Annotated in this window: 50 protein-coding genes and 4 tRNA genes (2 of these 54 running past the window's edge); 28 read left to right on the top strand and 26 right to left on the bottom strand. The window is 73.6% G+C overall.

What is annotated here, in order from left to right; all coding sequences use genetic code 11:
* The 3 genes from E4U91_RS13245 to E4U91_RS13235 all read left to right on the top strand — a co-directional run.
* Positions 1-118 carry the 3' portion of a DUF6412 domain-containing protein gene (locus tag E4U91_RS13245; protein WP_137307046.1) on the top strand. The gene continues 218 nt to the left of window position 1, outside the view, so 118 of the gene's 336 nt are visible here — the last part of the coding sequence; the start codon falls outside the window, past its left edge; the stop codon is at positions 116-118.
* A 125-nt stretch (positions 119-243) separates the two neighbouring features.
* Positions 244-1,008: a YidC/Oxa1 family membrane protein insertase gene (locus tag E4U91_RS13240; RefSeq protein WP_137307045.1), complete on the top strand. Its 765-nt coding sequence runs from the start codon at positions 244-246 to the stop codon at positions 1,006-1,008.
* Positions 1,009-1,250: 242 nt separating this feature from the next.
* Positions 1,251-2,108 (top strand): fumarylacetoacetate hydrolase family protein, encoded by an 858-nt coding sequence (locus E4U91_RS13235; protein ID WP_137307044.1) that lies wholly within the window; start codon positions 1,251-1,253, stop codon positions 2,106-2,108.
* Positions 2,109-2,134: 26 nt separating this feature from the next.
* Here E4U91_RS13235 and E4U91_RS13230 read toward each other — a convergent pair whose 3' ends face one another.
* Both E4U91_RS13230 and E4U91_RS13225 read right to left on the bottom strand, forming a co-directional pair.
* Positions 2,135-2,650, bottom strand: coding sequence for a heme-degrading domain-containing protein (locus E4U91_RS13230; protein WP_137307043.1), 516 nt, complete (start codon positions 2,648-2,650; stop codon positions 2,135-2,137).
* Between the two features lie 47 nt (positions 2,651-2,697).
* Positions 2,698-3,768, bottom strand: coding sequence for a Gfo/Idh/MocA family protein (locus E4U91_RS13225; RefSeq protein WP_137307042.1), 1,071 nt, complete (start codon positions 3,766-3,768; stop codon positions 2,698-2,700).
* 56 nt (positions 3,769-3,824) lie between these two features.
* Here E4U91_RS13225 and E4U91_RS13220 point away from each other — a divergent pair, with 56 nt between their 5' ends.
* Positions 3,825-5,033, top strand: a complete 1,209-nt coding sequence (locus E4U91_RS13220; protein WP_137307041.1) for an ROK family transcriptional regulator — start codon at positions 3,825-3,827, stop codon at positions 5,031-5,033.
* 321 nt (positions 5,034-5,354) lie between these two features.
* Here E4U91_RS13220 and E4U91_RS13215 read toward each other — a convergent pair whose 3' ends face one another.
* Positions 5,355-7,397 carry an NAD(+) synthase gene (locus E4U91_RS13215; RefSeq protein WP_137307040.1) on the bottom strand — a complete coding sequence of 681 codons (2,043 nt, stop codon included), beginning with the start codon at positions 7,395-7,397 and terminating at the stop codon, positions 5,355-5,357.
* 282 nt (positions 7,398-7,679) lie between these two features.
* Here E4U91_RS13215 and E4U91_RS13210 point away from each other — a divergent pair, with 282 nt between their 5' ends.
* The 4 genes from E4U91_RS13210 (at position 7,680) to E4U91_RS13195 (ending at position 10,932) form a co-directional block, all read left to right on the top strand.
* On the top strand, positions 7,680-8,582 hold the full coding sequence (locus E4U91_RS13210; RefSeq protein WP_137307039.1) for a hypothetical protein: 903 nt from the start codon (positions 7,680-7,682) through the stop codon (positions 8,580-8,582).
* A 91-nt stretch (positions 8,583-8,673) separates the two neighbouring features.
* On the top strand, positions 8,674-9,453 hold the full coding sequence (locus E4U91_RS13205; protein ID WP_137307038.1) for an HAD-IIA family hydrolase: 780 nt from the start codon (positions 8,674-8,676) through the stop codon (positions 9,451-9,453).
* Positions 9,454-9,691: 238 nt separating this feature from the next.
* Positions 9,692-10,267, top strand: coding sequence for a hypothetical protein (locus E4U91_RS13200; protein ID WP_137307037.1), 576 nt, complete (start codon positions 9,692-9,694; stop codon positions 10,265-10,267).
* Complete coding sequence (locus tag E4U91_RS13195) at positions 10,264-10,932, top strand: class F sortase (protein ID WP_137307036.1); 669 nt, start codon at positions 10,264-10,266, stop codon at positions 10,930-10,932. The genes E4U91_RS13200 and E4U91_RS13195 overlap by 4 nt, the downstream gene beginning before the upstream one ends.
* Positions 10,933-10,993: 61 nt before the next feature.
* Here E4U91_RS13195 and E4U91_RS13190 read toward each other — a convergent pair.
* Positions 10,994-11,067: transfer RNA gene (locus tag E4U91_RS13190), tRNA-Lys, on the bottom strand.
* 208 nt (positions 11,068-11,275) lie between these two features.
* On the opposite strand from E4U91_RS13190, the gene E4U91_RS13185 reads away from it, so the two are divergent.
* The 4 genes from E4U91_RS13185 (at position 11,276) to E4U91_RS13170 (ending at position 15,136) form a co-directional block, all read left to right on the top strand.
* Entirely contained in the window at positions 11,276-12,616 is a 1,341-nt protein-coding gene (locus tag E4U91_RS13185) for a peptidoglycan-binding protein (RefSeq protein WP_137307035.1), read from the top strand.
* Positions 12,617-12,732: 116 nt separating this feature from the next.
* Positions 12,733-13,854 carry an SPFH domain-containing protein gene (locus E4U91_RS13180; RefSeq protein ID WP_137307034.1) on the top strand — a complete coding sequence of 374 codons (1,122 nt, stop codon included), beginning with the start codon at positions 12,733-12,735 and terminating at the stop codon, positions 13,852-13,854.
* Positions 13,855-13,997: 143 nt separating this feature from the next.
* Positions 13,998-14,603, top strand: coding sequence for a lytic polysaccharide monooxygenase auxiliary activity family 9 protein (locus E4U91_RS13175; RefSeq protein WP_137307033.1), 606 nt, complete (start codon positions 13,998-14,000; stop codon positions 14,601-14,603).
* 89 nt (positions 14,604-14,692) lie between these two features.
* A complete protein-coding gene (locus tag E4U91_RS13170; protein ID WP_137307032.1) occupies positions 14,693-15,136 on the top strand; it encodes a DUF3592 domain-containing protein in 444 nt (147 codons plus the stop codon).
* A gap of 69 nt (positions 15,137-15,205) precedes the next feature.
* Here the strand turns inward: E4U91_RS13170 and E4U91_RS13165 are convergent.
* A tRNA-Lys gene (locus E4U91_RS13165) sits at positions 15,206-15,279 on the bottom strand.
* Positions 15,280-15,571: 292 nt separating this feature from the next.
* Positions 15,572-16,330, bottom strand: coding sequence for an IclR family transcriptional regulator (locus E4U91_RS13155; protein ID WP_137307030.1), 759 nt, complete (start codon positions 16,328-16,330; stop codon positions 15,572-15,574).
* Positions 16,331-16,820: 490 nt separating this feature from the next.
* On the opposite strand from E4U91_RS13155, the gene E4U91_RS13150 reads away from it, so the two are divergent.
* Positions 16,821-17,537: a maleate cis-trans isomerase family protein gene (locus tag E4U91_RS13150; RefSeq protein WP_137307029.1), complete on the top strand. Its 717-nt coding sequence runs from the start codon at positions 16,821-16,823 to the stop codon at positions 17,535-17,537.
* A 146-nt stretch (positions 17,538-17,683) separates the two neighbouring features.
* Complete coding sequence (locus E4U91_RS13145; RefSeq protein ID WP_174867794.1) at positions 17,684-18,796, top strand: LLM class flavin-dependent oxidoreductase; 1,113 nt, start codon at positions 17,684-17,686, stop codon at positions 18,794-18,796.
* Between the two features lie 6 nt (positions 18,797-18,802).
* Here the strand turns inward: E4U91_RS13145 and E4U91_RS13140 are convergent, their stop codons facing one another.
* Entirely contained in the window at positions 18,803-20,737 is a 1,935-nt protein-coding gene (locus tag E4U91_RS13140; protein ID WP_137307028.1) for a putative bifunctional diguanylate cyclase/phosphodiesterase, read from the bottom strand.
* 284 nt (positions 20,738-21,021) lie between these two features.
* On the opposite strand from E4U91_RS13140, the gene E4U91_RS13135 reads away from it, so the two are divergent.
* Positions 21,022-22,383 (top strand): M6 family metalloprotease domain-containing protein, encoded by a 1,362-nt coding sequence (locus E4U91_RS13135; protein WP_241678575.1) that lies wholly within the window; start codon positions 21,022-21,024, stop codon positions 22,381-22,383.
* Between the two features lie 96 nt (positions 22,384-22,479).
* Here the strand turns inward: E4U91_RS13135 and E4U91_RS13130 are convergent.
* The 7 genes from E4U91_RS13130 to E4U91_RS13100 form a co-directional block, all read right to left on the bottom strand.
* Positions 22,480-22,553: transfer RNA gene (locus E4U91_RS13130), tRNA-Lys, on the bottom strand.
* Positions 22,544-23,137, bottom strand: a complete 594-nt coding sequence (locus E4U91_RS13125) for a bifunctional DNA primase/polymerase (RefSeq protein WP_137307027.1) — start codon at positions 23,135-23,137, stop codon at positions 22,544-22,546. Before E4U91_RS13125 ends, E4U91_RS13130 begins: the two co-directional genes overlap by 10 nt.
* 147 nt (positions 23,138-23,284) lie before the next feature.
* Complete coding sequence (locus E4U91_RS13120; protein ID WP_137307026.1) at positions 23,285-23,650, bottom strand: hypothetical protein; 366 nt, start codon at positions 23,648-23,650, stop codon at positions 23,285-23,287.
* 357 nt (positions 23,651-24,007) lie between these two features.
* Positions 24,008-25,348 carry an AAA domain-containing protein gene (locus E4U91_RS13115; protein WP_137307025.1) on the bottom strand — a complete coding sequence of 447 codons (1,341 nt, stop codon included), beginning with the start codon at positions 25,346-25,348 and terminating at the stop codon, positions 24,008-24,010.
* Positions 25,345-26,934, bottom strand: coding sequence for a hypothetical protein (locus E4U91_RS13110; RefSeq protein WP_137307024.1), 1,590 nt, complete (start codon positions 26,932-26,934; stop codon positions 25,345-25,347). The genes E4U91_RS13115 and E4U91_RS13110 overlap by 4 nt, the downstream gene beginning before the upstream one ends.
* Positions 26,925-28,193 (bottom strand): hypothetical protein, encoded by a 1,269-nt coding sequence (locus tag E4U91_RS13105; protein WP_422070896.1) that lies wholly within the window; start codon positions 28,191-28,193, stop codon positions 26,925-26,927. Before E4U91_RS13105 ends, E4U91_RS13110 begins: the two co-directional genes overlap by 10 nt.
* A complete protein-coding gene (locus tag E4U91_RS13100) occupies positions 28,090-29,043 on the bottom strand; it encodes a phosphatase PAP2 family protein (RefSeq protein WP_137307023.1) in 954 nt (317 codons plus the stop codon). The genes E4U91_RS13105 and E4U91_RS13100 overlap by 104 nt, the downstream gene beginning before the upstream one ends.
* 314 nt (positions 29,044-29,357) lie before the next feature.
* Here E4U91_RS13100 and E4U91_RS13095 point away from each other — a divergent pair, with 314 nt between their 5' ends.
* Positions 29,358-29,954, top strand: a complete 597-nt coding sequence (locus E4U91_RS13095) for a histidine phosphatase family protein (protein ID WP_137307022.1) — start codon at positions 29,358-29,360, stop codon at positions 29,952-29,954.
* Between the two features lie 60 nt (positions 29,955-30,014).
* Here the strand turns inward: E4U91_RS13095 and E4U91_RS13090 are convergent, their stop codons facing one another.
* Positions 30,015-31,436, bottom strand: a complete 1,422-nt coding sequence (locus E4U91_RS13090; protein ID WP_137307021.1) for an NsdA family TPR-like regulatory protein — start codon at positions 31,434-31,436, stop codon at positions 30,015-30,017.
* 325 nt (positions 31,437-31,761) lie between these two features.
* Between E4U91_RS13090 and E4U91_RS13085 the strand changes: the two genes are divergently transcribed.
* The gene (locus E4U91_RS13085) at positions 31,762-32,217 is read left to right on the top strand and encodes a hypothetical protein (RefSeq protein WP_174867793.1); all 456 of its coding nucleotides are present in this window, start codon (positions 31,762-31,764) and stop codon (positions 32,215-32,217) included.
* 52 nt (positions 32,218-32,269) lie between these two features.
* A complete protein-coding gene (locus tag E4U91_RS13080) occupies positions 32,270-33,136 on the top strand; it encodes a spermidine synthase (RefSeq protein ID WP_137307019.1) in 867 nt (288 codons plus the stop codon).
* 34 nt (positions 33,137-33,170) lie between these two features.
* Here E4U91_RS13080 and E4U91_RS13075 read toward each other — a convergent pair whose 3' ends face one another.
* Complete coding sequence (locus E4U91_RS13075; RefSeq protein WP_137307018.1) at positions 33,171-33,695, bottom strand: hypothetical protein; 525 nt, start codon at positions 33,693-33,695, stop codon at positions 33,171-33,173.
* A gap of 97 nt (positions 33,696-33,792) precedes the next feature.
* On the opposite strand from E4U91_RS13075, the gene E4U91_RS13070 reads away from it, so the two are divergent.
* The 7 genes from E4U91_RS13070 (at position 33,793) to E4U91_RS13040 (ending at position 43,011) form a co-directional block, all read left to right on the top strand.
* Positions 33,793-34,512 (top strand): response regulator transcription factor, encoded by a 720-nt coding sequence (locus tag E4U91_RS13070; protein ID WP_067236204.1) that lies wholly within the window; start codon positions 33,793-33,795, stop codon positions 34,510-34,512.
* Positions 34,509-35,915 (top strand): sensor histidine kinase, encoded by a 1,407-nt coding sequence (locus tag E4U91_RS13065; RefSeq protein WP_137307017.1) that lies wholly within the window; start codon positions 34,509-34,511, stop codon positions 35,913-35,915. Before E4U91_RS13070 ends, E4U91_RS13065 begins: the two co-directional genes overlap by 4 nt.
* A gap of 133 nt (positions 35,916-36,048) precedes the next feature.
* Complete coding sequence (locus tag E4U91_RS13060; protein WP_137307016.1) at positions 36,049-37,524, top strand: glycoside hydrolase family 18 protein; 1,476 nt, start codon at positions 36,049-36,051, stop codon at positions 37,522-37,524.
* Between the two features lie 236 nt (positions 37,525-37,760).
* A complete protein-coding gene (locus tag E4U91_RS13055; protein WP_137307015.1) occupies positions 37,761-39,083 on the top strand; it encodes an ABC transporter substrate-binding protein in 1,323 nt (440 codons plus the stop codon).
* 11 nt (positions 39,084-39,094) lie between these two features.
* On the top strand, positions 39,095-40,075 hold the full coding sequence (locus tag E4U91_RS13050; RefSeq protein WP_137307014.1) for a carbohydrate ABC transporter permease: 981 nt from the start codon (positions 39,095-39,097) through the stop codon (positions 40,073-40,075).
* On the top strand, positions 40,072-40,974 hold the full coding sequence (locus E4U91_RS13045) for a carbohydrate ABC transporter permease (protein ID WP_137307013.1): 903 nt from the start codon (positions 40,072-40,074) through the stop codon (positions 40,972-40,974). The genes E4U91_RS13050 and E4U91_RS13045 overlap by 4 nt, the downstream gene beginning before the upstream one ends.
* A 27-nt stretch (positions 40,975-41,001) precedes the next feature.
* Positions 41,002-43,011 carry a beta-galactosidase gene (locus E4U91_RS13040; protein WP_137307012.1) on the top strand — a complete coding sequence of 670 codons (2,010 nt, stop codon included), beginning with the start codon at positions 41,002-41,004 and terminating at the stop codon, positions 43,009-43,011.
* A gap of 120 nt (positions 43,012-43,131) precedes the next feature.
* Here the strand turns inward: E4U91_RS13040 and E4U91_RS13035 are convergent, their stop codons facing one another.
* The 4 genes from E4U91_RS13035 to E4U91_RS13020 form a co-directional block, all read right to left on the bottom strand.
* The gene (locus E4U91_RS13035; protein WP_137307011.1) at positions 43,132-44,601 is read right to left on the bottom strand and encodes a GH1 family beta-glucosidase; all 1,470 of its coding nucleotides are present in this window, start codon (positions 44,599-44,601) and stop codon (positions 43,132-43,134) included.
* A 184-nt stretch (positions 44,602-44,785) separates the two neighbouring features.
* Positions 44,786-45,688, bottom strand: a complete 903-nt coding sequence (locus tag E4U91_RS13030; RefSeq protein ID WP_137301349.1) for a carbohydrate ABC transporter permease — start codon at positions 45,686-45,688, stop codon at positions 44,786-44,788.
* A gap of 11 nt (positions 45,689-45,699) precedes the next feature.
* Entirely contained in the window at positions 45,700-46,713 is a 1,014-nt protein-coding gene (locus tag E4U91_RS13025; RefSeq protein WP_137307010.1) for a carbohydrate ABC transporter permease, read from the bottom strand.
* Between the two features lie 5 nt (positions 46,714-46,718).
* The gene (locus tag E4U91_RS13020) at positions 46,719-48,047 is read right to left on the bottom strand and encodes an ABC transporter substrate-binding protein (RefSeq protein WP_137307009.1); all 1,329 of its coding nucleotides are present in this window, start codon (positions 48,045-48,047) and stop codon (positions 46,719-46,721) included.
* A gap of 349 nt (positions 48,048-48,396) precedes the next feature.
* Between E4U91_RS13020 and E4U91_RS13015 the strand changes: the two genes are divergently transcribed.
* Entirely contained in the window at positions 48,397-49,452 is a 1,056-nt protein-coding gene (locus E4U91_RS13015) for a LacI family DNA-binding transcriptional regulator (protein ID WP_137307008.1), read from the top strand.
* Between the two features lie 82 nt (positions 49,453-49,534).
* Here E4U91_RS13015 and E4U91_RS13010 read toward each other — a convergent pair whose 3' ends face one another.
* The 5 genes from E4U91_RS13010 to E4U91_RS12990 all read right to left on the bottom strand — a co-directional run bounded on the left by E4U91_RS13010 (position 49,535) and on the right by E4U91_RS12990 (position 53,042).
* Positions 49,535-50,035, bottom strand: coding sequence for a GNAT family N-acetyltransferase (locus E4U91_RS13010; protein WP_137307007.1), 501 nt, complete (start codon positions 50,033-50,035; stop codon positions 49,535-49,537).
* Between the two features lie 141 nt (positions 50,036-50,176).
* Positions 50,177-50,249 (bottom strand) — tRNA-His (locus E4U91_RS13005).
* A gap of 110 nt (positions 50,250-50,359) precedes the next feature.
* Positions 50,360-50,968, bottom strand: a complete 609-nt coding sequence (gene orn / locus E4U91_RS13000) for an oligoribonuclease (RefSeq protein WP_137307006.1) — start codon at positions 50,966-50,968, stop codon at positions 50,360-50,362.
* A 139-nt stretch (positions 50,969-51,107) separates the two neighbouring features.
* Positions 51,108-52,325: a helix-turn-helix domain-containing protein gene (locus E4U91_RS12995; RefSeq protein ID WP_137307005.1), complete on the bottom strand. Its 1,218-nt coding sequence runs from the start codon at positions 52,323-52,325 to the stop codon at positions 51,108-51,110.
* A gap of 378 nt (positions 52,326-52,703) precedes the next feature.
* Complete coding sequence (locus E4U91_RS12990; protein WP_137307004.1) at positions 52,704-53,042, bottom strand: hypothetical protein; 339 nt, start codon at positions 53,040-53,042, stop codon at positions 52,704-52,706.
* A gap of 328 nt (positions 53,043-53,370) precedes the next feature.
* On the opposite strand from E4U91_RS12990, the gene E4U91_RS12985 reads away from it, so the two are divergent.
* Positions 53,371-53,898 carry a universal stress protein gene (locus E4U91_RS12985; RefSeq protein WP_137307003.1) on the top strand — a complete coding sequence of 176 codons (528 nt, stop codon included), beginning with the start codon at positions 53,371-53,373 and terminating at the stop codon, positions 53,896-53,898.
* A gap of 117 nt (positions 53,899-54,015) precedes the next feature.
* The gene (locus E4U91_RS12980) at positions 54,016-54,579 is read left to right on the top strand and encodes a GPR1/FUN34/YaaH family transporter (protein ID WP_137307002.1); all 564 of its coding nucleotides are present in this window, start codon (positions 54,016-54,018) and stop codon (positions 54,577-54,579) included.
* A 159-nt stretch (positions 54,580-54,738) separates the two neighbouring features.
* On the opposite strand, the gene glmS is transcribed toward E4U91_RS12980, so the two are convergent.
* A protein-coding gene (gene glmS / locus E4U91_RS12975) for a glutamine--fructose-6-phosphate transaminase (isomerizing) (protein ID WP_137307001.1) crosses the window boundary here: on the bottom strand, positions 54,739-56,543 show its 3' portion. It continues 13 nt past the right edge of the window; the window shows 1,805 of its 1,818 coding nt (coding positions 14-1,818); its start codon lies beyond the right edge, outside the window; its stop codon occupies positions 54,739-54,741.

Here is a 56,543-nt window from a genome sequence, read left to right as displayed (position 1 = left end):
CCGCACGGCGTTCCTGCCCCAGCGCGACCCGGACGCCCGGGGCCGCTCCCGGCCCCGGGCTCCAGGACACCTCCTGCGGACGACCGTCGCGCAGGTGTCACTCATAGGTATCTCGTAGATCGCTCCCGGGTCGCTCACAGCGGCCCGCTGATCAGCGCCGTGGTTCCGTGACCCGCGCGGGTCGTCCGTCCTGCCGTCCGCACCGCTTCCGGCACGACGAGACCCCCGGAGGGTTCCTCACCCATGTCCGTCCTCGCAGTCTTCGCGACCCTGGTCGAACAGCTCGCCGACCTGCTCCAGCCCCTGTTCCACGCATCCGCCGCGGCCGCCGCGATCGTCCTGTTCACCGCTCTCGTACGGCTCCTCGTCCACCCCCTGTCCCGGGCGGCCGCACGCGGCCAGAAGGCGCGGGCCGCGCTCCAGCCGCAGCTCGCCGAGCTGCGCCGACGGCACGCCAAGGACCCGGAGGAGCTCCAGCGGGCCGTGCTCGACCTGCACGCACGCGAGCAGGTGTCGCCGCTGTCGGGCTGCCTGCCCGGCCTGCTCCAGCTGCCCGCGTTCTTCCTCCTCTACCACCTGTTCTCCAGCACGTCCGTCGGCGGCGGGACCAACACCCTGCTCACCCACCGGCTGTTCACCGCGCCCCTCGGCGACCGCTGGACCGACGCGCTCGCCCACGGCGGGCCGTTCGGCGCGGCGGGGCTGGTGTACGCCGGCCTGTTCGTGGTCGTGGCGGTGGTCGCCGGCATCGGCTACGTCCGTACGAAGCGGGCGACGGCCGCCGCGCAGGCCGACGGCGCCGGAACCCCGTCGGTCGTGGTCATGGGGAACCCCGCGCTGTCCGGCGGAGCGGAACAGGTGCCGGGGCTCGGGGCCGTGCAGCGGGTCGCGCCGTTCCTGCCGTTCCTCACCCTGGTCACCGTGGCGGTGGTCCCGCTGGCCGCCGCGCTGTACGTGGTGACCAGCACGACGTGGACGGCGGTGGAGCGGGCGGTGCTGTACCGCTGACCGGCCGCTCACCGGGGCACCCGCTGCGACCTCTGCTGGACCGGCTCACCGGGCGTCGGTGAGCCGGTCACCGGCGCCCGGTCACGGTCGCGGTCATGAGGACCTACGGTCCAGTACGTGAACCGGGTATTGCGGAGTGGACGCCCGCCTTGGAGGATCGACCAGTCCTCCGACGGCTGCGCCGGCCGCACTCCGGTCGCACCGCGTCGGCCGGGCGCCCGCAATCGAGGGAGACGGTGACCATGAAGCTGCTGCGAGTCGGTACGGCGGGAGCGGAGCGACCCGCGTTGCTGGACGCCGACGGGGTCCTGCGCGACCTGTCCGGCGTGGTGGACGACATCGACGGGGCCCTGCTCGCCGACGAGGCGGCCCTCGGCCGGGTCCGCGCCGCGGCCGGGGCGGGCGACCTGCCCGCGCTGGACGGCACCGGGCTGCGCGTCGGCCCGCCGCTCGCCCGGATCGGCAAGGTCGTGTGCATCGGGCTGAACTACCACGACCACGCCCGGGAGACGGGCGCCGAGCCGCCCGCCGAGCCGGTGATCTTCTTCAAGGCGCCGGACACCGTGGTCGGGCCGTACGACACCGTGCTCGTGCCGCGCGGGTCCACCAAGACCGACTGGGAGGTGGAGCTGGCGGTGGTGATCGGGCGGACGGCCCGGTACCTGGGGTCGGCCGAGGAGGCGCTGGCGCACGTCGCCGGGTACGCCGTCGCGCACGACGTGTCCGAGCGGGAGTTCCAGATCGAGCGCGGCGGCACCTGGGACAAGGGCAAGAACTGCGAGACCTTCAACCCGCTCGGCCCCTGGCTGGTGACCGCCGACGACGTGCCCGACCCGCAGGCGCTGTCCCTCAAGCTCTGGGTCAACGGGGAGCTGAAGCAGGACGGGACGACGGCCGAGCAGATTTTCCCGGTGGGTGAAGTGGTGCGGTACGTCAGCCAGTTCATGACGCTGTACCCGGGCGACGTGATCAACACCGGTACGCCCGCCGGGGTCGCCCTCGGCCGGCCTGAGCCCAAGCCGTTCCTGCGCGCCGGGGACGTGGTGGAACTGGAGATCCCGGGGCTCGGCCGGCAGCGGCAGGAACTGAAGGACGCCTGAGCCGGACGGGGCCGGTCAGCGCTCGGTCAGCGCTGGGTCAGGAACTCCTCCAGGGCCTCCACCACGAGGCGGTGGTCCTGGAGTTGCGGCAGGCCCGACACGGTCACCGCGCCGATCACGCCGACGCCCTCCACGGCGATCGGGAACGAACCGCCGTGCGCCGCGTAGGTGTCGGGGTCCAGCCGGGACGACGCCTCGAACGTCGTGCCCTTCGCCCGGAACCGGGAGCCCACCAGGTACGACGACTCGCCGTACCGCTCCACCACCCGGCGCTTGCGAGCGATCCAGGCGTCGTTGTCCGGGCTGGAGCCGGGCAGGGCCGCGTGGAAGAGCTGCTGGCCCGCGCGGTGGATGTCGATGGCCACCGGCGCCCGGCGCTCACGGGCCAGCCCGACCAGCAGGCTGCCCAGGGTCCAGGCGTCCTCGTAGGTGAACCGGCGGAGGATTAGGCGCCGTTCCTGCGTCTGCAGTTCCTCGATGGTCGGCGTGTCGTCCGGCGTGGTCACCGAGGTGGACGCGGGGGTGGTCGTCAGGGTGGACATCGAAGTGGTCTCCCCAGTGAATCGAAGGGTGGTCTCCTGACCGCTCGTCACAGCGCCACCGCCACTCCGTCGCGCGCCGAACGGCGGGCCGCCTCCAGCACGTCGAGGGCGGCGGCCGCCTCCAGGGCCGTCACCGGGTTGGGGCCGCCGCCGCGCAGGGCCGCGGCCACCGCGGCGTAGTAGGCCGGGTAGGCGCCGGGGAGGGTGCGCACGGGGTGTCCGCCGCCGGTCACCGGGGACTCACCGGAGCCGACCCGGCCCCACAGCTCCTCGGGCTCCTCGCCCCAGCCGGGACCCGGGCGCAGACCCTCGCGCAGGGCCGCCTCCTGCGGGTCGAGGCCGTACTTCACGTAGCCGGCCGCCGAGCCCAGGACCCGCATCCGCGGGCCGAGTTGGGCGGTCGTGGCGGAGGCGTAGAGGTGGGAGCGGACGCCGCTCGCGTGCGTGAGCGCGATGAACGTGTCGTCGTCGGCCTCCGCGCCCGGCCGGCGCACGTCCGACTCCGCGTACACCGACACGACCGGGCCGAACAGCACCAGCGCCTGGTCGACGACGTGGCTGCCGAGGTCGTACAGCAGGCCGCCGATCTCGGCCGGGTCGCCGGACTCCCGCCAGCCGCCCTTCAGTTGCGGCCGCCACCGCTCGAAGCGGGACTCGAAGCGCCACACGTCGCCCAGCGTGCCGTCCGCGAGGAGGGAGCGCAGGGTGAGGAAGTCGTTGTCCCAGCGGCGGTTCTGGAAGACCGACAGCAGCAGCCCGCGCTCCTCGGCGAGGGCGGCCAGCGTGCGGGCCCCGTCCGCGGTGCCGGCGACGGGCTTGTCCACGACCACCGGCACACCGGCCTTCAGGGCGGCGGTGGCGAGCGGCACGTGGGTCTTGTTCGGGGAGGCCACGACGACGAGGTCGAGGTCGTCGGCGCGGTCCAGCAGGTCCTCGGCGGTCTCGGCCACGCGCACGTCCGGGTACGCGGAGCGGGCCTGCTCCTGGCGCTCCGGGTTCGAGGTGACCACCGTGTCCAGGACCAGGCCGTCGGTCGCGGCGATCAGCGGGGCGTGGAAGACGGAGCCCGCGAGGCCGTAGCCGATCAAGCCCACGCGGAGGGGGGTAGCAGCACTCATGCCCTCCACTTTCGCAACGCTGTTGCCAAAGTGCAAGCGGTGGGGACAATGGAGGCGTGTACAGGACGAACGCAGCAGCCACGGGCGGTGCCAACCTGCCGTCCTTGCGCAGCCACAACACCGCGCTCGTGCTCGACCTGCTGCGGACGGCCGGCGCGGACGGGATCAGCCGGCTGGAGCTGGCCGAGCGCACCGGGCTCACCCCGCAGGCCGTCAGCAAGATCACCGCGCGGCTGCGGGCGGAGGGGCTGGCCACGGAGGCGGGCCGCCGCGCCTCGACCGGCGGCAAGCCGCGCACGGTGCTGCGACTGGTGCCCGAGGCGGGGCACGCGGTCGGGGTGCACCTCGACCGCGACGAACTGCGGGCCGTCCTCGTCGACCTCGACGGCACCGTGACGGGGGAGCGGCGCGTCCCGCTGGACCTGGGCGCGGGGGCGGACGCTGTGGTGGCCGCGGTGGTCCGCGAGACGGGCCGACTGCTGACCGACGGGGCGGAGGGTCCCCGGACGGCCGACGGGGTCGATGGCACCGGGGCGGCCGTCGCACCGGAAGACGCTCGGCCGAGTGGTGAGCCGGACGGCACCCGCCCGGACGGCGTCCGCACGCTCCTCGGCGTCGGTGTCGCCCTCCCCGGCCCCCTCGACCACGACCGGGGTGTCCTGCACCGGGTCACCGGCTTCCCCGAGTGGGACGGCTTCCCGCTGCGGGACGCGCTCGCGCGACGGCTCGGGGTGCCGGTCGTCGTCGACAAGGACACCAACGCCGCCGCGCTCGGCCTCGCGGTCGCCGGCGAGCGCGGCTCCTTCGTCTACGTCCACCTCGGCACCGGCCTGGGCGCCGGGCTGGTGCTCGGCGGAACGGTGCACCGCGGGGCCCGCACCGGCGCGGGCGAGTTCGGCCACCAGGTCGTGCAGCTCGACGGGCCGCCCTGCCCGTGCGGCAACCGGGGCTGCGTCGAGGCCCTGTGCCTGGCCGCCATCGACCAGGGCGACCTGCCCGGCGCCGCCCGCGTCCTGGGCGTCGGCGCCGCCAACCTCGCCGCCCTGCTGGACATCGACCGGGTGCTCCTCGGCGGCCGTACGGTGGCCCGCGCGCCCGAGGTCTTCGTGCACGGGGTCGCCGCCGTACTGGACGCCCGCGCCCGCCGCGAGGGCGCCTCGGACGGCGCGGTCCCGGTCACCCTGGCCCCGCCCGGAGCCCGCGGGGTCGCGGAAGGCGCCGCCCAACTCCTCCTGGCCCCCATCTTCGGCCGAGCAGACGGCTGACCCCCTCAAGGCTTGTCCGTGGCTGGCCGCACACCAGACCCAACGCCGCCGGAACCGACAAACCCCGCCCCCGCATCCCCACCCAAGGGGCGCGGGGAACTGCGCGCCCAGCCACAAACAACCCGCACTTGCCCCCCCCGCACGGCAAGCCCACCGGCGCCGGGACCGACATACCGCCGACCCAAAAACCCCGGCCCCCCGTCCCCACCCAAGGGGCGCGGGGAACTGCGCGCCCAGCCACAGACAACCCGCACCCGCCCACCGCACAGCAAGCCCACCGGCGCCCCACCCGCACAAAAAGACACCGCACCGCCTGGAGGGCTACCCCTCCGGGCACTCCCACCGCGCCAGATCCCGCAACCACACATCCGCCGTGCTGTCCGACGGCGCCCGCCAGTCACCGCGCGGCGAGAGCGAACCCCCCGCCGCCACCTTCGGCCCGTTCGGCATGGCCGAGCGCTTGAACTGCGCGAAGCCGAAGAAGCGGCGGCAGAACACCTCGAGCCAGCGCCGGATCTCCGGCAGGTCGTAGGCGACCCGCTTGGCCTCGGGGAAGTTGGTCGGCCAGTCACCCGCCTCCCGGTCGTGCCAGGCGTGCCAGGCCAGGAACGCGATCTTCGACGGCCGGAAGCCGTAGCGCAGCACGTGGAACAGCGTGAAGTCGTTCAGCGCGTACGGGCCGATCTTCGACTCGGTGGACTGCATCTCCTCGCCCGGCACCAGCTCGGGGCTGATCTCCGTGTCGAGGATCGCCGTCAGCGTCTCGTCGGTCTCCTGGTCGTCGAACTGCCCGCTGCTGACCACCCACCGGATCAGGTGCTGCATGAGCGTCTTCGGCACGCCCGCGTTGACGTTGTAGTGGCTCATCTGGTCGCCGACGCCGTACGTGGACCAGCCGAGCGCCAGCTCCGAGAGGTCGCCGGTGCCCAGCACGATGCCGCCGCGCTGATTGGCGAGGCGGAACAGGTAGTCGGTGCGCAGGCCGGCCTGGACGTTCTCGAAGGTGACGTCGTAGACGGGCTCGCCCTCGGCGAAGGGGTGGCCCATCTCCTTGAGCATCAGCCGCGCCGTCGGCGTGATGTCGAGCTCGGCGGCCGTGACGCCGAGCGCCCGCATCAGCCGGTGCGCGTTGCCCTTGGTGTGGTCGCTGGTGGCGAAGCCGGGCAGGGTGAAGGCGAGGATGTCGCTGCGCGGGCGCCCGGAGCGGTCCATCGCGCGGGCGGCGACGATCAGCGCGTGCGTGGAGTCGAGGCCGCCGGACACCCCGATGACGATCTTCGGGCTGCCGATCGCGGCGAGCCGCTGCTGCAGTCCCGCGACCTGGATGTTGTACGCCTCGTAGCAGTCCTGGGCGAGGCGGGCGGCGTCGGCGGGCACGAACGGGAAGCGCTCGACGCGGCGCTCGAGGCCGAGGTCGGTGCCGGGCGGGTCGAGCCGGAACTCGATCCGCCGGTAGTCGCCGGTGCGGGCGCCCAGGGTGCGCCGGTTGTGGTCGAAGGTGCCCATCCGGGCGCGCTCCTGGCGCAGCAGGTCCAGGTCGACGTCGGCGACCGCGTACTGCTCGTCCTGCGGGAAGCGGTCCGTCTCGGCGAGCAGGACGCCGTTCTCGTAGATCATCGTCTGTCCGTCCCAGGACAGGTCGGTGGTCGACTCGCCGAGGCCGGCCGCCGCGTAAACGTACGCGGCGAGGCAGCGCGAGGACGCGGAGCGGCACAGCATCTTGCGGTCCTCGGCGCGGCCGACGGTGATCGGGCTGCCCGAGAGGTTGGCGAGCACGGTCGCGCCGGCCAGTGCGGCCTCGGCGCTCGGCGGCACCGGCACCCACATGTCCTCGCAGATCTCCACGTGCAGCACCAGGCCCGGCACGTCCTCGGCGGCGAAGAGCAGGTCGGGTCCGAACGGCAGGTCCTCGCCGCCGACCCGGATCGTGCCGCCGCGCTCGTCCTCGCCGGAGGCCAGCTGCCGCGCCTCGTAGAACTCGCGGTAGTTCGGCAGGTACGACTTGGGGGTGACGCCGAGGATCCGGCCGCGGTGCACGACGACCGCGCAGTTGTAGACCCGGTTGCGGTGGCGCAGCGGGGCCCCGACGACGAGGACCGGCAGCAGGTCGGCCGACCCCTCCACCACGGTCCGCAGGGCCTGCTCGACCTCGTCGAGCACCGTGTCCTGCAGGATCAGGTCCTCGATCGAGTAGCCGGTCAGGCACAGCTCCGGGAAGATCGCGACGGCGACCCCCTCCTCCGTGCACCGGCGGCCGAGCCGCAGCACCGCCTCCGCGTTGGCGGGCGGGTCGGCGATGGCGGCGTGGCCGGTGCACGCGGCGATGCGCGCGAAACCGTGCTGGTAGAGCGACCAGAAGTTCACCGTGACCCCATATCCGTCATGCGCATGTCCGTCGTCGTCCGGCATCCGCAATCCGTCGTCCGTATGCGTCGTGCGCGGCGGCGGCCGCGTGCCTGCGTTCCGCGTACCCGTCTACCCATGATCACCGATCCGGTGCACGGGGAGCGAGCCCGGGCTGCTCCGCCGGACCTCCGTCGACTATCAGTCATACCGGTCGTACCAGTCGTATGAGCTGAACGGGCGGACTCCGTGCCCCGCCCGGAGCGTCGCCCCCGGCGCCCGCGGCCCGTCCGGCAGGCTCACATGACCATGCGACCGACCACGCCCGCGCCCGCCACCGCCCTCGGCCTCGCGTTGGCCGCGACCATGTTCCCCGCCGCCCCACTCGCCACGGCCGCCCCCGCCCTCGCCTCCTTGCGGACGGCCACGACCGCCGCCCCCTCGTGCGACGCCCCCGACGCCAAGGACTTCCCGCTCACCACCCGCCTGCGCGGCGGCCCCGCGGCCTACGAGGCCGGCGGCGGCTACGGCACCTGGTACCTGGACCTGACCAACACCACCGACCGGACCTGCACCGGCGTCCACCCCGTCGTCGTGCTGGTCGACGCGCGGCGCGCGCTGCGGCCCTCCCAGCCGCAGCTGGAGTTCTACGCCGACGGCCGCCCGTACCCCGTGCGCTTCCAGCGCACCGACGAGGACGAGCTGGTCGGCGCCTTCGACGGCTTCCCGGGCTTCACCGTCGGCCCCCGCGCCACCGTCACCGTGCGGGTCCGCCTCGCGTTCACCTCGGACACCGCGCCCGACGACGTCACCGCCGACGCGGCCGTGGTGCAGCGGCACGGCGACGACGGGGACTGGGTGGGCCAGTCCGACGACTACCGCTTCATGGTCACGGGGGACCCGGCGCCCACCGGCCCGGCGCCCACCGGCCCGGCCGCCGCCGACCCCGGCGCCGCGACCCCGGCCGCCGCCGATCCCGGCGCCGCGACCCCGGCCGATGTCGACCCCGGCGCCGCGACCGCCACCGGCACCACCCCCGCGCCGGACGCCCCGTCCGGCTCCCCGTCCGCCGAGGCCGTCCTGTCCCTGACCGAGCGGGCCGGTGAGCTCGCCCGCACCGGTCTCGGCTCGCCCGTCGCCGCGGCGGCCGCAGCGGTCCTGCTGGCGGCCGGTACGGCCCTGGTGCTGGCCCGCCGGCGGCGCTGAGCGCGGGAACCGGCCGCCCGGGGGCCGCTCACGGCTGATCGCTAGGCTGGGGCCAGCCCACGCAGTACCGCGCAGGTCAGGAGACGGCACCATGGCAGACCGCAAGCCCATCGAATCGTGGCTCACCGACATGGACGGTGTGCTCATCCACGAGGGTGTACCGATCCCCGGCGCCGACGCCTTCCTGAAGAAGCTGAAGGAGTCCGGCCGGCCCTTCCTCGTCCTCACCAACAACTCGATCTACACCCCGCGCGACCTGCACGCCCGGCTGCGCCGCATGGGCCTGGACGTGCCGATCGAGAACATCTGGACGTCGGCGCTGGCCACCGCCAAGTTCCTGGACGTCCAGCGGCCCAGCGGCTCGGCGTACGTCATCGGCGAGGCCGGGCTGACCACCGCGCTGCACGACATCGGCTACATCCTCACCGACCACGAGCCGGACTACGTCGTGCTCGGCGAGACCCGCACCTACTCCTTCGAGGCGATGACCAAGGCGGTGCGGCTGATCAACGACGGCGCCCGGTTCATCTGCACCAACCCCGACGAGACGGGCCCCTCGACCGAGGGCCCGCTCCCGGCGACCGGTGCCGTCGCCGCGCTGATCACCAAGGCGACCGGCAAGCAGCCGTACTTCGCGGGCAAGCCGAACCCGCTGATGATGCGCACCGGGCTCAACGCGATCGGCGCGCACTCCGAGACCAGCGCGATGATCGGCGACCGCATGGACACCGACGTGCTGGCCGGCATGGAGGCGGGCATGCAGACGTTCCTCGTGCTCACCGGCCTGACCCGCGCCGACCAGATCGAGAACTTCCCCTACCGCCCGTCGCAGGTCGTGGACTCGATCGCGGACCTGGTCGACCGCATCTGACCCGTCCGACAGAGCGCCCGACGAAGCACCCGACGAAGCACCCGACGAAGCACCCGGCGGAGCATCCGGCGGACCGCCCGGAGAATCGCCCGGCGGTTCGTTCGGGGTTCGCTGGACGACTGTTCGGTTCTGAAACCCGTCCGGCCCCGCAAACCACCCGTACGGCGCAATTCCGGCACTCCTGAGGATGCGGTACCCGGGTGCCCGGGGGAGCCTCCAGGTATCAGGAGGTTTCACGATGGGTGCACTGAAGGTCACAGTCCGTACGGCAACGGCGGCCGCCGCACTGGCCGTCACCGCTCTGACCCCCGCCGCGTACGCGGCGGCGGCCGACGGGCGCGGTGTCTCGGTGGCCCCGTCGTCGCCCGCTCCCGGCACCGACGTCACCCTGCGCGTCAGCGGCTGCGCGTCGAGGACGGCGGTCGCGGTCTCCGAGGCGTTCGTCGCCGACGCCCGGCTCACCGGCGCGGACGGCACCCTGGTCGGCGAGACCCGGGTGCGCACCTCGGCGGCCCCCGGCGCCCACACCGTCCGCGTCACCTGCGCCGACGTCCAGGTCGACGGCACGGTCCAGGTCGCGGCGGCCCCCGCCGCCCAGGGGGCCGGACCGTCCGCCGCCGCCTCCCCGATCGCGCCCGTCGCCGCGGGCGGCGGGGGCACCGCGCAGATCACCGTCGCCGACGCCCGCATCGAGGGCCCCGGCGCGGCCCAGGCGGTGACCGGGCTGGTCCTCGCCGGGGTGGCGGCCACCGCGGTGGTGCTGCGCAGCGCGCGCCGCAACCGCGAGGCGGACCGGACGATGACCGGACGATGAGGGAGGCGCCCGGCCCCTCCACCGCCAGGTCACGCCTGCTCGCCGGCGTGACCTGGGCCGTGCTGCTGTCCGGGCTGTGGCTGTGGGGGCTGGACGTCACCGCCGTACGGCCGGGGCCCGCCGTGCCCGCCGTCACCGGCGCCGCGGCACCGGGACGCCCGCCCGGCACGCCCCTGCCCCCGGCCGCCGAGCCCCTCGGCGCCGCCCCGCCCCAGCGCATCGACATCCCCGAGCTCGGCGTCCAGGCCCCCGTCGTCCCCCGCGGCCTGGACGCCCGGGGCGCGATCGACCCGCCGCCCTACGACCAGGCGGGCGTCGTCGGCTGGTACGCCCACGGCGCCACGCCGGGCGCCCGGGGCGCCGCGCTGCTGGTGGGACACGTCGACACCCGGACCCGTCCGGCCGTCTTCGCCCGGCTCGGCACGCTGGGGGTCGGGGCGGTGGTCCGGGTGGTCCGGGCCGACGGCCGGGTCGCGGTGTTCACCGTGGAGGACGTCGACGTCGTCCCGCGCGACCGCTTCGACGCCGCACGCGCCTACGGCCCTCGCCGGGCCGGCCGCGCCGAACTGCGCCTGGTCACCTGCGGCGGCACCTTCGACCGGGCGAGCGGCACCTACTCGGCGAACGTGGTCGTCTCGGCCTACCTGACGGGCACGGCCCGCTAGCCGCCCCGCACGGGCGACGAGAAAGGCCCCCCGCTCGCGCGGAGGGCCTTTCTCGTGTCGGTGCGCCGCCAGGGACTCGAACCCCGGACCCGCTGATTAAGAGTCAGCTGCTCTAACCAACTGAGCTAGCGGCGCCTGCTGACGGCCACAACTCTACAGGACACCCGGCGGTGCTCCGGACCACCGCCCGGCCGTCACCCGGTGGTCACCTGCGGTCCGGGAGGACCCCGCGCGCCCCGCGTACATCATTCGGACCGTCAACATGCGCGCGGGGGCGACAGTTGAGAAGCTGATCAATGTGCACAGCCATGGACATTTCCGTCAGGAGTGTGAGGGGTATCGCATGGAGGCTCCGGCTTTCGAGGACGTCGATCCCGGGAGCGACTGCGACTGCCCCGCCTGCGGTCCGGGCCTGCTGAACCGGCCCGCCGCGTCCTGCGGGCGCCCCGTACCCCCGGCCGGCCGGGTCCTCGCGGTCCTGGCGACCGCGGCCGCCGCCACCGGCGCGGCACTGGGCGCGGCCCCCGCCGCGGCGGCCGCCCCGCACACCGCACACCGTTCCCCGTACTCCCCCGACCGGCCGGCCGCCCCCGCGGAGGACGAACCGGACACACCGCAGGGCGGCAAGGCCCCGCTGCACGGCCCCGGCGGCACCCCGGCCCAGGCCGTCACCGGCGTGAAGACCCCGCCGACGACCCGCGCCGAGATCATCAGGCGGGCCAAGGCGTGGGTCGCCGCGCGGGTCCCGTACAGCATGGGCGCCTACTGGTCGGACGGCTACCGCCAGGACTGCTCCGGCTTCGTCTCGATGGCCTGGGGCCTGCCGGGCAACGAGTGGACGGGCAGCCTCGGCCAGTTCGGCGTCAGGATCGGCAAGGGGGACCTCCAGCCCGGCGACATCCTGCTGTTCCACAACCCCGCCAACCCGCAGAAGGGCTCGCACGTCGTGATCTTCGGCGGCTGGACGGACCCCACCCGCACGTCCTACGTCGCCTACGAGCAGACCCCGCCGGCCACCCGCCGCGGGAGCACCCCCTACGCCTACTGGAGCCACTCCGGCCAGTACGTCCCCTACCGCTACAAGGGCGTCACGGCCGACACGGCCGGTGCGGAGGCGGGCGACGGGGGTGCGGGGGGCGGCGGGCAGGCCGCGTACCCCGGGCGGTCGTCCTTCGGTCCCGGCGCGGACAACGCGTACGTCACCCGGCTCGGGCAGATGCTGGTCGCGCGCGGCGGGGCGTCCTTCTACCGCTCCGGGCCCGGTCCCCGCTGGGGCGACGCGGACCGCCGGGCCACCGAGGCGTTCCAGCTGGCCCAGGGCTGGCGGGGCGACGACGCCGACGGCGTGCCGGGGCCGCGCACCTGGTCCCTGCTCGTCTCCGGGGGCGGCCGGGACATCGCGTCCGGCACCACCGGCACCCCGGACCCCTCGCCGGACCCGGGCGCGCCGGCCTTCCCGGGGAAGGCGATGTTCCGGCCCGGCGCGGACAACGCCCACGTCACGCGGCTGGGCCGGCGGCTGGTGGAGAAGGGCTTCGGCACCCACTACACGACCGGGCCGGGGCCGCGCTGGGGCGAGGCGGACCGGCGCAACGTCGAGGCCTTCCAGCGCGCCCAGGGCTGGCGCGGCGGCGCGGCGGACGGCTACCCGGGGCCGGAGACCTGGCGCCGGCTCTTCCTGTGAGGAGGCACCGCAGGCACCGGGCGGCCCCTGCCGCCCCCCACCCGCTCGGGCCCGCCCACCCCCGCGGATCCGTACCCCCTGTCGTGACGCATCTGGCGCGGAGGCTGGAGGCACCCATGAGTACGACCACCGCACACACACCGGAGCCGGGCGGAGCGGCCGACGGGCCGCCGCGGCCTGTCCGGCTCATCAAGAACGAGGCCACCACCGAGATCCCCGTCCACCTGCTCTTCCGTGACGAGCCCGACCCCCGGCCGGTGCCGCTCGCCCCGACCGTGGTGTCCCGGCGGCAGGGCACCGGCGAGCAGCCCCGCCTGCGCCGTCCGGCACCGGCCGCGCCCCGTCCGCCCGCTCCCGTCGCCACCGCGCCGGCCGAGCGGCCCGCGCGGGTGCTGCCGGGGGCGGTGGGGGTGCTGACCGGTGTCTGCGGCGCGGCCGGCTGCGCGGCCGCCTCCTGGTGGGCCGGTGTGCTGCTGGCGCCGGTGGAGGCGGCGCTGCGGCTGCCGGCGTACGCGGGGGCCGGGCTCGGTCCGGCGCAGTGGGCGGCGTACGCCGGGGCGGGGGCGCTCGCCCTGTTCGGCTTCGGCGGTCTGGCGCGCGGCCGGACCGGCGGGGCCTGGGTGCTGGGCCTGTTCGGCCGCTACCGGGGGACGGTCCGCCGCACCGGCCTGCTGTGGGTGAACCCGCTGCTGCTGCGCCGCCGGGTGGACGTGCGGCTGCGGCACTGGCGCAGCGAGCCGATGCAGGCCGCCGACGGCAGCGGGGTCCCGCTGCGGGTGGTCGTGCTGGTGGTGTGGCGGGTGCGGGACACCGCGCGGGCCACGCTGGGCGTCGACGACCACGAGGCGTACCTGCGCGCGTGCGTGGAGGCGGCCGTGGTGCGGGTGCCGGTGGAGGCGCCGGGTCCCGGGCGCGGTTCGGCCGAGGCGGCGGGGGAGCGGCTGACCCGGCTGGTGGCGCGGGACGCGGAGGCGGTCGGCGTGGAGGTGTTCTCGGTGCGGCTGGTGCGGGTGGAGTACGCGCCGGAGGTGGCCGCCGCGATGCACCGCCGCCGGATCGCCGCGCTGGACGCCCAGCAGCGGGCGAGCGTGCTCACCTCGGTGGTGGACTCGGTGGAGGACACGGTGACCCGGCTGACCATGCGGGGCCTGGTCGAACTCGACGACTACGAACGCAAGGCGCTGGTGAAGGACCTGACGGTGGCGTTCTGCTCGGGGCGCGGGGAGCAGGGCCCCTGACGTCACGTCAGGGTGCGGGCCGGGAGGGTGGTACGAGGTTCTGCGGTTGGTATGGACATGTTCAACCAACGGTCATAATCTCGAACTTGGTCTAGACCTGCACGGCTCACTGCATCTCCCCACGTCTCATCAGGAGCGGCCGTATGCGCACCAGGACCAAGCTGTCCGCCGCCGCGGTCGGACTGGCCGCCACCGGAGCCCTCGTGCTCTCCTCCGGTGGCGCCAGCGGCCACGGCTACACCGATCTCCCCATCAGCAGGCAGAAGCTCTGTCAGAACGGCACCGTCAAGAACTGCGGCGACATCCAGTGGGAGCCGCAGAGCGTCGAGGGCCCCAAGGGCTTCCCGGCGTCCGGACCGGCCGACGGGCAGCTGTGCAGCGGCGGCAACAGCCGCTTCGCGCAGCTCAGTTCACCCCGCACACCGTCGGGCGGGGCCTGGCCCACGACCCGGGTGACGGGCGGTCAGAGCTACACGTTCCGCTGGCAGTTCACCGCCATGCACGCCACGACGGACTTCAAGTACTACGTCACCCGGCAGGGCTGGAACCAGGACCACAACCTGTCCCGCTCCGACCTCAACCTCACCCCGTTCCTGACGGTGCCCTACGGCGGCCAGCGACCGCCGTCCACCCTCTCCCACAGCGGCACCCTGCCGTCCGGGCTGAGCGGGCACCACGTCGTCCTCGCGGTGTGGACGGTCGCCGACACGGGCAACGCGTTCTACGCCTGCTCGGACGTCACGTTCTGAGGTTCCCTTGAGTCAACCGGCCGGCCGGCGCGGGTAGGTTCCTCCCACGCCGGCCGACCGGGCCGGCGGGGACCACGGGGGAACGCGCCATGGACGTGATCTTCTCTGTCTTCCCCGGCCTGATCGCGGCCGGTGCCCTGTTCACCGCGTACCGGGTGGTGTACCGCTCGGCCCAGCTGCGGCGCGCCTGGAACAGCGGGCTGACCGCCGAGGGGCGCTGTCTGCGGACCTTCACCACCACCCACGGCGGGCACGACACCTCGGTCCGCACGACGCTGCACCACGTCTACGAGTTCTCCACCCGCGACGGCCGCAGCGTCCGCTTCGAGGAGGAGGACGGCCCCGCGACCGTCCTCGAGGGGGACGTCGTCACCGTCCACTACACGCAGGACCGGGACGTCGTCGCCACCGCCCGGCGGCCGGCGCCGGCCAGGGCCGCGGCCACGACGCTGGGCACGCTGGTGTTCCTCGGCACGATCGTCGTCTTCTGCGTCGCCTTCGTGGTCACCTACGCGACCGAATTCCGCGCCTGAGGGCCGGCGCCCGCGAGGCGCAGGGCAATGCCGAAGGGCCCCTCGCTCCCACGAGAGGCCCTTCCAGGGTGCGCCGCCAGGGACTCGAACCCCGGACCCGCTGATTAAGAGTCAGCTGCTCTAACCAACTGAGCTAGCGGCGCATGACCCTCGCCTTCCGCTTACCGCGGCCGGCGACGAAGAAAATACTACCCGCTTCGCGAGGGTGCTCGTGACCACCGCGTCCCGCGGTCGTGGGTGGTCACAGGCCCTAGGACCTGTCGTTTGGATCATTCCGGCGTCGCGGGGTCCGGCACGCGCATCTGCGGCGTTGTCGTCGGTTGGCGACGCTCCGCGTCGCCGCCCTCCTCCGCCTTGCAGCTGCACGCGCCGGACCCCGCTCGGGTCGGCGACAAGACGCCGTGGGCCCGGCCGGACTGATCCAAACGACAGGCCCTAGATCGCCAGTGACAGCAGCACCGGTGCCGCGTTCCGGTTGAGGGCGTCGGCCGCCCGGCGGAGCCGGTGCGCGTGGGCCACCGGGAGGGACAGCGCGAGGCAGCCCACCGACGACCCGGCGGTGATCGGGACGGCCGCGCACACCGTGCCGACCGCGTACTCCTGGAGGTCGAGCACCGGCACCGTCGGCGGCTGGGCCTCCAGCCGGGACAGCAGCAGCTTGTCGCTGGTGATGGTGCGCGAGGTGAGGCGGGCCATCCGGTGCCGGGACAGGTGGTCGCGCCGGCCGTCGTGGTCCAGCTGGGTCAGCAGGCTCTTGCCGACCGCGGTGGCGTGCGCCGAGCAGCGGAAGTCCACCCACTCGTGGACCGCGGGCGTGGCCGGGCCGTCGGCGTACTGGGTGACCCGGACCTCGCCGTCGACGTACCGGCTGATGTAGACGGCGGCGCCCACCGCGTCGCGCAGCCGGTCCAGGGTCTGCTGGAGCTTCTCCCGCAGCGCCTCCTCGCGGCCGCGCGCGGAGCCGAGGCGGGCGAGCGCCTCACCGGTGACGTACGCCCCGTCGGCGATCTGCTCGACGTATCCCTCGCGGCGCAGCATCAGCAGGAGCGGGGTCAGCCGCTCCCGGCCGAGACCGGTCTCGCGGGCGAGCTCGGCGTCGGTGACGCCGGCGGTGTGCCGGGCCACGCCCTCCAGGACGCGCAGGGCGTCCTGGGCCGAGTGGTAGGGCGCGGTCGGCTCGTTCCTCAGCGCCACGGTGTCCCCCTGCGGTCGCTCACTTGCCTGGTCCGGGCAGCGAATCACCTCTACGATACGGGCCCGGGGCGGCGTCCGGAGGGGGTGTCGGCAAGATTGCGGCCCCTCCCGCAGCGCCGCCAACTGGGACGTTGATCCTTCGGCACATGCCAGTGGCACGACCCGGCGTCGAGACCTGCGGTGTTCACGCGTGCACGGCGCGTAGTCACCGCACGGCGCTGAGGAATTCCCGGGTCCTGTCCTGTTCCCGATCGCCGAGGACCTGCTCCGGATGAACAGGGCTCGTGAAGGTCCCCGGTACGCGCCGCGACGGCCGTCTGGTGCTGCCATGAACGGAATTCGGCCGCGCTGACCTGCCCCTTTCCGGTCGACCGGGTGGACGGTGGGGGCGCGACGGCGCCCACGGGGTACCCGGACAGCGGGGCGTCGACGGGAACGACCCCCGCACCGCATGCGACCCGTCACGAGCGACAGCAGGAAAGGCTGGCTGATGACCGCACTCGGACTCCTCCACACGGGCCACTCCGCCGAGGACGACTTCCCCCGCATCGAGCAGCTCCTGGGCAGCGACGTCCGGGTCGACCTGGTCCGCGTCGAGCCCGACCCGCACGCGGCCGACCCGGCGGGCCGGCTGGGCGCGCCCGACGCCCTCGCCCGCGCCACCGAGCAGCTGCGGCTCTCGGGCGCCGAGGCCGTCGTCTGGGTGTCGACCGGCGGCAGCTTCGCCTACGGCTGGGAGGGCGCCCAGGCCCAGGTCAGCGCCCTCGCCCGGGCCGCGGGCCTGCCCGCCTCGTCGACGTCGGTGGCCTTCGCGCACGCCGTACGGGAACTGGACGTGCGCCGGGTCGCGGTCGCGGCGCCGTACCAGCCCGAGGAGACGGCCCGGTTCGCGGACTTCCTCACGGCGGGCGGCGTACGGGTGGTCGTCACCCACGCGGCGGGCGCACCGCCCGCGACCGCCTGGGACGAGGCGGAACTGCTGGCCCTGGCCCGGGCCGCCGACCACCCCGACGCGCAGGCGGTGCTGGTGCCCGACACCTCGCTGAGCACGGCGGCGCACATCCCGGCCCTGGAGAAGCACCTGGGCAAGCCCGTCCTCACCGCCAACCAGGTCACCGTCTGGCAGGGCCTGCGCCTGGCCGACCGCCGGGTGAACGCCCCGGCCCTGGGCGCCCTGTTCACCCGGGAGCCGGTGGTGCAGGCCTGAGGACCCGGGCCCGGGCGACCGGGCCCGGGGCGCCTGCCCCGGGCTCCGGGGGCTCGGGTCCCGCCCCTGCCCCCGGGAATAACCGGGGACCGTCTCCTGTTGTGCTCCTGGCAGGCACGACGTACCGCACGAGCAGGAGGCACCCGGTGAGCGGACACCCGGCAGAGACCCACCCGGACGACGGGATCCGCGGTCCGGTCCTGGGCAGCGCGCCCGTGCCGCTGTCCGTGCTGGACCTGGTCACCGTGGGCAGCGGCAGCACCGCCACCGACGCCCTGCGCACCAGCGTGGACCTGGCCCGGGCCACCGAGGCACGCGGCTTCCACCGCTACTGGGTGGCCGAGCACCACTCCATGCCGGGCGTGGCCTCGTCGTCGCCCGCCGTGATCCTCGCCCACCTCGCCGCCCACACCGGCCGCATCCGGCTCGGCTCGGGCGGCGTGATGCTGCCCAACCACGCGCCCCTGGTGATCGCCGAGCAGTTCGGCACCCTGGAGGCCCTCGCCCCGCACCGCATCGACCTGGGCCTCGGCCGCGCGCCCGGCACCGACGGGGCCACCGCGGCCGCCCTGCGCCGCACCGACACCCTCAACGAGGGCGCCGACGACTTCCCCCAGCAGCTCGCCGAGCTCACCCGGTTCCTCGACGACGACTTCCCCGACGGCCACCCCTACCGGCGCATCCACGCCGTGCCCGGCCCCGTCCAGGCCACCTCGCCCGGCGGGGTGCAGTCCCCGCACCGGCCGCCGGTCTGGCTGCTCGGCTCCTCCGGGTTCAGCGCGCGCCTGGCCGGACTGCTCGGCCTGCCGTTCGCCTTCGCGCACCACTTTTCCGCGCAGAACACCGTCCCGGCCCTGGACCTGTACCGGGAGTCCTTCCGGCCCTCGGCGCTCCTGGACGCGCCGTACGCCCTGATCGGCGTCTCGGCGCTGGCCGCCGACGACCCCGAGGAGGCCCGCCGCCAGGTCCTCGCCACGGGGCTCAACATGGTGCGGCTGCGCACCGGACGGCCCGGGCTCTTCCCGGACCCGCGGGAGGCGGAGGCGTACGAGTTCAGCCCGATGGAGCGGGAGTTCCTCACGTCCTGGACCGCGAACATCGTGCACGGCACGGCCGACGAGGTCCGCGCCGGCCTCGACGACCTGCAGAAGCGCACCGGCGCCGACGAGTTGATGCTCACCACGCACGCCCACCGCGGCGACCTGCGCCTGCGCTCCTACGAACTCATCGCCGACGCCTACGGGTTGCCCACCGCCTGACCCGACCTAGGTGCAGGCCCGGGTGGTGCGCAGCGCGGCGATGCGGTCCGGCGTCACCGGGCGGGAGTACAGCCAGCCCTGCCCGGTGTCGCAGCCGATGCGCCGCAGCCGGTCGGCCTGCGCCGCCGTCTCCACGCACTCGGCGGTGACCGTCAGCCCCAGCCGGTGCGCCAGGTCGATCATCGCCTCGACGATCACCTCGTCCGCCGGGTTGGGCGGCGCGGCCTCGTCGCCCCGGCCCTCGTACTGGAAGCCCCGGACGAACGAGCCGTCCAGCTTCAGCACCGACACCGGGAGCCGGGAGAGGTAGGCGAGGTTGGAGTAGCCGGTGCCGAAGTCGTCGATGGCGATCTGCACGCCCATGTCGCTGAGGGCCTGGAGCGCCTGCAGCGGCCGGCCGGCCGAGCCCATCACCGCGGACTCGGTCAGCTCCAGCTGGAGCAGGTGCGCGGGCAGCCCGGTCTCGGCGAGGATCGCCGCCACGTCGGCCACCAGGTCGGAGTCCCACACCTGGCGCACGGCCACGTTGACGCTCACGAACAGCGGCGGCTCGTCGGGGTTGTCCAGCTGCCAGCGCCGGGCCTGCCGGCACGCGGTGGCCAGGACCCAGCGGCCGAGCGGCACGATCGAGCCGTCCTCCTCGGCCAGCGCGACGAACCGATTCGGCGGCAGCAGCCCGAACCGGGGGTGGTCCCAGCGCACCAGCGCCTCCACGCCCCGCAGCCGGCCGTCCGCCATGCCGACCAGCGGCTGGTACTCCAGCACGAACTCCCCGCGCTCGATCGCGGGGCGCAGCGTCGAGGCGAGCGCCTGACGCGTCATCAGGTGCGCGTTGCGCTCCGGGTCGAACAGCGTCCAGCGGGCCTTGCCGTCCACCTTCGCCCAGTACAGCGTGGTGTCGGCGGCCTGCATCAGCCCCGTCGCCGTCGTCCCGGCCGCGTGCCGCTCCACCACCCCGATCGACGCCGACAGGCTCAGTCGCTGCCCATCCAGGTCGAACGGCGCCTGCAGCGCCTTCAGCACGGCCTCGGCCAGCTCCGACAGCTGGTCGGTGCCGGTGGAGTCCTCCACCAGCAGGGCGAACTCGTCGCCGCCGAGCCGCGCCACCAGCGGGGTGCCGGGCCGTGACCTGCCGACCTCCTCCGCGCAGGCCGTCAGCCGCTCGGCCACCGCCGCGAGCAGCCGGTCGCCGACGCGGTGCCCCAGGGTGTCGTTGACCGCCTTGAAACCGTCGACGTCCAGGTAGCACAGGCCGATCCGGCCGGTGCCGCCGTGTTCGAGGGAGTCCGCCTCCAGGGCGGCCGTCAGCCGCTCGAAGAACAAGGTGCGGTTGGGCAGCCGGGTCACCGGGTCGTGCATCTGGAGGTGCCGCAGCCGGGCCTGGAGGTCGCGGCGGGCGCTGATGTCGGCCACCGACAGCAGCACGCCGGGCGTCCGGCCGTCCAGCGGGGCCACGGTCACCTGCGCCCACAGGGAGCGCCCGTCGGGCTGCTTCAGCCGCCGGGTGCAGCGCAGCCGCGCCTGCCGGCCGCGCAGCACCTCGCGGTAGGCGTGCCAGGTCCGCGCGTCCGAGGCCAGGTCGAGCAGGTCGGCGGCCACCCGCCCGACCAGCGCCCCGGGCTCGCCCCCGAGCAGCGCGCCCAGGGCGTCGTTGACGCCGACGACCAGGCCCTCGCGGTCCACCACGGCCATGGCCAGCGGGGCGGTGGCGAAGACGGACCGGTAGGGGACGGGGTCGTCGGGGCTTCCGGGCCCGTCGGGGTCGTCCGGCGCACGCGGGACACCCGCGCCACCGGGAACGACCGGGTAGGGGTCGAGGAGCACCGTGGTCCCCGTGTCGATGGCCTCCCCGGTACCGGGAGGCGCCGTGCTGTCACGCTCCGTGACGGCGGACCCGTCGAGGTCTGCCGCGGGCGTCGGCCCTTCGGACGTTCCGCTCACCGCTCGCTCCCGCAGTGCACTCGATCTCTGTCCGCGCAGCAAAGTGTGCCGATCATAGAGGCTGGCCGCGGAGTTGCGCAGCCACTGCCCAGTGTCCCCGACGCGGTGGCCCTTCTGACAGATCGTTTCTGCCCGCACTGGACCGGTTCTGCGGCCCCCCGACCGCTTGTGACGTTCCGTGAGTGGTCCGGGGGTGTCGCGCGATCCGTTCCGGTCCCGCCCCTCACTCGTCTGGGGCAGACAAACAGGGCGCAGTATGACAAATAAGCACAGGCTGGGTGGCGGTGTCCCGTGAACCGCTCCCGGAGGTCCTCGTGCCGCGTCGTCCGCTCCCGCGTCCCCGACTGCGCAGCGCGGCGGCCGTGTTCACCACCCTCTCGGCGCTGGCCGCGACCTCGCTGATCACCGGCCCCTCGGTGGCCGAGCCGTTCTCGCCCGAGCCCTGCGCGCTCCAGCGCACCGCCGCCCACCACTCGGAGGGCCTGGACACCTGGAACGACGCCTACCCGAGGCCCACCCGGTCCCTCGACGCGGTGATGGTCTTCCTGTCGTTCCCGGACTGGACCCCGATGAGCACCCCGGCCGAGCTGACGGCCGACCACTTCCCGGGCACCACCGACTTCTTCCGCCGCGCGTCCTACGGCCGGTTCACCCTGCGCGCGCACCCCCTGCGCCGCTGGATCCGGATGCCGAAGCCGTCCACGGCGTACGCCATACAGCGCGACTGGAGCCCCGAGCGCCGCGCCGCCTACCTGCGCGACGCGCTCGCCGCCGCCGATACCCAGGTCGACTTCTCCCGCTACGACCTCGTCTACTTCGTCGCCGACCCGGACGCGCCCGGTGTCGACTCCGACGCCACCAAGGTCGTCAACCTGCAGACCCCGCTGCACGCGGACGGCACCGCCATCCGCCGGGTCGTCACCGTCTTCGAACAACACCCGCCGGACCGGCTGGTCCTCGCCCACGAGACCGGCCACGTGTTCGACCTGCCCGACCTCTACCACCGGCCCGCCGACGGCAAGGGCGACTGGGACACCTACGTCGGCGACTGGGACCTGATGGGCAGCCAGTTCGCGCTCGCCCCCGACCTGTTCGCCTGGCACAAGTGGAAGCTGGGCTGGCTGCGGCCCCGCCAGGTGGTGTGCGTCCGGGGTCCCGGCACGACCCGGCTGGCGCTGGAACCCGTCGCCGCCGGACCCGGGGTGCCCCTCGCCGGCGCGGCGGGGCCCGATCCGGCCGCCGCGGGCCCGCCGGCCTTCCGCGCGCCGGGGTTCCGCACGCCGGGCCTCGCGCCGGGGGCCGGCGTGAAGCTCGCCGTGGTGCGGACCGGCGCGGACAGCGCCCTCGCCGTCGAGGCCCGCGAACCCGTCGGCAACGACCGCTCCGTCTGCCGCTCCGGCATCCTCGTCTACCGCGTCCACGGCCGCGCCGAGTCCGGCCGCGGACCCGTCGAGGTGGTCGACGCCCACCCGCACACGGAGGCCTGCTGGGAGGACTCGGTCTACCCGCCCCTCGCGGACGCGCCGGTCGCGGCGGGGGAGAGCTTCACCGTGCCGGGGGAGGACGGCGGGCACGGGGTCCGGGTGGACGTGGAGGGCCGCACGACGTCGGGGACGTGGACGGTGCGGATCACGCCGGGGGTGTGAGGCCAGGGGCGTGGCGCCGGAGGGAGGGGTGACGGCGGGGGCGCTTTTCGGCCATGCAAAAGGCCCTCCGCTTGCGCGAAGGGCCTTTCCGTCGTGTGCGCCGCCAGGGACTCGAACCCCGGACCCGCTGATTAAGAGTCAGCTGCTCTAACCAACTGAGCTAGCGGCGCCTGCTGACGTCGTAGACCTTAGCACCAGGCTCCGGGGAGGGCGAAATCGATATCCGCACGGCCGAGCGGGCCGCCCGTACGGCCGCCCAGAGCAGCACCTCCGGGCCCGGCAGCCAGGGATGACGCGTGTCCGGGGCGACCAGCCAGCGGGCCCCGGCCGGGGCGGTGGCGGTGAGCGGCGGGACGGTCACGGCGTCGCCGGTGCCGTGGCACAGCAGGGGCGGCACGGCCGCCGTACGGCAGTCCCGGGCGTCCCGTCCGCCCCACTCCTCCCACGCCAGCAGGGACGGCAGGCGCTGGGCCGTGCCGGGGGCGGTGAACAGCAGGACCCGGCCACGGAAGACGGCCACCGGGCCGGTGCCGGCGCCCTCGTCCCACAGCCGGTCCAGCATCCGGCGGCCGAACAGGGCCGGGACGTTGACGACGTCGAAGACCGAGCCGCAGGGCAGGACGACCGGGGCGTCCGGCTGCTCCGCCCAGAGGGCGAGCGTGCTGCGCGGGTGTGCGCCGGCCGAGGCCAGCCAGGCGGCGCCGTCCGCGGTGACGCCCGAGATGTCGGAGAACTCGTCCCATACGCTGCTCATGAGCCCCAGGTCTACCGCCCGTGAGCAGCCGGTTCCGGTGAGTTGCGAAAACCGGGGACGTGGCGGTGGGTCGGCGGGTATCGTGCCCGCCTGGCATATGCCGGGGTGGCGTGGCCCTGGCGCTCCGGTGCGTGCGGGGGCGTCCCGTCAGACGGGGTCGACCGGGCTGCCGCCCTCACCGCCGCGCATGAGGTCCCGCCCGAACTCCACCATCTTCTTGGCGTAGTCCTCGGTCCACTCCGCCCGCTCGGCGATGTCCGCCGTGGTCAGCCGGTCGAAGCGGCGCGGGTCGGCGAGCTGGGCCGCGGCCATCGCCTGGAACTCCGTCGCCCGGTCGGCCGCCGCCCGGAACGCCACCGTCAGCTCCGTCGCCCGCGCGAGCAGCGCCCGGGGGTCGTCGATGGACTCGAGGTCGAAGAAGTGCTCCGGGTCGCCGGTGGCCTCGGCGGGCTCGAAGAGCAGGGGCGCGGGGCGTAGCCGCGGTTCGTTGCGACGCGGCGTGGGCTCCGCCATGTCGTGCCTCCTCCTGGGGTCGGTGCGGCCCGCCCGGCGCTTCCGCACGGACCACCCTCCATTGTCTCGCGACCCCGCAAGGGGGCCCCGCCGCTCTCCCGAGCCCCACACGCGCCGGGATGTTCCCCCTCCAACATGCCCCGGCGCTACGGCTTCCAGGCCACCCGGTGCTCGCCGAGGTGGGCCGGTCACGGGCGCCAGGTCACCCGGTGCTCGCCGAGGTGGGCGAGGACCGCGTGGTTCGCCTCCCAGCCGTCCGGGCTGCATCCATCGGCCGCCTCCGGCGGCGTGCCGGACTCCGTCCGGCGGTTCGGGCGGTGCTGGACTGCTCCGCGGCTGGAAGGCGCCGCCGGCCGGTCACGGGCGCCAGGCCACCCGGTGCTCGCCGAGGTGGGCGAGGACCGCGTGGTTCGCCTCCCAGCCGTCCGGGAACTTCACGATCGTGCCCAGCTGGACCGGTTCCGTCGACGGGTAGTCGTCGAGGAGGTCGCCCACGCCCGCCCGGCAGACCACGATGCACGCGTGGCGGTGCCGGGAGGCCAGGACGCACAGGCGGCCGGTCTCCAGGTGGAACGCCGTCGCGTCGGGGCGGCCGGACAGCGGGTGCAGGACGACCGTGACGTCGAACTCCATGCCCTGGAGCCGGTTGGCCGTGTCGACCGTGACGTCCCGCACGCCCAGCTCCGCGAGCGCCGCGCGGACCGCGGCCGCCTGGTCCCGGTGCGCCGTGCCCACGGCGACCCGGTCCGCGGTCAGCGGCGCGGGCTCCGGCGAGCGCTCCGACGTCGCCGCCCCGCCCCGGTCCAGCAGCCGCCGTACGACGGCCGCGACCGCGCGGACCGCCTCGGGGTCCGTGCGCGGGGTGTGCCGGGCGGGCAGCTCCAGCAGGCCCCAGCCGGACTCGGCCGCCTCGTCGATCACCCGGTCCGGGCCGGAGCCGTCGGAGGGCACGGCGAAGGACAGGCGGCGGTCGCCGTGGCCGGTGCCGCTGCGGAAGCGCGTGTACGGGTAGAACGCGTCGGACACGAGCCGCGCCGCCGACGCCGGGAGCCGCCAGGACACCGGCAGCCGGTGCTGGGGCAGGTCCGGGTTGTGGGCCAGCAGCGTGGTCACCGCCGACGCGGACGGGTCGTACGACAGGCCCGCCCACTGCTCGCTGCCCACGATGGCGAACGGGTCCAGCTGCCCCGGGTCGCCCACGAACAGCGCCCGCTCGAACAGGCCCGCCACGGCCAGCAGCCCGTCCGAGCGCATCTGGTACGCCTCGTCCACGATCGCGTGCCGCCACGGCTCGTCGACCTTCACGTGCGCCCACTTCGCCGCCGTGGAGATCACCACCGGCAGCCCTGCGAGGTCGCCCGCCTTCGCCGACTTGCGCACGTGGGGCAGGTCGTCGAGCGCCTTGTCGTAGGGGTCGGCGTCGCTGCTGTGCAGGCGGCCCACCGGCAGCTCGGGGGACTTCTCCGCCAGGCGCAGCACCAGGTCGTCGACCTGGGCGTTGGTCTGCGCCACCACCATCAGCGAGCGGCCCGCCTCGGCCAGTTCCAGCGCGGTGCGCACCACCAGCGTGGACTTGCCGGCGCCGGGCGGGGAGTCGACGACGACCCCGCGCGCGTCGCCGTGCAGCGTGTCGCGCAGGATCGCCGCGGTGGCCCGCGCGGCGGCCGTACCGGGGTCGACCTCGGCCTCGGTGCTCACAGGACGTCCTCCTGGGTGACGGGATCGGCGGCTTCGAGCACCGGCTCCCCGGGCGGCCCGCCGTGCGTCCACGGGGTCTGCTCCGGGTCGGGCAGCTTGGCGCCGCCGCGCTGCTCGTGCTCGAACAGCGTGAAGCACAGCCGGTCGCCCTTCTCCGGCACCGACCCGGGCTCCGGCTCCTTGCCGCGGCCCATCTTGTCGAGCACCCGCAGCACCACCAGGCCGTCGGCGTCTATGCCCACGCACTCCGCCGACTGCGGCTTGCCGCCCAGCGAGCGGTAGACCTTGGCGCGCTCGCCCAGGTGCGGCCGGTCGTCCGTGCGCACCGTCACCAGCGGGCGCGGGCTGGGCCGCTTGCCCTCGCTGTACGCCATGACGACCTCGGTGACCTCGCCCGCGAACGCCTCCCCGGCCAGTCGCCGCCCCGCCATCACCAGCGGGTCGTCCAGCGCCTCCTGCGCGTCCAGGCGGGCCTGCTCGCGCTCGCGCGTGGCCAGTTTGTTCGCCGCGGTCACCGCGTCGTCGCGGCGCGGCTGCGGGGGCTCGCCCGCCAGGACCCGGTCGCGGTGGCCGGTGAACGACCAGCGGTCGCGCGTCCACCGCTCCTCGACGTGCGCCCCCTCGGGCAGCGCGCGCAGCAGGTCCAGGCCCCGCCACACCGCGTCCCAGGTGGGCCGGGTGCGGCTGAGGACCAGCTCGCGGACCTCCCGCTCGGCGGCGGTCAGGATGCCCAGCCGGGTGTCGGCCTCCAGGCCGTCCTCGGCGGCGGCGAACGCGGTGCGGGCCCGGTCGTAGCGCTCGATGGCCGGCGCGAGCAGCTTGTTGTCGAACGCGGGGTCGGTGGCCGGGCCGGCCGGCGGGCACAGCAGCTGCCCCTGCTCGTCCCGCGCCAGCTCCGCGCGCAGCGCCGCCTCGGCGCCCGACGTCCCCCCGGGCGGGTCGATCCAGGCCAGCAGCGCACCCAGGTGCTGGTCCTCCAGGGTGGACTGCCCGGTGGCCCAGTGCCGGCCCAGCACCTCGGTGAGCGCCAGCAGCAGCGAGGAGCCGGGCACCCGGGCCCGCTCGCCGTAGTGGGTCAGCCAGCGGCCGAGCAGCGGCACGCGCGGGGGCGCGGGGTGCGGCGCCTCCGGGTCCTGCTCCGCCGTACGGCGGAAGCGCATCGACCGGCCGAGCAGCCGCACGAACTCCACGCCCGCGCGGCTCGGCACGACGATCTGCGGCGCGTCCGCGCACAGCTCGACCTCGACCTTGACCCGCTTCCCGGTCTCCGGGTCGGTCTCGGTGCGCTCGGCGGCCTCGACGACGTCGGCGTGGGAGTCGACGTACGGCAGGACCACATCGGCCAGCTCGGCGAGGAACGCGAACCTCAGGTCGCGGTCGCGCGGCTGCGGGACGGCCAGCAGGCGCGGCGCGTCCCGGTCGGTGCCGACCAGCGCGCCGAGCGGGGCACCGGCCTCACCGGCGGTGGTCAGCGGCACGAACACCAGCGGCCGCTCGGACAGGCGCCGGTGACGGACCGTCGCGAGCGGCTGCGCCCGGCCGGTGGTGACGGCCTCGAGCCGGGACAGGGTGGCGATCAGCGACACGGCGCGGCCTCCTGGACCGGCCCCGGCGCCCCGGCCGGCCGCGCGGGGGCCGGCCCCTCCGCCGCGCGCGGCTCCCGGGCGGCCGGGAGCGCCGCGCCGGCCAGTGCCGCGGCGCGCAGCTCGGCGGCCCGGCGCAGGGCGGCCACCGCCGGGTCCCGCGGGTCGCCCGCCTCGCCGCGCGCGGCGGCGAGCACGTCCTCGACGGTCGTCAGCCCGCCCAGCTCCGCGCGGACCGAGCGGCCCAGCGTGGTCACCGCGCCGGCCGAGCGGGAGCGGCCACGGCAGTGGAACGCCAGCTCGCACGCGGACAGGCACTCGGGCGCGTACGTCGCCGGCACCGACTCGACGGACTCGGCCAGCCGCTCGGCGGGCAGGTCCGGGGCGAAGCACACGCCCTCGGGGAGCGTGCCCGCGATGTCCTCGATGCGGGTGAGGCGGGTCAGCTGGCGGCGGGTGACCGCGCGCTGCTTGCGGATGTCCACGGCGGACGCGGTGGCCAGGTTGGAGAAGTCCTTGGGGCACACCAGCAGGACGCGGTCGCGCACGCGCGGGGCGGCCTCCATCCGCGCGGCGACCTGCTCCAGCGCCAGCACGTACACCGCGGCCTGGCGCGCCGCCGCGCCGACCTTCGCCGGGTCCGCCGAACCGTCCAGCATCGGGAAGGACTTGATCTCCACGACCGTCCAGCTGCCGTCGGGGTGCACCACGACCGCGTCCGGCTCCAGGAAGGCCGGGGAGCCCGCGACGTCCAGCGCGAGCATCGGGTGGTCCAGCAGCGTCCAGGTGCCGGCCGCCTCCGTGGCCTCGCGCAGCGCCAGCGCCGTGCGCGCCGTGCGCCCCTCGGGGCCGGCCGCCGTCAGGTCGGGCGTGGCCGCGTCCACGGGCGGCTCGGCGGCCGGGTCCAGCCTGCGGTGCACCAGGCCCAGCAGCTCGGCCCCGCCGTCGGCCTTCACCCGGGCCTCGAACGCGTTGCCCCGGGTCAGCGCGAACTGGGACTGGCCGAAGGCCGAGGGGGAGCCGAGGCGGTCCGCCAGCACCGCTTTGTCCACCCCGGCGCCGTCGAGGATCGCGCGCCGCCGGCACCCCGGGTTCGCGGCGAGCGCCGCGAGGGCGCGGGCGTCCAGCGCCTTGGCCGGCACCTCGGGGCCGCGCAGCTCAGCGAGCCGCTGCCGGAGCCCCGTCCCCCGCGTCGGTGGGAGAGGCCTCCGGCTCGGCTCCCGGTCCGAACCGTGACGCGCGCTGCCGTGGAAATCGTTCACCCGGGGAAGTCTGGCATCCTCCACTGACAATCGTGGCGGGTGTGGCCCCGGAGTTCGCCGAGAACACCGGCACGCGCGCGACGACCCACCCGCGCGCCCGGTCCACACCGCGCGTCACGAGCGGCGCCAGCAGCAGCCCGACGCCCATCGCGGCGGCGCCGGCGGCCGCGTCGAGGAAGTAGTGGTTCGCGGTGCCCATCACCACGATCGTGGTCAGCAGCGGGTAGGCCACGCCGAGCACCTTCGCCGTCCGCGTGCCGCCGTGGCGCCACAGCATCACGCCGCACCACAGCGCCCAGCCCACGTGCAGGCTGGGCATCGCCGCGTACTGGTTGGTCATGCCGCCCAGGCCGCGCGGCGCGCTCGCCTCGCCGCCCCACCAGCCGTACGAGCTGTACTGGGCCATCGTGTCCACGAAGCCGTGGTCCGCCGACAGCAGCCGCGGCGGGCAGGTCGGCAGCAGCGTGAAGCCGATCAGGCCGATGAACGTGGACGTCATCAGCCAGGTGCGGGCCGCCCGGTATACCTCCGCGCGCCGGCGGAACAGCCAGACCAGCAGCACCGGGGTGACCAGGTAGTGCAGCGAGGCGTACCAGAAGTCCGCCGGGACACCGAGCCACGCCTCGCGCGTGAACAGCCGGTTGAGCGGGTGCTCGGCGTTCAGGCGCAGCGTCTTCTCGATGCGCAGGATCGCCAGCCCGTGGTCCACGGCCGACGACACGTCGCCCCGCGCGAGCAGCCGGCCCGCCGAGTAGCAGGCGTACACCAGCACGATCAGCGGCAGCTCCGTCCACCAGCGCAGCCGGGTCCGCGAGGTCGCCTCGGTGCCCGGTGTCTCGGTGTGGGGCATCCGATCGCCTCCCCCTTCAATCTGTGCACGGTGGCCGTGGTCGTGCGGCCGGCGGTGCCGGGTCCGCCCGTCGGGCACGGGCGTGCACCGGCCGCGGCACGGGCGTGTCACTTTACGGCGTATGTACGCGCCCGTCCTGGGCGCCCCGGCCCACAAGACGCCATCGTCGCCCGCCGGGTTGCCCCACCTCAGGGTGCGCGATGATGGAGGGGTCCCGCCCGTCGATTTCCTGCTGTTCCCCCGCACGTCCTCCGCACGTCCTCCTGAGGACGTCTCCCCACCCGTCCGTACCCGCTCGGAAAGGTCTCCTCCCCATGGCACCGCGCATCCTGCTGGCCCGGCACGGACAGACCGAGTGGTCGTTGTCCGGAAAGCACACCGGCAGGACCGACGTACCGCTCCTGGAGGAGGGCCGCCGGGGCGCCAAGCTGCTCGGCGAGCGGCTCCACCGGCCCCCGTTCGATTCCCTGCCCGGCCTCGAGGTCCGCACGAGTCCGCTGGCACGCGCGCGGGAGACGTGCGAGCTTGCCGGCTTCGCGGAGCGCGCCACCGTCTGGGACACGCTGATGGAGTGGGACTACGGGAGGTACGAGGGCATGACCCCGGCGGAGATACAGGCGGTCCGCCCCGGCTGGCTCATCTGGCGCGACGGCGTCCCCGGCGGCGAGAGCCTGGCCGAGGTCACGGCCCGCGCCGACGAGGTCGTCGCCTGGGCCCGCTCGGCCGACCGGGACGTCCTCGTCTTCGCCCACGGCCACATCCTGCGTTCCATCGGCGCCCGCTGGCTGGGCCTGCCGCTGGATTTCGCGTCCCGCATCCGCCTCAATCCGACGTCCCTGTCGGTCCTGGGCTGGGCCTACGGGGAGGCGGCCATCGAGAGCTGGAACGACCAGGGACACCTGGCCGCGTAGACCGGGGACACCCGGGGACACCCGGGACATTTGGGGACACCCCAGGGGCGCCCCGCTCGCTCACACCGGCCGCGGCCGGGACGCGTGGCGGTCCAGGAAGTCGGCCACGCCGCCGGCCCGCCGGTGCGGCAGCAGCACCCGGGCCGTGCCCGCCAGCATCGTCTGGATGCGCGACGACTGCACCTGGTCGAGCAGGTCCAGCACGCGCGTCCCGGCCTGCGCGGCCTCGTCCGGGCGGCCGCCGCGCGCGAGGTCGTCGGCGAGTTCCGCCGTGTACAGCGCGATGTTGCGGGTGAAGTGCGGGTCCTGCAGCCTCGCCGCACGCCGCGCGTGCCGGGCCGCGCGCGGCCAGTCCCCGAGGGTGGACCAGCACTGCGCCTCCAGGCCCTCCAGTTCCGCCTCGCCGTAGAAGCTCATCCACTCGGGGTCCTCGTCCGAGGGGCCCCGCCCGAACAGGGCCTGGGCACGCACCAGGGCCTGCTCGCAGCCCGCGCGGTCGGCGAGCCCGGCCCAGCCGCCCGCCTCGCGCAGCGCCAGCAGCGACATCAGCCGCGGCGAACCGAGGGGCCGCGCGGCCCGCTGGGCGGCCTGGGCGGCCCGCACCGCCTCGCGCGGACGGCCGGCGTCGCGGGCGAGGAACGCCGTGTTGCAGAACGCGTGCGCCTCCAGCGCCGGGTCGCCCGTCACGCGCGCGGTGGCGAGCGCCTCCGCGTAGTGCGAGCGGGCGTCGTCGAAGCGGCCCGAGTCGTGTGCCAGCCAGCCCACGGAGATGGCGAGTTCGCCGGCTCCCGCGTGCAGCCGGTCGGCGGTCGCCTGCCGGGTCGCCCCGGCGTCCAGCAGGGCGTAGGCGGCGCGCAGCGGGGCGGCCGCGCGCCGGTAGAGGCCGTCGGCGCCGTGCCGGTCGTCGAGCAGCCGGATCCGGCGGACCGCCTCCTCCAGGGCGCTCACCTGGCCGACCCCCGCGCGGCGCGGGCGCCGCGCGGGGGACGCGTCGAGGGAGAGGCGGAGGGGCCCCAGGGAGGCGGCGGCCACGGTGGCGCCCCCGCCGGTCATGAATGCGCGACGCAGCACGTCGCTCTCCTCGTCGTCGTGGTGCCTGTCGTCCGGGTCGTACGGGTCCTGCGTGTCATACGGCTCGTGCGCCCCGTCCGTCTCAGTGGCGCCCGGCGCGTCCCCGGCGGTGCGCGCCGCGCGTCCGCGGACGGCCGAGCGGGGCGCGAAGCCCAGGTCGGTGAGCGTGCGGCCGGGGAACATGTGCAGGAAGACGCGCTCGTAGGCGTAGTTGGGGCAGCGGATCTCGCCCGCCTCGACCCGGCCGACGTAGCGCGCGTCGCAGCTGACCCGCTCCCCGATCTCGCGCGCGGCCCGGCGGACCAGCGCCGCGAACTCGGCGGGCGAGCGCGGCCCGCGCAGGCGCCGGAAGGCGACGTTGGGCAGGGGTGGCCGGTGGGGCCGGGGTGCGGGCACCGATGACGACGCCATGGCCGGGTCCTCTCGTGCGAACCGTCGAACCATGCCGGGGACCGGGCGAGCCGGTTCCGGATCGGCCGGGGCGTTGGCGGGAACTCCCCGGATCCTCTCGGGACTCCCCGGACGCCCCGGCGGTCCCGCCCTGTTTCCGGCGGGCTAGAACGTACCGGCTGCGGCCGGGCCGCCACACGGCGTTTGGTCACAAATCGGATATAGCCCCCGCGATCTGCCATGAACTGCCATCCTTTGCGGCGCACTTTCGCCGTAGCCGTTGACGGGCTCGCGCGTTGAACCCCGCAGACCGCACAGTGGGTTCCGTTCCGTCGTGGAGGTCGGCGTGGTGACCAGCCAGAACAACGTTCCGTGTGAGCCGTGCGACGTGGTGAGCGTGCCCGCGCGGCAGGGCCTGGAGGCGGTGGACATCCTGCGCCGCGGCCCGGGCGACGGCGTCGGGCCGGTGCTGCACGTCGAGGGCGGCGGGACGCTGGTGTTCGTGGTCCCGGCGGGCACCGCGGCCGGGTGGGACGTACCGGGCAGCACCTGCACCGAGACCGACGGGCGCGGGCTGCGGCTGGAACCGCGCACGGACGCGGAGGGGGCGGACCCGGACGGGCCGCAGGAGGAGGCGCCCGCCGTGAAGGGGCAGGACGTCGCCCTGCCCGCACCGCCCGCGGAGGGCTGCGACTGGCTGCTGCCGCCCGGCGAGGCGGACCTGGCGACCGACCCGGCGGTACTGCGCCGCGCCCTGGGCGAGGCGGCACGGCTCATCGAGGCGGCCGACAGCTGCCGGTGAGCCCGCCCGGTCCCGGTCCGCCCAGGTGTCCGTGTCCTGGGACACTGTCCCCATGGGAAAGGCCAGGAACCCCCGGCGGCGCGGCGCGGCCGACGCGGTCGTCGAGGACGTCGACGGCGGGCTCGCCCGGCTCGAACCGGACCGGGACCGCGCCCGCGCCTGGACCCTGCTGGTGGACGGAGCGCCGCAGTCGCACGTCGACCTCGACGACCCGGCACACCTGTCCTTCGAGTACCAGCGGCGCCTCGGCCACGTGATCGACCTGGTCGCGCCGCCCGGCAGGCCGCTGCGCGCCGTCCACCTCGGCGGCGGCGCCCTGACCCTCGCCCGGTACGTGGCCGCCACCCGGCCGAGGTCCACCCAGCAGGTCGTGGAGCGGGACGGCGCGCTGGTCGCTCTGGTCCGGCGGGAGTTGCCGTGGGACCCGGGCGCGCGGATCCGGGTGCGGACGGCCGACGCCCGGGACGGCCTGGCCAAGGTGGCCGACGGCTGGGCGGACCTGGTGATCGCCGACGTGTTCGCCGGCGCGCGCACGCCCGCCCACCTCACCTCCACGGAGTTCCTCGACGAGGTGCGCCGCACGCTGGCGCCCGGCGGGGTCTACGCCGCCAACCTCGCCGACGGACCGCCCCTGACCCACCTGCGCGGCCAGATCGCCACCGCCGCCGCGCGGTTCGCGGAACTCGCCCTGGTCGCCGACCCGGCGGTGCTGCGCGGCAAGCGCTTCGGCAACGCCGTGCTGGTCGCCGCCGACCGCCCGCTGCCGGTGGCCGAGCTGACCCGCCGGGCCGCCTCCGACCCGCAGCCCGCCCGGCTCGAACACGGCCGGGCGCTGGTCGACTTCACCGGCGGCGCGGCCCCCGTGAGCGACGCCTCGGCGACCGCCTCACCGGTCCCGCCGCCCTCCGTCTTCCGCTGACCCGGGACGGGCCCACGGGCCGGTCCGGGGCCGGTCAGTAGGTGCCCACCTCCACGCGCGGCGGCCCGTCGTGCCAGGTGCAGAACACCGACACGCGGTCCGCGCCCGAGGCGAACTCCACCCGGATCCAGGACGCGGTCGTCCAGGTCTGCATCGACCAGCCGGCCCCGGGCGTCGCGGAGACGAGCGTCGCGGAGGCCGCCCCGATGTCGAAGACCACCCGGCCGCCGTCGGTGTCGTAGCTCTTGATCCGGCCGGACGCGGTGGGGGAGGGAGACGGCGACGCGGAGGGCGAGGTGCGCGGCGCGGACGGGGTCGGCGACGGCTTGCGGGACCTGCTCGGCGAGGGGTCGGGTGACGGGGAGGGCGCCGGGCGGGACGTCGCCGGCACCAGCGGCTCCGCCTCCTGCGCGGCAGTGCCGCCGGCCGTCAACGGCAGGGCGCGGGGCGGGTCGTAGGCGGTGCCGGCCATCACGGTGTGGACGCCCCACCACGACAGCGTGACCGCCGCGCCCGTGGCGAGCGACCACGCGAGTACGTGTACGAGTCCTCTGCGCATCGCGGCCATACTGCCCCAGGAGCACCACAGTTCGCACAGGGGCCGAGTTGTCCACAGGTCCGGACCGGGTCGTGCGGCATGGCGTACGGTGCGGCGCATGGCAAGTGTGCTCGTGGTCGAGGACGACCAGTTCGTACGTTCGGCGCTGATCCGGCACCTCACCGACGCCTCGCACACCGTGCGCAGCGTCGGCACGGCACTGGAGGCGCTGCGCGAGGTCGCCCACGTCCCCTTCGACCTGGTCATCCTGGACCTCGGACTGCCCGACCTGGACGGGTCCGAGGCGCTGAAGATGCTGCGCGGGATCACCGACGTGCCGGTGATCGTCGCGACCGCCCGGGACGACGAGACGGAGATCGTGCGGCTGTTGAACGCCGGCGCGGACGACTACCTCACCAAGCCGTTCTCCGTGGAGCACCTGGCCGCCCGGATGGCCGCCGTGCTGCGGCGGGCCCGGTCCGGCGCCGGTGAGGCCCCCACGGCCGGGGTGCTGCGCGTCGGCGGCCTGACGGTGGACCCGCTGCGCCGCCAGGCCGAGCTGGACGGCGTCCGACTCGACCTGACCCGGCGGGAGTTCGACCTGCTGGCCTTCCTCGCCGGGCGCCCCGGCGTGGTGGTCCCGCGCCGGGAACTGCTGGCCGAGGTGTGGCAGCAGTCCTACGGCGACGACCAGACCATCGACGTCCACCTGTCCTGGCTGCGCCGGAAGCTGGGGGAGACGGCCGCCCGCCCGCGCTACCTGCACACCCTGCGCGGGGTGGGCGTGAAGCTGGAGCCGCCCGGTGAGGGCTCCCGGGGCCTGGAGCAGGCGCGATGAGATGGGCGCTGGTCAAGGTCTGCCTGGCGGTCACCGCCATGGTCGTGGTGGCGTTCGCCGTGCCGCTCGGGCTGGTGGTGCGGGAGATGGCCCGCGACCGTGCCTTCTCCAACGCCGAGCGGGAGGCCGCCGTCCTGGTGCCCGCGCTGTCCATCACCACCGACCGCGAGGAGCTGGAGCGGGTCCTCGCCTCCGCCGGTGCCGGTGACGGCCTCGCCGTGCACCTGCCGGCCGGGGACGGCCGGACCGCCGTCGACCTGGGCCGGCGGCGCGCCGCCGAGGAGGACGTCGCCGCCGTGCGCCGCCTCGGCCGCGCCTCCACCGCCGAGGTGCCCGGCGGCTCCGCGCTGCTGCAGCCCGTCGCGCTCGGCTCCGGGACCGTGGTGATCGAGGTGTTCGTGCCCGAGGCGGAGGTCACCAACGGCGTCGGCACGGCCTGGGCGGTGCTCGCCGCCGTCGGCGCCGCGCTGGTGGTGGGCTCGGTCGCGGTCGCCGACCGGCTGGGCGTGCGCATGGTGCAGCCCGCGCAGCGGCTGGCCGAGGGGGCGCACGAGCTGGGGGAGGGACAGCTCGGGGTGCGGGTCCCCGAGGAGGGCCCGACCGAACTGCGGCGCGCGGCCGTGGCGTTCAACTCGATGGCCGACCAGGTCGTCCAGCTCCTCGCCAACGAGCGGGAGCTGGCCGCCGACCTGTCCCACCGGCTGCGCACCCCGCTGACCGTGCTGCGGCTGAACGCGGCCTCGCTCGGCGACACGCCCGCCGCCGAGCAGACCCGGGCCGCGGTCGCCCAGCTGGAGCGCGAGGTCGACACCATCATCCGCACCGCCCGCGAGGCCAAGCCGCAGACCGCGGCGGCCGGTCCGGGCGCCGGGTGCGACGCCGCCGAGGTCGTCCGGGAGCGGATGGCGTTCTGGTCGGCGCTCGCCGAGGACGAGGACCGCAAGGTGCGCGTGGCCGGAGTGGAGCGGCCGGTGCGCATCCCCGTGGCCCGCGCCGACCTCGCCGCCGCCCTGGACGCCCTGCTGGGCAACGTGTTCCGGCACACCCCCGAGGGCACCGCCTTCGCGGTGGACGTGCACAACGGCGACGACGCGGTGATCGTGCTGGTGTCCGACGCGGGGCCCGGCATCGCCGACCCCGAGTCCGCGATGGCCCGCGGCCGGGGCTCGGGCAGCGACGGCTCGACCGGGCTCGGCCTGGACATCGTGCGCCGGCTCGCCGAGTCGACCGGCGGGGACGTGCGCATCGGCTCGTCGGTGCTCGGCGGCACCGAGGTGCGCCTGTGGATCCAGCTCGACGGACGGGAGAGCGGCCCGTCCCGGCGCGGTCACCGGGGCTCCGTGCGCCGCCGCCGCACCCGCCGGTCGGCCTCCCCCTTTAATCGCTCCCGATCCCATCCTTAAGCGCACCCTAAGATCCCCGCCCCGCGTCCGGCTCGGGCGGTTTGCCCGGTTCCGGATCGCTAGCGTGCTGCCGCGTCCCCGTTCCGGGACCCGCGCACTCCCCCCGTGAACCACGAAGGCAGGCAGGCACGCCATGAGCACGCACCGGCGCAGGATCAGTGGCAGGAACAAGGTGATCGGCGGCGTCGTCGCCGCGGCGGTCATAGGCGGCGGTGTCGTCCTGCTCACCAGCACCGCGCAGGCCGCCGGGATCGGCGCCGCGTACACCCGGACCAGCGACTGGTCGACCGGTTACACCGCGCAGTACGTCGTGACCAACAACAGCGGACAGCAGAAGGCCGACTGGGCGCTGGAGTTCGACCTGCCGTCCGGCGCGCGGCTGAGCTCGCTGTGGAACGGCGAGTCGAGCGTCAGCGGGCAGCACGTCACCGTCAAGCCCCCGAAGTGGGACGGCGACGGGCTGAAGGCCGGTGAGTCGGTCACCGTCGGCTTCGTCGTCAACGGCAGCGCCGACCCCACCGGTTGCCGCATCGACGGCGCGAGCTGCTCCACCGACAGCGGTCCGACCCCCGAGCCCAGCGGCCGCCCGACCCAGACCCCCGTCCCGACGCCGAGCGCGAGCCGGACCCCCACGGCCACTCCCTCCCAGCCGACCGCCCCGGCCACGCCGACCCCCACCGCGAGCCCCTCGCAGTCCACCGGCACCGGCACCACCGCGAGCGCCGGCTTCGCGCCGTACGTCGACACCTCGCTCTACCCGGCCTTCGACCTGATCGGCGCCGCGAACGCCACCGGCGTGAAGAACTACAACCTCGCCTTCGTCACCGACGGCGGCGGCTGCACCCCGAAGTGGGGCGGCGTCACCGACCTCGCGAGCGACGCGGTGGCGTCGCAGATCGGCGCGCTGCGCGCCAAGGGCGGCGACGTCCGGGTCTCCTTCGGCGGGGCCTCCGGCTCCGAGCTGGGCACCACCTGCGGCTCGGCGGACGCGCTGGCGGCGGCGTACGGCAAGGCCGTGGACGCCTACAAGCTCACCAAGGTCGACTTCGACGTCGAGGGCGGCGCGCTGCCCAACACCGCGGCCAACACCCGTCGCGCGCAGGCGATCGCCACGCTCCAGCGTCAGCACCCGGGCCTGGACGTGTCGTTCACCCTGCCGGTGATGCCGGAGGGCCTGACGCAGGACGGCGTGAACCTGCTGGCGGACGCCAAGAAGAACGGCGTGAAGATCTCCGCGGTCAACATCATGGCGATGGACTACGGGCCCGCGTACAGCGGTGACATGGGCACCTACGCCGAGCAGGCCGCCACGGCCACCCAGGCGCAGATCAAGAGCGTCCTGCAGCTCAGCGACAGCGCCGCCTGGAAGGCCGTCGCGGTCACCCCGATGATCGGCGTGAACGACGTCGCCTCCGAGATCTTCAAGGTGGACGACGCCGCCCAGCTCGTCGCCTTCGCCAAGTCCAAGGGCCTGGGCTGGCTGTCGATGTGGTCGGCCACCCGCGACAAGCAGTGCGCGGGCGGCGCGAAGGGCACGGCCGACGCCACGTGCAGCTCGATCGTCCAGGAGCCGTCCGCCTTCTCCAAGGCCTTCGCCGCCTTCAACTGACGCCTGGCCGAACAGGAACGAACACCGCCGAACGGAGACATCCAGCCCGGGTGTCTCCGTTCGGCAATGTCGATTACGTTTCGACAACTGCGCACACCACCCCTTGACGCTGACCGGACATACGACTGTTATTGCGCCACACCGTGTTCGGTCGAGTTGGTTTCTGATTGGTTGAGACCAGGTATGGCCGAACGTGATGTGGTCTTCCCTGGCCCACACCCTCCCAGGAGCCGTCAATGCAGCCGACCCCGTCGATCCCGTCGACCCCGCCGACCTCGCTGTCCCCCGCCCGCCGGACCCTCCTGCGGGGCATGGCCGGTGCCGCCGTCCTCGGGGCGGGCGTCCCCCTGCTGAGCGCGTGCGGCGGCAGCGGCTCGTCGTCCGACCCCAAGACCGTGACGCTGGGCTCGAACCAGTCGGACGCGGTGCCGAAGAAGGCGTACGGGGACATCTACACGGCGTTCACCAAGCAGTCCGGGATCACGGTCAAGGTCAACACCAAGGACCACAACACGTTCCAGGAGCAGATCAACTCGTATCTGCAGGGCACCCCGGACGACGTGTTCAACTGGTTCGCGGGCTACCGCATGCAGTTCTTCGCGAAGAAGGGGCTGGCGTCCCCGATCGACGACGTGTGGCAGAAGATCGCGGGCAACTTCCCCGAGGCCATGCAGAAGCTCAGCAAGGGCGAGGACGGCAAGTACTACTTCGTGCCGCTGACCACGTACCCGTGGGCGGTCTTCTACCGCAGAAGCGTCTTCCAGCAGCACGGCTACCAGGTGCCCACGACGTGGGACGCGTTCGTGGCGCTGTGCAAGCAGATGAAGAAGGACGGCCTGGTGCCGATCGCGTTCGGCGACAAGGACGCCTGGCCCGCGATGGGCACTTTCGACCAGATCAACTTCCGCGTGAACGGCTACGACTTCCACGTCCAGCTGATGGCCGGCAAGGCGTCCTGGACGGACGCCAAGGTCAAGGCGGTCTTCGACCACTGGACGGAGATCCTGCCCTACCACCAGGACGGGTTCATGGGCCGCACCTGGCAGGACGCGGCGCAGACGCTGGTGGCGAAGAAGGCCGGCATGTACGTGCTCGGCTCGTTCGTCGGCCAGCAGTTCACGAACAAGGCGGACCTCGACGACCTGGACTTCTTCGCCTTCCCGGAGATCAACCCGACCTACGGCCAGGAGACCGTGGAGGCCCCCACCGACGGGTTCATGGTGTCGAAGTCGCCGAAGAACCACGACGGCGTCGTCAAGCTGCTGGAGTTCCTCGGCACCCCCGCCGCCGAGGAGATCTACCTCAAGGGCGACCCGAGCGTGGTGGCCGCCTCCGCCAAGGCCTCGACCGCCTCGTACACGCCGCTGCAGAAGAAGGCGTTCGAGATGATCTCCGGCGCCAAGAGCCTCACCCAGTTCATGGACCGCGACTCGCGCCCCGACTTCACCTCCACGGTGATGCAGCCCGGACTGCAGAAGTTCCTGCAGAACCCCAAGGGCGTGGACAGTCTGCTCTCGTCGATCGAGCGGCAGAAGAAGACCATCTTCGCGTCCGAGTGAGCGCGCGCGAGATGGCGACCGACACCCCCACGAAGTCCCCGGAGGCGGCCGCCGTGCCGCCTCCGCGGCGCGCCTCCGGCACCGGGCGGGACCGGCAGGGGCACAAGCGCCTGCTGACCCGCCGCGACCGGATCACCCTGGGCCTGATGGCCGGGGTGCCGACCGTGCTGCACGTGGCCCTGGTCTGGGTCACCGCGATCGCGTCGATCTTCCTGGCCTTCACCACCTGGGACGGCATCGGCTTCGACTCCATCAAGTGGGTCGGACTGCAGAACTTCACCCAGCTGTTCGACGACAACCCGCAGTTCTGGCCGGCCGTCCAGCACAACGTCATCTGGTTCGTGGTGCTCATCCTCGTCCCGACCCCGTTCGGGCTGTTCCTCGCGGTCCAGCTGGACAAGCGGATCCGCTTCAGCCGGGTCTACCAGACGGCGTTCTTCCTGCCCGTGGTCATCTCCATGGCCTGCATCGGCTTCGTCTGGCAGCTCGTCTACAACCCCGACACCGGGCTGATCAACAGCATCATCGGGGCCAACGAGCCGGGCCACTACATCGACTGGATCGGCGACCCCGACCTCAACCTGTGGGCGGTGCTGGTCGCGGCCTCCTGGCGGCACACCGGCTACATGATGATCCTCTACCTGGCCGGCCTGAAGAGCGTCGACCCCTCGCTGCGGGAGGCCTCCGCGCTGGACGGCGCCAACGAGTGGCAGACGTTCAAGAGCGTCATCTTCCCGACCCTGCGCCCGACCAACACCGTCGTGCTGGTCGTGACGATCATCGAGGCGCTGCGCGCCTTCGACCTCGTCTTCGTGTTCAACAAGGGCGCCCAGGGCACCGAGCTGCTGTCGATCCTGGTCACCAACAACATCATCGGCGAGTCCAGCCGCATCGGGTACGGCTCGGCGATCGCGGTGGTCCTGCTGGTGATCTCGCTGATCGTGATCATCCCCTACCTGATCGCGACCTTCCGGAAGGAGCGGCGCGCATGAGCACCCTGAGCACGCCGGCCGGCGCCCCGCCCGCCAAGCGGCGCACCCCCGTGCGCCCCGCCCGCGTCCTGCTGCACGTCTTCCTGGCCGGCACCGCGCTGGCCTGGCTGGCACCGCTGCTGTGGGCCGTCTTCTCCGCACTGCGCCCCTACAGCGAGACCAGCACCAAGGGGTACGTCTCCTGGCCGGACACGCTGAGCCTGGACAACTTCACCCACGCCTTCGAGCAGTCGGACATGCTGCACTACTTCGGCAACACACTGCTCATCGCGGTGCCGGCCGTGCTGCTGACGCTGTTCCTGTCGTCGATGGTGGCCTTCTACGTCAGCCGCTTCGACTTCCGGCTCAACCTGGCGCTGCTGCTGGTGTTCACCGCCGGCAACCTGCTGCCCCAGCAGGTCATCATCACCCCGCTGTACCGGATGTACCTGCTGACCGACCTGCCGGGCATCACCGCCAGCGGCAAGCTGTACGACTCGGCGCTCGGCCTGGTGCTGATCCACGTGGCGTTCCAGTCCGGGTTCTGCGCCTTCGTGCTGTCGAACTACATGCGCTCCCTGCCGCACGAGCTGACCGAGGCCGCGCTGGTGGACGGGGCGTCGGCGTGGCGCCTGTACTGGCAGATCACGCTCCCGCTGTGCAAGCCCGCGATGGCCGCCCTGGCCACCCTGCTGTCCATCTGGATCTACAACGACTTCTTCTGGGCGCTGGTGCTGATCTCCACCGGCGACAACATGCCGATCACCTCGGCGCTGAACAACCTGTCCGGGCAGTACTTCACCGACCCCAACCTGGTCGCCGCGGGCGCCCTGCTCACCGCGATCCCCACCCTGATCGTGTACTTCCTGCTCCAGCGGCAGTTCGTCAGCGGCCTCACCCTCGGCTCCGCCAAGGGCTGACGCGCCCGCACCCCGAAAAGGACCACCGTGAAGCGCACCCTGTCCGTGTCCGGAATCGCCTACGGCGGCGACTACAACCCCGAGCAGTGGCCCGAGGAGGTGTGGGCCGAGGACATGCGCCTGATGCGCGAGGCCGGGGTGAACATGGTCAGCGTCGGCATCTTCGCCTGGGCCCTGCTGGAGCCCTCCGAGGGCGTGTACGACTTCTCGCGCCTGGACAAGGTCCTGGACCTCCTGCACGAGAACGGCATCGCCGCCGACCTCGCCACGCCCACCGCGGCCCCGCCCGCCTGGTTCTTCCGCGCCCACCCGCGGGCGCTGCCCGTCGACCGGGACGGCCGCACCCTGTCCTACGGCAGCCGCCAGACGTTCTGCCCGTCCAGCCCCGCCTACCGGCAGGCCGCGCTGCGCATCGCGGGCGCCCTCGCCGAGCGGTACGCCGACCACCCCGCGGTCCGCATGTGGCACGTCCACAACGAGTACGGCTGCCACAACGCCGAGTGCTACTGCGACACCAGCGCGGCCGCCTTCCGTATCTGGCTGCGGGACCGGTACGGCGACGACCTGGAGGCCCTCAACACCGCCTGGGGCACCACCTTCTGGAGCCAGTGGTACTACGACTGGGAGGAGGTCCTGCCGCCCCGCGCGACGGGCGCGGTGCCCAACCCCACCCACCGGCTGGACTGGCGCCGCTTCTGCTCCGACGCGCTGCTGTCCCTGTGCCGGGCCGAGGTGGCGGTGCTGCGCGAGGCGGCCCCTGAGGTCCCCGCCACCACCAACTTCATGGTCATGCCCGCCTTCGACGCCCTCGACTACTGGCGCTGGGCACCGGAGCTGGACGTGGTGTCCAACGACCACTACCTGTTCTCCACCGACCCCGAGCCGTACGTCGACCTAGCGCTCAGCGGCGACCTCGTGCGCTCCCTCGCGGGCGGTGCACCGTGGCTGCTGATGGAGCACTCCACCGGCGCCGTGAACTGGCAGCCGGTCAACCGGGCCAAGAACCCCGGTGAGTTGCGGCGCAACGCCCTCGCCCACGTGGCCCGGGGCGCGGACGGCGTCGCCTACTTCCAGTGGCGGGCCGCCCGGGCGGGCGCCGAGCAGTGGCATTCGGCGATGCTGCCCCACGCGGGCACCGACAGCCGCATCTGGCAGGACGTGGTCCGCCTCGGCGCCGACCTGGCGGCGCTCGCCGAGGTCAAGGGCAGCCGCAGCCCCGCCGACGTGGCCGTCGTCTGGGACTGGGACGCCCGCTGGGCCGTGGAACTGCCGTCCCAGCCCAGCGAGGAGGTCCGCTTCCTCGACCGGGTCCGCTCCTGGTACGAGCCGCTGTGGCGGGCCGGTGTCGCGGTGGACTTCGTCCGCCCGGACGCCGACCTGTCCGCGTACCGCCTGGTGCTGGCGCCCAGCCTGTACCTGGTGGACGACGCGGGCGCCGCCAACCTGACCGCCCACGCCGCCCGGGGCGGCACCCTCGCGGTCGGCTTCCACAGCGGCATGGTGGACGCCTCCTGCCACGTCCGGCCGGGCGGCTACCCGGGCGCCTTCCGCGAGGCCCTGGGCGTGCGCACCGACGAGCTCTTCCCGCTGCTGCCGGGCGAGACGCGCACCCTGACCGGCGGCGGCACGGCCACCCTCTGGTCGGAGCGGGTGCGCCTGGCCGGGGCGCGGGCGGTCACGGCGTACGCGGACGGCCCGCTGGCCGGGGTGCCCGCGGTGACCCGCCACACCCACGGCGAGGGCACCGCCTGGTACGTGGCGACCCACCCGGACGCGGCCACCCTCGGCGAGCTGCTGCTCGGCATGTGCGCCGAGGCCGGCGTACGGCCCGTCCTGGACGGGGTGCCCGAGGGCGTGGAGGCCGCCCGGCGGCGCGGCGAGGACGCCGACTACCTCTTCCTCATCGACCACGGCGGCGACGGCGCCCGCGTCCGGGTCCCGGAGGAGGCCACCGAACTCCTCACCGGCACCCCCCTGCCCGACGGCCTGGTCGAGATCGGCGCCGGCGAGGTGGCCGTGGTCCGCGTCCCGCGCTGAGCCGGGCACACAGCAGGGCGCGGCACGCCCCCACGACGTGCCGCGCCCCGTCCCCCGACCTCCCCCTGCCACCCCGGACTCCGCCACCCTCAGGCGGGTCCGGGGGGTTCTCGTGCCGCCCTACCGCGCGTCGACCTCCGGGAGCACGCCCGTGCGGGCGGCCCGCTCGTACCAGCGCGCGCTGGACTTCGGGGTCCGCTCCAGCGTCGCGTAGTCCACGTACACCGCGCCGAACCGCTTCTCGTAGCCGTACGCCCACTCGAAGTTGTCCATCAGCGACCACAGGAAGTAGCCGCGCACGTCGGCGCCGTCGGTGATGGCGCGGCGGACCGCCGCGAGGTGGCCGTGCAGGTAGGCGATGCGCTCCGGGTCGTGCACGGTGCCGTCGGCGGCGGGCTTGTCGTCGTAGGCCGCGCCGTTCTCGGTGATGTAGATCGGCAGGCCGGGGGCCTCGCGCGTGTAGCGCATGATCAGCTCGTGCAGCCCGGACGGGTCGACCGACCAGCCCATCTCCGTGCGGTCGCCCGGCGTCTGGTGGAACGCCACGTCGTCCGAGGCCGGCCAGGGCGAGTGCTCGCTGGCCCCGTGGCCGTCCGCCCGCGGACCGCTCAGCTGCGGGTCCGCCGCCGACACCAGGGTGGGCGTGTAGTAGTTCAGGCCCAGCGCGTTCAGCGGCTGGTGGATGACCTCCAGGTCGCCGTCCTGGACGAACGACCAGTCGGTCACCGAACGGGTCGCCTCGAACAGCGACTTGGGGTAGGCGCCGTGCAGGATCGGGCCGTGGAACACGCCGTTGGCCAGGTCGTCGATCTTGCGGGCCGCGGCCACGTCGGCCGGGTCCTGCGAAAGGGGCCGCACGACCGAGGAGTTGAGGCTGATCGCCACCTCGTTGCGGGTCGGCATCACCGAGCGCAGCGCCGACGTGGCGAGCCCGTGCGCCAGGTTGAGGTGGTGGGCGGCGCGCAGCGAGGCCGCCGGGTCGGTACGGCCGGGCGCGTGCACCCCGGAGCCGTAGCCCAGGAAGGCGCTGCACCACGGCTCGTTGAGGGTGATCCAGTGCTCCACCCGGTCGCCGAGCGCCTCGCCGACGATCTGCGCGTACTCGGCGAAGCGGTACGCGGTGTCGCGCTCCGGCCAGCCGCCCGCGTCCTCCAGCTCCTGCGGCAGGTCCCAGTGGTAGAGCGTGACCGCGGGGGTGATGCCGTGCTGCAGCAGCTCGTCCACCAGGCGCCGGTAGAAGTCCAGGCCCACCTGGACGGCCGGCCCGCGGCCCGTCGGCTGCACCCGCGACCAGGAGACCGAGAAGCGGTACGCCGTCAGACCGAGGTCCGCCATCATCGCCACGTCCTCGCGGTAGCGGTGGTAGTGGTCGACAGCGATGTCACCGGTCTCGCCGCCCGCGGTCTTGCCGGGCGTGTGGCTGAACGTGTCCCAGATCGACGGCGTACGGCCGTCCTCCCGCACCGCGCCCTCGATCTGGTAGGCGGACGTCGCCGCGCCCCAGAGGAAGGCGGGGGGGAAGGTCACCGGGCTCTCCGGTGCTGCCGGGCTCACCAGGATCGGGGTCTCCGGCTGTGCGGACTCAGGCATGGAAGCGCTCCCAAAGTGGTCGTCTAGACCTACGGAGGACGAAGGGGAAGAACAGGGGGTGGGGAGGGGGAGGAGGAAGAGAACGAAGAGAAGGAGGGGGAGGCGGCGGGAGGGCGGAAGGAAAAGGGGCCGAGGCGACGGTGACCCGGCCCCCTGGGGAACGGCGCACAGGACGGGCGGCGGCTCAGCCCTTCACGGCGCCCTGCATGATCCCGCCCACGATCTGCTTGCCGAAGATCGCGAAGACCAGCAGCAGCGGCAGCGTGCCGAGCAGCGCGCCCGCCATGATCAGCGACTGGTCGGGCGTGTAGCCACGGCCCAGCCCCGCCACCGCGACCTGCACGGTCGGGTTGCCGGTCTGGGTCAGCACCAGGAACGGCCACAGGAAGTCGTTCCAGGTCTGCACGAACATCAGCATGCCCAGCACCGCCATCGCGGGCCGCGCCGCGGGGAAGACGATGTGCCACACCACGCGCCAGCTGCTCGCGCCGTCCATCCGGGCCGCCTCGATCAGCTCGTCCGGCAGCGCCTGGATCAGGTACTGGCGCATGAAGAACACACCGAACGCGCTCACCAGCGACGGGAAGATGACCGCCTGGAGCTGGTCGGTCCAGTCGAGCTTGGCGACCATCATGTACAGCGGGATCACGCTGAGCTGCGGCGGCACCATCATCGTGCCGATCACCAGCAGCATCAGCGCGCCACGGCCGCGGAAGCGCAGCTTGGCGAAGGCGAACCCGGCGATCGTCGACAGGAAGACGATGGTCAGCGCCGACACGCCCGCCACGAAGGTGGTGTTGACGAACGCCTCGCCCAGGTTCGCGTCGGTCCAGGCCACGTCCAGGTTGTGGAAGAGGTTGGAGCCGAACCAGAACGGCGGCGGGGTCTGCGCCAGCCGGTTGTTGTCCCGGGAGGCGGCGATCGCCGTCCACACCAGCGGGAACAGCGAGCCGATGGAGAACAGGACCAGGATCGCGTAGGCGATCGGGCCCCCGTGCATGTGCCCGCCGGCCCGGGCGGCACGGGGCTTGCGGGACTTGCGCACGGGCGGCGCTGCGTCCTCGGGTTTCGTCAGGGTCGTCGTCACGGCCGTACTCCTTAACTACTGGCGCGCAGCCGGCGCGAGATGACGTAGTTGACGATGCCGATCACGATGAGGATCAGGAACATCGTCCAGGCGATCGCCGAGGCCCGGCCGAGGTGCTGGTTCACCCAGCCCTGCTCGTACAGGTACAGGCCCAGCGTCTGGAACTGGTGCTCCGCGCCGCCCGACGCGCCCTTGTTCGCGTCGAACAGCAGCGGCTCGCCGAAGACCTGGCTCGCGCCGATCGTCGAGACGACCGCCGTGAACAGGATGGTGGGCCGCAGCGACGGCAGCGTCACGTGCAGGAACTGCTGCCAGCGGCTGGCGCCGTCCAGCGCCGCCGACTCGTACAGGTCCTGCGGGATCGCCTGCATCGCCGCCAGGTAGATCAGCGCGTTGTAGCCGGTCCAGCGCCAGATGATGATCGAGGAGACCGCGATCTTCGAGGCCCAGTGGTCGTTCTGCCAGTCGACCTTGCCGATGCCGACCTGGTCCAGAGCCCAGTTGATCATGCCGTAGTCGCGCCCGAAGAGCAGCACGAACACCAGGGAGGCGGCGGCGATCGAGGTGGCGTACGGCGCGAGCATCACGACCCGGTAGAAGGTCGAGGCGCGCAGCTTGTAGTTGAGGATGTGGGCGATGCCCATGGCCATCAGCAGCTGCGGGACCGTGGAGATGATCCCGATCAGCAGGGTGTTCTTCGCCGCGTTCCAGAAGAATTCGTCGTCGAAGATCCGCGTGTAGTTGCGCAGTCCCACCCACGTCATGTCGGTGGGCGCGGTCAGCTCCACCTGGTGCAGCGACGCCCAGCCGGTGTAGATCAGCGGGAACAGGCCGAAGGCCAGGAACAGCACGAAGAACGGCGAGACGAACGCGTAGGGGCTCCAGCGCAGGTCGCGCTGCCAGCGGCGGGAGAGCCGGGCACGCCGGCGCCTGTCCGCCTCCGTCGGCCCGGTGCCCGGGGCCGGGCGGCCCGGGGCCGCGCCCCCCTCAGCGGGGGGCGCGGCGATGTCGTGACGGGTGGACATACGGGTCACTTGTCCAGGTTGTTGTCGATGGTCTTGGTGGCCGTCTTCCAGGCCTCCTCGGGCGACTTGCCCTTGGTGACGAGGATGACGCCGTTGTCGGTCAGACCCTGCTGGATGATCTGGTCCTTCGGGCCGATCACCTGCACGGGGATCTGCTTGGCGGCCGCACCGAAGATCTCACCGATCGGGGTGTCACCCGTCATGTCGTTCTTGGCGCTGGTCACCTCCGACATGGTGTACGTGCTCGGCGCGCTCGGGAAGGAGCCCTGCACGGCGAACAGCTTCGCCTGCTGCGCCGGCGCGGTCAGCCAGGCCACCAGCTCCTGGGCCTCCTTGGCGTGCTTGGCGCTCTTGGGCACCGACAGGAAGGAACCGCCCCAGTTGCCGGACTTCGGCGCCACGGCGACGTCCCACTTGCCGGCCGCGTCGGGCTTCGACTTGCCCTTGATGTAGCCGAGCATCCAGGGCGGGCAGGCCATCGCGGCGAACTTGGTGTTGGCGATGGTCTGGTCCCAGGTGGGCTGGAACTGGGTCTGGGCGCCCACCAGGCCCTCCTGGGCGGCCTTCGCGGTGAGGGTGAAGGCGTTCTTCACGGCCGGGTTCGTCTTGTAGATGACGTTGCCGGACTCGTCGTAGAACTTCTTCTCCTCGCTGCTGAGGACGGCGTTGAGCAGGCCGCCGGGGGAGTCCCAGAAGGTGGTGCCCTTGGGGGCCTTCTTCTTGTACGTCTCACCGGCGGTGACCAGCTTGTTCCAGTCACCGGCCCACAGCTTGGCGACCTCGTTGCGGTCGGTGGGCAGACCGGCCTGCTGGAAGAGGTCCTTGCGGTAGCAGACGGCCATCGGGCCGATGTCGGTGCCCAGGCCCACGGTCTGGCCGTCCTTGGTGGTGGCCTGCTGCCACTTCCAGTCCAGCCAGTTGCTCTTGTTCACGCCCGAAACCTTGGACAGGTCCGTGAGCTTGCCCGCCTGGGTGGAGACGATCTCCGAGATGTTGCCCACCTCGACGGCCTGGACGTCCTGCAGGCCGCTGTTCGTGGTGAGGTGGTTGAGGAGGGCGGGGTAGTAGTTCTCGTTGCGCTCGACGACGTTCTCGGCGATCTTGATGTTCGGGTGCAGCTTCTCGTACTCGGTGTAGAGTCCGGCTTCCTTGAAGCCGAACGTACCGAAAAGGCCCAGCGTGACCGTGGTCTTGCCGCTGCCGCCACCGGACGACGACCCGTCCGAGTCGCTGTCGTTGCCGTCGTCGGCACAGCCGGCCAGCAACCCGGCGCCGAGCGACGCCACCGCCGCCAGGACTACCGCCCGGCGGGCGGTACGGGTGAATGCTCGCATTGCGTCCTCCTGTTGCCCTGACGTGCCGACCCCCCGGCCAACTGCATTGTTGGGCCCGTTAGTTCACGCTTGCGGCTCGGGCGGGGAACGTGCGGGATATGTATGTGCCAGGTACTGTGGGAGCGCTCCCACAAGTGATGTGTTGAAGAGTCGTCGGTTCGGGCGGGGGTGTCAAGGGTGGTGACGCGCGAAGGTGCGTTCAGTTATCGGCCTGTTAACTAACGCGGCGAGCGGTACGTTTCGTACGGGGGCCGCCGGACCCATCATCCGCCCAGGTGGCGGTGGTGCCCATGGACGCGACTGTTAGATTCCAGGCCAGCGCGTTGACGACGGCGGGAAGGCGGAGCCCATGGCAGGCCACGGAGCGCGGGGGCGGAGCGGCGGCAGGCCGACCCTGGAAGAGGTCGCCGCGCGCGCCGGCGTGGGCCGCGGCACGGTCTCCCGGGTGATCAACGGCTCCCCGCGGGTGAGCGACACCACGCGCGCCGCGGTCGAGGCGGCCGTCGCCGAGCTCGGCTACGTCCCCAACACCGCGGCCCGCGCCCTGGCCGCCAACCGCACGGACGCGATCGCGCTGGTCGTGCCCGAGCCGGAGACCCGCTTCTTCGCCGAGCCGTACTTCTCCGACATGCTGCGCGGTGTGGGCGCCGAACTGTCCGAGACCGAGATGCAGTTGCTGCTGATCTTCGCGGGCAGCGACCGGGAGCGGCAGCGCCTCGCGCAGTACCTCGCGGCCCACCGCGTCGACGGGGTGCTGCTGGTCTCCGTGCACGCCGACGACCCGCTGCCGGACCTGCTGTCCCAGCTGGAGATCCCCGCGGTGATCTCCGGCCCGAGGTCCGAGGCGGAGACCCTGCCCTCGGTCGACTCCGACAACTACGGCGGCGGCCGCTCGGCCGTGGAACACCTGCTGTCCGGCGGCCGCCGCCTCATCGCCCACATCACCGGCCGCCTGGACGTCTACGGCGCCCAGCGCCGCGTCGACGGCTACCGCGACGCCCTGCGCGACGCCGGGCACGAGGTGCGGGAGTCCCTGGTGGAGCAGGGTGACTTCACCGAAGAGGGCGGCCGCCGCGCGATGACCGAGCTGCTCGCCCGCCACCCCGACCTGGACGCGGTCTTCGCCGGCTCGGACGTGATGGCGGCGGGCGCCCGGCAGGTGCTGCGCGAGGTCGGCCGGCGCATCCCCGAGGACGTCGCGCTCGTCGGTTACGACGACTCGGCCATCGCCCGCCACATGGACCCGCCGCTGACCAGCGTGCGCCAGCCGATCGAGGAGATGGGCCGCCGCATGCTGGACCTGCTCCTCACCGAGATCGCGGACCGCCGGCCGGCGGTGTCGCGGGGGCTGGAGCGCCGCCGGGTCGTGCTGGCGACGGAGCTGGAGGTACGGGCCTCGTCCTGACCGGCGGCCGGGGGAGCTCGCGCCGTACGCGGTTCCCCGGCCGCCCGCAGGACGGCCGTTGTGCCCGGCTCCGCCGCTGCGCCTACGGCAGGTCCAGGCGCCAGCGCGTCTCGCCGTCCTGCTGCTCGTCGGTCGGGGCCAGGCCCGCCGCCCCGGCGACCGCGGCCGAGGCGTGGTGCCCGGGGTGGATGTGGGCCACGACGGTCCGCACGCCCCGCTCGCGCAGCCGGCCGACCAGTGACCGGGCTGCCTCGGCGGCGTACCCGCGCCCCTGCCAGGGCGTCCCCACCACCCAGGCCACCTCGGCCCGTCCGGCACCCGGGGTGACCGTGGCCTGGACGGTGCCCACCAGGGCCCCCTCCTCCCGGGCCCGTACGACCCAGTTGCACCAGGACACGGCCGGGTCGGGGGACCCGGCGGCCAGGCGCTCGTAGCGCCGGCGCAGCTCGTCGGGCGTGGCGGGGGAGCCGCCGATGAACGCGTACAGCTCCGGGTCGGCGAGCACGGCGGCCATCTCGGCGGCGTGATCGGGGCGCAGCGGCAGGAGGTCCAGACGGGCGGTGACGATCGGCTCGGGACGCATCCGGCGAGGGTACGGGGGCGGGCGCGGCGCAGGGCGCGGGTTTTCCGGAGCGGAGTCCGGAGGTGGAGTCCGGAGAACGGGTCGGCCCGGGAAACGCATCAGCCGGTGACCTCCACGAGAGGTCACCGGCTGATGACGAAGGGTGAGTGACGGGACTCGAACCCGCGGCATCCTGGACCACAACCAGGTGCTCTACCAGCTGAGCTACACCCACCATGACCGGCGGTTCGACTTCGTCGTTTCCCCGACCGGCCGAGAAAAAGTGTACAGGGTCCGAAGGGGTGCTCGCGCCCGGCTTTCCCGGGGCCCCAGGCGGGGGGCCGGTCAGCCCTGCTGAGCAGGAAGGACGTGCTTGGCGGCGATGGTGCGGGCGGTGTCGGAGTCGGGGCCCGGCTGGGGCACGAAGATGGCCTCGCGGTAGTACCGGAGTTCGGCGATGGACTCGCGGATGTCGGCGAGCGCGCGGTGGTTGCCGTTCTTCTCCGGGCTGTTGAAGTACGCCCGGGGGTACCAGCGGCGGGCCAGCTCCTTGACGGAGGAGACGTCGACGATGCGGTAGTGGAGGTAGTCCTCCAGGGTCGGCATGTCCCGCAGCAGGAAGCCGCGGTCGGTGCCGACGGAGTTGCCGCACAGGGGCGCCTTGCCGGGCTCCTTGACGTGTTCGCGGATGTAGGCGAGGACCTGCTCCTCGGCGTCCGCGAGCGTCGTGCCGCCGGGCAGCTCGGCGAGCAGGCCGGACGTGGTGTGCATCTGACGCACGACCTCCGGCATCGTCTCCAGCGCCGCGTCGGGCGGCCGGATGACGATGTCCACCCCGTCGCCGAGGATGTTCAGCTCGGAGTCGGTGACGAGGGCGGCAACCTCGATGAGCGCGTCGTCGGACAGCGAGAGGCCGGTCATCTCGCAGTCGATCCACACCATGCGATCGTTCATGCGACCACCCTAAGGCTGACGCCGCGCTTTGCGGACGTCCCGTGCGCGCGCACCCCGCGGGACGCGGCCGGGCAGCCGGACGGGACCGGGGGCGGGTGACCCCCGGTCCATCGGGGCACGGGCCCCCGGTCCTCGTGCGTCAGGCTCCGCTGCGCTGCCCCGGCAGGCTCGCCTGCGGCAGGCCCGAGCCGACCCCGGCCGCCGTGCGGCGGGTCTGCATCGGGACCGCGGAGTCCGGGTGCAGCCCCGCGGCCGGGCCGATCGGGGAGGGCGCCGCGGACTGCGGCGGGGCGGACGGGGACGGCGACGGGGCCTCGGGCTCCGGCGTGCGTTCCCCCTGCGGCCGGCGCGCCCGGTACGCCGCCCGGTAGGCGGCCGGGGACGAGCCCAGCTGACGGCGGAAGTGGCCGCGCAGCGCGACCGGTGAGCGGAAGCCGCACCGGCCCGCCACCTCGTCCACCGAGTAGTCCGACGTCTCCAGCAGGCGCTGTGCCTGCAGGACGCGCTGCGTGATCAGCCACTGGAGCGGGGCGCTGCCCGTCAGCGACCGGAAGCGGCGGTCGAAGGTCCGCCGGCTCATGTACGCGCGCGCGGCGAGCGTCTCCACGTCGAACTGTTCGTGGAGGTGCTCCAGCGCCCAGGCGACGACCTCGGCGAGCGGGTCGGCGCCGATCTCCTCGGGTAAAGACCTGTCGAGGTAGCGCTCCTGACCGCCCGAGCGGCGCGGCGGCACCACCAGGCGCCGGGCCAGCGCGCCGGCCGCCTCGTTGCCGTGGTCCGTGCGCACGATGTGGAGGCACAGGTCGATGCCGGCCGCCGTACCGGCGGAGGTCAGCACGTCCCCGTCGTCCACGAACAGTTCTCGCGGATCCACGTGCACCGACGGGTAGCGCTTGGCCAGCGTCGGTGCGTACATCCAGTGCGTCGTCGCGGGACGGCCGTCCAGCAGGCCCGCCGCCGCCAGCACGAAGGCGCCGGTGCACAGTCCGACGATGCGGGCGCCTTCCTCGTGCGCGCGGCGCAGGGCGTCGAGCGCCTCCTCCGGCGGCGGTGACGTTATCGACCGCCAGGCCGGCACCACGACGGTGCCCGCCCGCGAGATCGCTTCCAGGCCATGTGGCGCGGTGAGTTCCAGGCCCCCTGTGGTCCGCAGCGGGCCTTCCTCGCCGGCGCACACCAACAAGCGGTAGCGCGGCACGCCGGCGTCCTGGCGGTCAATCCCGAACACCGACAGCGGAATGGAACTCTCGAAGATGGGGCCGCCGCTGAACAGCAGCACCGCGACGATCTCCTTGCGGCGTCGCCCGGACAGTTTCCGGGCCGCGGCTTCCGGCGCGGCAGTGGAGTCGTGGCTCATACTGCTAAGCCCCCCTCGGTGGTCGCGGCTCCTCGGTTGTGTCGCTCCTGCACGTTTCCCCTCGGTCCTGCACGAGTCCCCCGCCGTAGACAGTCAAGATCGAATCTACTGTGTCGCGTCGTGCCGGGGTGACCAGGTTCGCCACCCGGCACATTGTCGACATGGCAACTTGGCGTGAAGCATTCGATCACGAAGCGTTGCACTCCCGGGAGGTGCAGGGAAGTGCGCCTCGTCGCAGTGGCCAATCTCCATAGGGTGCACAGGGCATCCCGAGGGCTGTTTGCGCAGGTCGAACGGCATGAAGGGGGTCTTCCCCACCCGGGACACGCGGGGGCCGGAAGTTGGCTGAAAAGAAGCGTCCGCGTGCGCGGAAACCGGTCAGCCGACCGGTGTGCTCCCACCAGTGTGACGTGTGCCTCGGTGTGCTCCGGTCCCGCCCCACGCGCGGGACCCCGGACGGGGCGCGGGGGCCGCGTGGTGCCCCTGGTGGTGCGGGCGGTCGTGCGGGTGCTCCGGCGCCGGGCGGGCCGCGCCACGTTCGGACCGGCGCAGCAGCAGCCGGCACACCGCTGTGACGGCGGCGAGACCCAGGGCGGTTCCCATCGCCCCGGTCGGCGAACTGCCGTACCAGAGAAGGACGACGGGGACGAGGACACAGCTGAAGGCCGCCCAGCGGATGAGCTCGGTCGTCCTGTCGTCGCCGGGCGGTACGGTCATGGCGGCCTCCCTGGGGGCACGGATCACCGGGTTCAACGCCCGTCCGGCCGGCCGGTCACCCACCGGAACCCCGGCAGGCAGGTGAAAGCCGCCCGAACCGCCTGTACGGGGCAGCAACCATTGCGTGACGGGCGCCCCCTCGTGCATGCTCCCTGGAACCCCGCGCACGGTGTGCGGGGACCCCCCCCACCTCCGGTGCGGCGGGAACTGGGCTGAGGAGGCGTGGCGCCGTACCCTTGGGGGTATGGGGTCGGGAAGATGATTCCCGGACACAGCTCCGCCGCTCAGTGTCGTCCCACCCACTAAGGATCGATTCGCCGAGACAGCCATGGCCGGTCACGAATTCTTCGAACCCGCGGACCGCAAGCGGCCGGTCGCCGACCCGACGGCGGCCGAACCCCTGGCGGCGGAAGAGACGCGCCCCACCTGCGACCCGGCGTTCCAGCACGGTGTCGTGGTGGGCTTCGACGGCTCCACCTCGAGTGAGCGTGCCCTCGCGTACGCCATCGGCATGGCCCACCGCTCCCGCGCGGGCCTGATCATCGTCCACGTGGCCAACCGGCTGCCCACCACCGTGTGGGCGGGCTGCGAGCCGCCGGTCTTCGTCGACGTGCCGGACCACCGCACCGAGGTCCTCGGCCTGGAGCTGGCCTGCGCGGACTACCTCTCCGAGGTGCCCTGGATCCTGGTCGAGCGCGGCGGCGACATCTGCCACGAACTCGAGGAGGTCGGCCGCGAGTACGAGGCGGACGCCATCGTGGTCGGCTCCACGCACGGCCTCGTGGGGCGCATGTTCGGCTCCGTCGCCGGGCGCCTCGCCAAGCGGGCCAAGCGCCCGGTCGTCGTCATCCCGTAATCCTCCGGGCCCCTGGCTTCCCAACTGCTCGACTCTCTTCGCGCGCAGAGGTGTTCGTGCCCTTGTGAAGGGCATATATCGGTCACCACAACTGCACATGCACGAAGGGAGCCCGCCGTGGACAACGACGTCTCAGCGGGAAGCACCACCACGATCGTGGGCCGACTCGCCCTCGGCGTCACCCTGTTGGCCTTCGGGCTCGGGTACACCGACGTGATCGACGGCGTGACGGCTGCGGATGCCGTATCCATCGCCCACTACATCGGCGGCGTCGCGCTGTTCGTCGCCGGCCTGTTCGCCTTCCGTGACCGTGACGTCCCCGCCGGCACGGCCTTCGTGGCCCTCGGCGCCTTCTGGTTCACCTGGGCGCTGTCCGCCGGCGCGCAGGCCTCCGACAACGCGGTGGGCCTGTTCCTGCTGCTGTTCGCCCTCGTGGTCCTCTCCCTGACGGTGACGGGCGGGGACCAACTCGACCGGGGCACCTACGGGTTGTTTCTCGTCTCGCTGGTCCTGCTCGCCGTCGCGCGCTTCGCGGACGCCGACTCCCTGGCCGAGGTGGGCGGTTGGTTCGCCGTGGCCGCGGGCGCCGTCGCGTGGTACGCGGCCACCGCGGCGGCGGCCCACTGGCCGACCGCCGTGCCACGACGTGCTGCCGGCCGGGGGGTGACGGCCCACGGCTGAAAGGGCAGCCGACGCCGGGTGGTTGGGCGCACCCGGCACACAGGGGCGGGCCCCCGCGTGCACAGCGGCACGCGGGGGCCCGCTCCCGTCGTCCCCGAGGCGCCCGGGGGGCGCCTCGCGGGGTCCTGCCCGGCCCGGGGGCCGACTCGATCCGGGGTCCTACTCGACCGTCACCGACTTCGCCAGGTTGCGCGGCTTGTCGATGTCGCGGCCCAGGGCCTTCGCCGTGTAGTAGGCGAGGAGCTGGAGCGGGATGCCCATCAGGATGGGGTCGAGCTCGGCCTCGTTCTTCGGCACGACGATCGTGCGGTCGGCCTTCTCCTGGTGCTGGTGGGCGACGGCCAGGATCTGGCCGTGGCGGGCCTTGATCTCCTCCAGGGCCGCGCGGTTCTTCTCCAGCAGGTCGTCGTCGGGGACGATCGCGACCGTCGGCAGCGCCGGCTCGATCAGGGCCAGCGGACCGTGCTTGAGCTCGGAGGCGGGGTAGGCCTCGGCGTGGATGTAGGAGACCTCCTTGAGCTTCAGGGACGCCTCGCGGGCCACCGGGTAGCCCCGGACGCGGCCGATGAAGAGCATCGAGCGGGCCTCGGCGAACTCGTCGGCCAGCTTCTTGATCTCCTCCTCCTGGGAGAGGATCTCGGCGATCTGCCCGGGCAGCTTGCGCAGCCCCTCGATGATCCGCTTGCCGTCGCGCACCGACAGGTCACGGGTGCGGCCCAGGTGCAGGGCGAGCAGGGCGAAGGCGACCGTGGTGTTGGTGAAGCACTTGGTGGACACCACGCACACCTCGGGGCCGGCGTGCACGTAGACGCCGCCGTCCGCCTCGCGGGCGATCGCCGAGCCGACCACGTTGACCACGCCGAGGACGCGGGCGCCCTTGCGCTTGAGCTCCTGCACGGCGGCGAGGACGTCGTAGGTCTCACCGGACTGGGAGACGGCGATGTACAGGGTGTCGGGGTCGACGACCGCGTTGCGGTAGCGGAACTCCGAGGCGGGCTCGGCGTCCGCGGGGATGCGGGCCAGCTCCTCGATCATCTGGGCGCCGATCATGCCCGCGTGGTAGGAGGTGCCGCAGCCGAGGATCTTCACCCGGCGGATCTGGCGCGCCTCGCGGGCGTCCAGGTTGAGGCCGCCGAGGTGCACGGTGGAGAAGCGGTCGTCGATGCGGCCGCGCAGCACGCGGTCCACGGCGTCGGCCTGCTCGTGGATCTCCTTGTGCATGTAGGTGTCGTGGCCGCCCATGTCGTAGGAGGCGGCCTCCCACTCCACGGTGGTGGGCTCCGCGGTGGTGCGGGTGCCCTCGGTGGTGTAGGTGCGGAAGTCGTCGGCCTTGAGGGTGGCCATCTCTCCGTCGTCCAGCGTCACTATCTGCCGGGTGTGGGCGACCAGCGCGGCGATGTCGGACGCGACGAACATCTCCTTCTCGCCGATGCCGAGGACCACCGGGGAGCCGTTGCGGGCGACGACGATGCGGTCCGGGAAGTCGGCGTGCATCACGGCGATGCCGTAGGTGCCCTCGACCACGTGCAGCGCCTGGCGGACCTTGTCCTCCAGCTTGTCGGCCTGCGCGCGGGCGATCAGGTGGGTGAGCACCTCGGTGTCGGTCTCGGAGAGGAACTCCACGCCGTCCGCCTCGAGCTTGCGGCGCAGGTCGGCGGCGTTGTCGATGATGCCGTTGTGCACCACGGCGACCTTGCTGTCGGCCGACAGGTGCGGGTGGGCGTTCACGTCGGAGGGGGCGCCGTGGGTGGCCCAGCGGGTGTGGGCGATGCCGGTGGTGCCCTTGAAGCGGGCCGGCACCTTGGCCTCGAGGTCGCGCACCCGGCCCTTGGCCTTGACCATCTTCAGGGCCGGCGTCTTCGGGGAGCTGACGACGATGCCCGCCGAGTCGTAGCCGCGGTACTCCAGGCGCTGCAGGCCCTCCAGCAGCAGGGGGGCGACATCACGCTTCCCGATGTATCCGA

The organism is Streptomyces lasalocidi (assembly GCF_005280215.1).
Classification (GTDB): Bacteria; Actinomycetota; Actinomycetes; order Streptomycetales; family Streptomycetaceae; genus Streptomyces; species Streptomyces longwoodensis.
The sequence above is the reverse complement of the archived record's forward strand: the minus strand, read 5'-3'. Positions and strand labels throughout refer to the sequence as shown.

Excerpts from the sequence above, each read along its gene's own strand:
- E4U91_RS13240 (WP_137307045.1), top strand. The coding sequence starts at position 244 with ATGTCCGTCCTCGCAGTCTTCGCGACCCTGGTCGAACAGCTCGCCGAC.
- E4U91_RS13235 (WP_137307044.1), top strand. The coding sequence starts at position 1,251 with ATGAAGCTGCTGCGAGTCGGTACGGCGGGAGCGGAGCGACCCGCGTTG.
- E4U91_RS13230 (WP_137307043.1), bottom strand. The coding sequence starts at position 2,650 with ATGTCCACCCTGACGACCACCCCCGCGTCCACCTCGGTGACCACGCCG.
- E4U91_RS13225 (WP_137307042.1), bottom strand. The coding sequence starts at position 3,768 with ATGAGTGCTGCTACCCCCCTCCGCGTGGGCTTGATCGGCTACGGCCTC.
- E4U91_RS13210 (WP_137307039.1), top strand. The coding sequence starts at position 7,680 with ATGACCATGCGACCGACCACGCCCGCGCCCGCCACCGCCCTCGGCCTC.
- E4U91_RS13205 (WP_137307038.1), top strand. The coding sequence starts at position 8,674 with ATGGCAGACCGCAAGCCCATCGAATCGTGGCTCACCGACATGGACGGT.
- E4U91_RS13200 (WP_137307037.1), top strand. The coding sequence starts at position 9,692 with ATGGGTGCACTGAAGGTCACAGTCCGTACGGCAACGGCGGCCGCCGCA.
- E4U91_RS13195 (WP_137307036.1), top strand. The coding sequence starts at position 10,264 with ATGAGGGAGGCGCCCGGCCCCTCCACCGCCAGGTCACGCCTGCTCGCC.
- E4U91_RS13185 (WP_137307035.1), top strand. The coding sequence starts at position 11,276 with ATGGAGGCTCCGGCTTTCGAGGACGTCGATCCCGGGAGCGACTGCGAC.
- E4U91_RS13180 (WP_137307034.1), top strand. The coding sequence starts at position 12,733 with ATGAGTACGACCACCGCACACACACCGGAGCCGGGCGGAGCGGCCGAC.
- E4U91_RS13175 (WP_137307033.1), top strand. The coding sequence starts at position 13,998 with ATGCGCACCAGGACCAAGCTGTCCGCCGCCGCGGTCGGACTGGCCGCC.
- E4U91_RS13170 (WP_137307032.1), top strand. The coding sequence starts at position 14,693 with ATGGACGTGATCTTCTCTGTCTTCCCCGGCCTGATCGCGGCCGGTGCC.
- E4U91_RS13150 (WP_137307029.1), top strand. The coding sequence starts at position 16,821 with ATGACCGCACTCGGACTCCTCCACACGGGCCACTCCGCCGAGGACGAC.
- E4U91_RS13125 (WP_137307027.1), bottom strand. The coding sequence starts at position 23,137 with ATGAGCAGCGTATGGGACGAGTTCTCCGACATCTCGGGCGTCACCGCG.
- E4U91_RS13120 (WP_137307026.1), bottom strand. The coding sequence starts at position 23,650 with ATGGCGGAGCCCACGCCGCGTCGCAACGAACCGCGGCTACGCCCCGCG.
- E4U91_RS13100 (WP_137307023.1), bottom strand. The coding sequence starts at position 29,043 with ATGCCCCACACCGAGACACCGGGCACCGAGGCGACCTCGCGGACCCGG.
- E4U91_RS13095 (WP_137307022.1), top strand. The coding sequence starts at position 29,358 with ATGGCACCGCGCATCCTGCTGGCCCGGCACGGACAGACCGAGTGGTCG.
- E4U91_RS13090 (WP_137307021.1), bottom strand. The coding sequence starts at position 31,436 with ATGGCGTCGTCATCGGTGCCCGCACCCCGGCCCCACCGGCCACCCCTG.
- E4U91_RS13080 (WP_137307019.1), top strand. The coding sequence starts at position 32,270 with ATGGGAAAGGCCAGGAACCCCCGGCGGCGCGGCGCGGCCGACGCGGTC.
- E4U91_RS13075 (WP_137307018.1), bottom strand. The coding sequence starts at position 33,695 with ATGCGCAGAGGACTCGTACACGTACTCGCGTGGTCGCTCGCCACGGGC.
- E4U91_RS13070 (WP_067236204.1), top strand. The coding sequence starts at position 33,793 with ATGGCAAGTGTGCTCGTGGTCGAGGACGACCAGTTCGTACGTTCGGCG.
- E4U91_RS13065 (WP_137307017.1), top strand. The coding sequence starts at position 34,509 with ATGAGATGGGCGCTGGTCAAGGTCTGCCTGGCGGTCACCGCCATGGTC.
- E4U91_RS13060 (WP_137307016.1), top strand. The coding sequence starts at position 36,049 with ATGAGCACGCACCGGCGCAGGATCAGTGGCAGGAACAAGGTGATCGGC.
- E4U91_RS13055 (WP_137307015.1), top strand. The coding sequence starts at position 37,761 with ATGCAGCCGACCCCGTCGATCCCGTCGACCCCGCCGACCTCGCTGTCC.
- E4U91_RS13050 (WP_137307014.1), top strand. The coding sequence starts at position 39,095 with ATGGCGACCGACACCCCCACGAAGTCCCCGGAGGCGGCCGCCGTGCCG.
- E4U91_RS13045 (WP_137307013.1), top strand. The coding sequence starts at position 40,072 with ATGAGCACCCTGAGCACGCCGGCCGGCGCCCCGCCCGCCAAGCGGCGC.
- E4U91_RS13035 (WP_137307011.1), bottom strand. The coding sequence starts at position 44,601 with ATGCCTGAGTCCGCACAGCCGGAGACCCCGATCCTGGTGAGCCCGGCA.
- E4U91_RS13025 (WP_137307010.1), bottom strand. The coding sequence starts at position 46,713 with ATGTCCACCCGTCACGACATCGCCGCGCCCCCCGCTGAGGGGGGCGCG.
- E4U91_RS13020 (WP_137307009.1), bottom strand. The coding sequence starts at position 48,047 with ATGCGAGCATTCACCCGTACCGCCCGCCGGGCGGTAGTCCTGGCGGCG.
- E4U91_RS13015 (WP_137307008.1), top strand. The coding sequence starts at position 48,397 with ATGGCAGGCCACGGAGCGCGGGGGCGGAGCGGCGGCAGGCCGACCCTG.
- E4U91_RS13010 (WP_137307007.1), bottom strand. The coding sequence starts at position 50,035 with ATGCGTCCCGAGCCGATCGTCACCGCCCGTCTGGACCTCCTGCCGCTG.
- orn (WP_137307006.1), bottom strand. The coding sequence starts at position 50,968 with ATGAACGATCGCATGGTGTGGATCGACTGCGAGATGACCGGCCTCTCG.
- E4U91_RS12995 (WP_137307005.1), bottom strand. The coding sequence starts at position 52,325 with ATGAGCCACGACTCCACTGCCGCGCCGGAAGCCGCGGCCCGGAAACTG.
- E4U91_RS12990 (WP_137307004.1), bottom strand. The coding sequence starts at position 53,042 with ATGACCGTACCGCCCGGCGACGACAGGACGACCGAGCTCATCCGCTGG.
- E4U91_RS12985 (WP_137307003.1), top strand. The coding sequence starts at position 53,371 with ATGGCCGGTCACGAATTCTTCGAACCCGCGGACCGCAAGCGGCCGGTC.